This window comes from Methanobacterium sp. (assembly GCA_039666455.1).
GTDB lineage: Archaea > Methanobacteriota > Methanobacteria > Methanobacteriales > Methanobacteriaceae > Methanobacterium_D.
The window spans coordinates 57,672-115,342 of the sequence record JAVSLW010000024.1 but is presented as its reverse complement, the minus strand read 5'-3'; the positions used below and the strand labels follow the sequence as shown (position 1 = coordinate 115,342).

Sequence of the window (57,671 nt, the reverse complement as noted above, 5' to 3'; positions counted from 1 at the left end):
CATCTATGCGGGCTACCTCTGCCTCATACAGTATTCATCAGCAGTATTTACCCTTGCATCCTGCGAAATGGCCGTTTCACCCTTCCTTTTGATATCTTCAGCTATGCTTCATTTTCATCTATCAAAAGGGGTTTCGTCTCTGCTCCAGAGTTATGTTTCTCAACATGTGCCTCACGACACCGCAGTTCTGTATGATGGGTGGAGTTTCCTCAGTTTAAATTGCTTATGCAATAAACCGGTAGCTGCTCTTCGGCTTGCCCCAACTGCAACTTAGCATACAATCTTTGATTTCAATAGTTTCGCTGGGTTTTCAAAGTTTTTTTGATAAAACTTTTAAAAAGTACTTTTTTATGGTTTTATGATTTAAAATATAAAAATTAAGTAAATAGCGGGGCCTAGATTTGAACTAGGGCTCTCGGGGTTATGAGCCCCGCGGGATCACCAGACTACCCCACCCCGCTGTAGTATCATGGTTTGAACTTCAGAGTATATAAAGGTTTCTCTTTGAAGCTTTAAAGTTAATGGGTTGTTTTCTACCTGAATTTTTCACTCCAAATAAGTTCTTATTTTATTAAAGGAAATTGAACCCTACATCTCATGAAAAAATTTCATCTGGAATGAACAAATTTTAAACTAAACCTTTTGGTATGTAATTTAAACTATTTAAACGTTTATGTTGTGGGTGTTAAATTTTTAGGTCTTCTTAGAACAATATTGTCCTGTTAGGACAAAATTGTTCTGTTAGAACAAATTTTACGTTTTTATACAGCTTTAAAACCACAACCTTTATATGACATGATTTTACAGACCAAAAAATTGTAAGATAACAGGAAGTTATTTTGCAGACAGAGAATTGTGAAATACAGGAGGTTTTAACATGAAAAAAATGATAGCAGTCTTGCTTGCGGTCCTTATTATAGGGACGGCGCCAGCATTTGCTATACCGCATGGTGAAACTGCCGATACAATGGCAGTTAAAGGAAAAGGTGCAGATGTTGCAGCTGCATCTGAATTAGTAGAAGCAGTTGAAAGTAGGCAGGCAACGGGAGCAGAAAATGAAACGTTGACTGCGAATGTGTCAGGTACAAATACTACAATGAGAATGATCCAATGCAGGATGCAACCTTCGTAACTAGTGAACCAGCCGTAAGTACACAAAATAGTGCAATGAGCGATGAACCTGCACCAGCAGAGGCCACAGGTGCAGATACGCAGCTTTTAGATGAGGATTTAGATTCTGTGGTTTCAGAAAACGAAGATACATAGGATTTAAATGTTAATCCAGAGAATGATACAATAATAGCAGAGAATGAAACAATTCCACAAATAGATACAAGTGGAATTGTAATGCAGTCAACAGATTACTCATGTGGACCTGCAGCACTTGCAACTGTGCTGCAGAACATGGGGATTAACAGTACAGAGCAGGAACTTAAGGTTCTTGCTGGCACAGACACATCAGGAACATCAATGTATGGCCTGGTACGAGCTGCACATGCTAAAGGGCTGAATGCAGTGGGGATGAAATTATCAGTTGATGATCTTAGACCCAACAACATTGTGCACATTATACTGGATGGCGAAGGCCATTACAGTGTAATCAGAGAAGTAAGTGAAAATAGTGTTTATCTTGCTGACCCATCACTTGGAAACATTGAAATGACCAGAGAAAAGTTTGCTGCAATTTTCACTGGGAATGTGTTAGTGATAAGCGATCCTAACATGCAAGTTAATCAAACAGCAGAACAGGCCAACAATACAAATACAAGTACTGTACAGGCAGAAAACCAAACTTTAGCAAGCGAAGAAATGGAATGCATTAAAGGACAGCAACTATCAGCATCAGCTAATATGCAACTGTCAGCAGAAACCATGCAGAGTATCAGAGGAAGAGTTATTTGGAAAAAAGTTGCTGCTATAATCGCAGCAGCGCTTGTACAAGCAGGAAAAGTGGTTGGCCCTATACTTCTCGGGATAGCACTAGCAAGATGGACAGCGGGTCAGTGTATAATATGTACACAAAGAACTCCTGATGGTCCTTCAGGGGATGTGTTCTGCACAATTCATGCCAGACGATATGGTCAGGTTTGGGGTCCTCGTATATAGGTGTAAACATTATTTAATTCCACAGGGAGTTTTGCAAAGCTCCCTGTGAAAACATAAAACATAGTTGTGAAAAAATTCGAAATGGAGGATGAGAATATGGAATACATATGGGACTTAATCTATCTATTGATAATTGGTGCACTTTCTCTATTCCTAAATATAATTATTCCAATGTTTTTAGGAGAGCAAATTGGAGTATTAATGATTAAAAAATGTTTTTCATCATGGGTAAAATTCAGGGGTATCGTCTATGAATGGATGTTCGGTGGGTGGCTAGTTGGATTTATAGGCTTTTTATTGCTGCTGGTTTCATTTATTATTGTATATGACAGAGTTGTAATTGGTATTTTAGGAGTGCCACGCATTGAAGTTCTGCTTCCACTGCCAATGGTGCCGATACTCCTGGAGTTTAGCAGTATATTACTTGCGTTTATTATGGGATTTGTAATTACACTTCTTATGAATTGGTGGTACAATATGCAAAGACCGACGCAATCTAAGACTGAATCTAATTGAAACCTTGAAAGGCATCTACTTAAAAAAGTTTATTAGAAAGGGTTTAATTATAGGACTCCACATTGAAGTTCTATTTTCAATACTTTGGATATTATTTGAATTTTTATCTGATTTGATGTTTAAATGAACTGAAAAAAAGTTTCCAACTAACATACAACAGAAAATAATGATTCTGTGACTTCAGCAAACGACCAGATAACAGATACGCAGGATTTAAATATTAATCCAGAGAATGACACTGTTACAACTCCACAAAAGGATACAAGTGGAATAGTGATACAAACCCGTGATTACAGCTGCGGACCAACAGCGCTTGCAACAGTGCTGCAGAACATTGGCATCAGTGTAACAGAGCAGGAACTGATAGTTCTTGCTGGCACAGATACATCAGGGACAACAATGCACGGATTATCAGAAGTAACGAAAGCAAAAGGCGTAAATACAGTGGGGATGAGATTATCAGTTGATGATCTTAAACCCAACAACATTGTGTACATTATACTGGATGGCCAATGCCATTACAGTGTAATCAGAAAAATAAGCAATGAAAGCGTTTACCTTGCTGACCCATCACTTGGAAACATTGAAATGAGCAACGAACACTCTGTGTTTGGGGGCTTTCAAAATTCTTCGAATTTTGATGCCCCTAAAACTTTGTTTTCGAGGGCTTCGATTTGTGGCCGGGGAAATACATTTCCCGGCAATCAAAAATCTACGATTTTTGACAGTGTTCAGCATTTAAAACCTTTGGTTTTCAAAGATTCAGTTTTTTAATGGAGGATCATTATGCCGGAATTTGTTATCACGAGAGTTGTTCTATTTACTGGGGCGTTTTTAGCTTTTACTGCCGTTGAATACTATGTAGAGAAGCTACCCTTAAAAGAGTCTGTTGAAAGGGGATTATTTACGGGGATTTTTTTAACAGCAGTACTAATTGTTTCTGAGTTTTGCAAATAGAAGCACAAAACTAAAGCTTTATTATTTAAGAAGCTTGTAAAGCACTGCTTTTTGTGCATGCAGTCTGTTTTCAGCCTGATCCCATATTGCAGACTGATTTGAATTTATCATTTCTGCAGTTATTTCCTGACCCCTAACTGCAGGTAAACAATGCATAATCATGGCATCTGCATCTGCATTTTCCATGAGAGTTTTATTTACCTGATAGGCTTTTAAATCATTTATTCGCTTTGAAGCTTCTTTTTCATCACCCATACTAACCCATACATCAGTGTAAATTACCTGGGCACCTTCAACACCTTCTTCAGCATTATTTATTATTTTAAGCTCTGCTCCAGTATCTTCAGCGTATTTTTTTGCCTTTTTGAATATTTGGGCATGGGGTTCATAACCTGGAGGGCATACAACATTCATATCCATACCCACAAAGGCTGAAGCAAGAAGAAGAGAGTTGCATACGTTGTTTCCATCCCCAACAAAAGCTAATTTAACATTGAAACTATTTTTCTTTTCTTTTATGGTTAAAAGGTCAGCAAACGCCTGGCATGGATGTTCTAAGTTTGTAAGTCCGTTAATAACAGGTACGTCAGAGTACTTTGAAAATTCTAAAACATCCTGGTGTTCCCTGGCCCTGATCATCACACCATCAACATAGCGGCTCATTGCTTTTGCAGTATCTTCTATTATTTCACCGCGTCCAAGCTGAAGGTCATCCTTTGATAAATAAAGTGCGTTTCCACCAAGCTGGTACATTCCAACTTCAAAAGAGATCCTTGTTCTTGTTGAAGCCTTTTCAAACACCATAGCCAGCGTTTTTTTAGCTAAAGGCTCTCCAGGAATTTCCTGCCTTTTAAACTTCCCTGAAAGATCCAGTATTTCATCTACATGGTGTCTGGCATCTTCCATTGATAAAAGATGTTTCATTATTTCACTCCAAAATTTTCATAGCTGGATTTAATAGTCAAAGAAAAGATTATTTAAAACATAATATATCAATTTTTTCCATAAAAAGAATCTTATTTTTTAAGTTCTCTCATATGGTTAATTCTTTTCTGTATAAGATCACGGGTTCCAACATCCCTTCGATGATAAACATTACCTTTCACATATTTTGTAGCGTTTTCACAGATCATTTCAGCTTCTTCAATTGTTTCACCGGTAGAAACTATACCTAAAGCTCTTGAAGATGATGTGTAGACCTTCCCCTTCTTTTCATTAACAGCAGCATAGTAAACCTGTGCGCCTATCTCATCGATCTTAGCTTCATTAACATCTATAAGCTGATCTGGAACAGCGTTTCCAGGATAACCCTCTGGAACTATATACTTGCAAACGGTGGCCTTATCAGCAAATTTAGCTCCTTTAAGGTTTCCATCAACAATACCCTCGCAAATATCCACAAAATTTGTTTTAAGGAGCTTTAAAACATTCATAGCTTCAGGATCTCCAAATCTTGCGTTGTATTCAATTAGTTTTGGGCCGTCCCGGCATAACATGAACTGTCCGTATAAAAATCCCCTGTAAGGTCCAGCTTCTTTATTAATAGCCTTAACTGTATCTTTCATTATTTTAACTGATTTATCATAGCTATTTTGATCTAAAAATGGGAGTAATCCTCCTTTATCTGAATAAGAACCCATTCCTCCGGTGATAGGTCCCTCATCACCTTCAAATGCATAGGGATGATCCTGAACCGCAGGCATAGGAGTAACGTTTTTACCGTCTACAAATGCCTGAACAGTGAATTCTTCTCCAATAGCTCTTTCTTCAATCACTACTTTGGCATGTCCGCCCATTTTAGTGTCTATTATTTCTTTAGAGTATTTTTTAGCTTCTTCAGCATCTTTTAATTGCTCCCCCATAATTTTAACACCTTTTCCACCGGTTAAACCCACTGGTTTGATTACGACATCCCCACCAAAGTCATCGATAAAATCACTGATATCATCGTAGTTATCGAACACCCTGTAGACAAGAGAGCCGTCTATTTTGTAATTTTCAAAGAGGTTTCTCATAAAAACCTTATCTGTTTCGATTTTAGCAGCTTCTCTGGTAGGACCAACACATCCAACTCCTGCACCCTCCAGTGCATCCACAATACCTTTTTCAAGAGGTGCTTCAGGACCAATTACAGCTATATCAATGTTAGTATCTTCTGCAAACTTCATGACCCTTTCAATATCATTTTCATCTGAAATCTGGTATCTGGATATTCGGGCTATTCCAGGGTTTTTATTGCTCATAATTGAATATAATTCAGCGTTTCCATCTATTGCCTTACAGATTGCATGTTCCCTTGCTCCTGTTCCCACTACAAGTATTTTCATATAATAATTCTCCTTTTTATTTTAATTTATGTTTTTAGAGGATTTTTGATGCCTCTGTTTTTTGATTGTTATGATTATTTTTAATAGTTTTATGATTTCATTAAATAATTTGGGTATCTTTTTTAAGGAAAATAAATGTTTTAAGACGGTTATTCCATAGTAATAATCGGATTATAAATCTTATCCTCTCCCTATTTTAGAGGCGTCGAAAATCTATGATTTTTCGGGCCGCAAAAATTTTACGAATTTTTACAGGTTTTTCAAAAATCTCTTTAATATGAAAGTAAATTTTCTCAACTAATCTTTTATAAACATCGTATGTTAATTAAATAATTTAAACTATTTTTTTAAATTATGGTATCATAGAAGTTAAAAAGAAAACTATTTATTTGTAATATTCATTAAAAATATTGGCATGAAAATTGATATTATAATGATTGGGTGATGAAATGCGCATTCTCATTGATACAAATATATTTATCTACCGTGAAAATCACGAAGTCATTTCAGATAATTTACAAAAACTTCTTGGAGTTTTAAATGATTCTGAACAGAAAATTATAATTCATCCAGAATCTATCAATGAGATAAAAAGAGATCAAGATGAAGATAGAAAAAACATTATTTCATCTAAAATTAAAACATACTCCGTCTTAATTAACCCTTCTAATCCAGTAAAAGACAATAATTTTTTAGATATTGTAAAAAAGCCTTCAAATGAACATGATTATGTAGATAACATTATCCTTTATTCTGTTTATAAAAATGAGGTTAGCTTTCTCCTTACTGAAGATAAAGGGATACATAAAAAAGCCTTTAATTTAGGTATAGAGGATAGAGTACTATCCATTGATGATGCCCTTAAAATTTTTTCTTACAGAAGAGATCCTTCACATCCCCCACCTATAAAGAAAGAAAAAGTTTATAATTTAGATCTTGAAGATACAATTTTTGATTCCCTTAAAGAAGAGTATGATGAATTTGAGGAGTGGTGGAATAAAATTTGTAGACAAGGTAGGGATTGTTTTGTTTACTATGAGCACGATGGTTCTATAGGTGCTGCTTTAATCTATAAAGTTGAAAATGAGCCTATTGATGCTGGTGAAATTTTACCTGCAAAGAACAGACTAAAAATCGCCACTCTTAAAGTTTCAAGTGTTGGAAATAAGATCGGAGAGCTGTTTATACGGCTTTCTGTGGAATATTCAATAATAAATGGGCTTAAAGAGATATATTTAACTCATTTTAGTCAGCCTTCTGATTATTTAGTTGATTTAATTGAAGAATATGGATTTATTAATGTTGGAAAGAATAAAAGGGGAGAAGATATTTTTGTTAAGGAACTTTTCCCTAACAAAAATAAACTCGAAAAATTTAATTCTGTAGAAATATCGAAATACTTTTACCCCACTTTTTATGATGGAGAAGCGACAAAGAAGTTTATTGTACCTATAATTCCTATGTATCATGATAGACTGTTTATAGATAAAGATAGGCAAATAACATTATTAGAATGTGCAAATGAACTTATCGCTGAAGGAAATACCATTAAAAAAGCTTATCTTAGCCACTCTCAAATTAAAAAAATGTCACCAGGAGATATAGTTATTTTCTATCACTCAAGACCCAATCAAAGAGTTACATGTTTAGGAGTTATAGAAAAAGTAATTGCAGATCTTAATGATCCAAGTGAAATACTTGAATATGTTGGTAAAAGAACGGTATATTCAAAAAAAGAGATTGATGAATTTGCTCAAAAACCTACAACAGTAATCTTATTTACACTTAGCACTTATTTACCTAAACCATTAAAATTAAATGAATTAATAGAACAAGGCATTTTAAGAGCTGCCCCTCAATCTATACAAGAAATTACGTATGAGCAATATCTTTTATTAAAAAAGGAGAGTGCAATTGATGAACGTTTTACTGTCAATTAAGCCAAAATATGTTGAGGAAATTAAAAAAGGAAATAAGAAATATGAATTCAGAAAGACAGGATTCCGTAAAAAATGCCTTAAAGAAGCTTATATATACTCCACTTCTCCTGTTAAAAAAATTGTAGGATTTTTTAAGATCGAAAAGATAATAGAAGATCATCCTGAAAATCTTTGGGAAAATTTTAAAGAATATTCAGGCATTGCAGAAGATGAATTCTTCGATTATTTTAGAAATAAAGAAAAAGGCTATGCAATTGAAATAAATGAATTCGAAATATTTAATGATCCAATTGATCCAGCAAGTATTATCCCTAATTTCGTAGCCCCTCAATCTTTTCGCTATATTAATATAAATGAACTGAATAGTACTGATTTCATTACATTAGATCACTTTAAATCAAAATAATTTTAAATTAATATAAATTAATATTTTCTATACTGATATTTGCCTACGACACCATCAACTTTTTCCTCATAGTCAACAAAATCCGTCCAGTTTTCTTTTTCAAGCCAAAAAGTGTTCGCACTTAGTAACTGCCTTTTGCAGTGCTTTTTTTTTTGCTTCCTTTTTAAAAAGAGGTTCTGAAGTGATCCACATACAAAATTCGTTGTTTTCAAGCCCTGCTTTAAAGTAAGGGATGAGAACATCAATTAAATCTTCTTTTGTCTGATAAAACTGGCAGAAGTGTGTCCCCATGGCACATCTCCAGTGATATCAATGCCTGAATTCCTTAATCTCCCATCGATCATGTGCTTTTCTCTTTAATTCCCATCTAATTGAAATTTGAATATGCTAAACAAGCTGTATTCATATCTATACTGTCAGTTAACTCCTTAATATTATAGTTACTGTTATTTTTTACTATTTGCGCTTATCCCCTGAATTTAATTTTAAATTTTTTTAGATTTTTGAGGTCATAACTGTATCCATAATAACATTTAACGTGAATAAGCCGCCTCAGCCGTGTGCACCGATATCTAATTCTTCCACCAGGTTAGCTATAAAATAGATCATGATTTTCTGTAATAAAACTATAAATCACTGAATAGAAATATAAAACAACTATATATAAAGTTAAATCATGAAACAGCATCATGATTTTAATATGTCACCAACAATATATATTCTAATGAACGAAATAGATATTCATATGCTTTGGTGATAGAAAAAGTATAGGAAAAATTAAAATTAAGGTGTTTTTATGAGAGGCGGCGAAGCGCTAATTAAATCACTAAAAGATCAGGGAGTAGACGTTGTATTTGGATATCCTGGAGGGCAGGTTCTTCCATTATACGATATGATTTACGATTCTGACTTAAAACACATTTTAGTAAGACATGAACAGTGTGCAGCCCACGCTGCAGACGGATATGCGAGAGCATCAGGAAAGGTAGGCGTATGTATTGCAACATCAGGTCCAGGAGCAACAAACCTGGTAACTGGAATTGCAACAGCTTATATGGATTCTTCGCCTATTGTGGCCATTGCTGGACAGGTCCCGTCCTGGCTTATTGGTAATGACGCATTCCAGGAAGTGGACACCATTGGAATGACCATGCCCATTACCAAACACAACTTCCAGCCACTTTTAGCTGAAGAAATACCTGAAACCGTTAAATCATCATTCTATATTGCAGGAACTGGGCGGCCAGGACCGGTGGTTATAGATCTAACAAAAGATGCCCAGGAGCATGAACTGGAATTTGAAGAAAACATTAAAATTGATTTACCTGGCTACAAACCAACACTGAAAGGACACCCATTACAGATTAAAAAAGCTGTAAGCCTGATCCAGAGTGCTAAAAAGCCTGTTATACTTGCAGGTGGTGGAGTAATCTCTTCAAGTTCTTCAGAAGAACTTTCAAAGCTTGCAGAAATTATAGAAGCACCGGTTACAACTACACTTCTGGGTAAAGGGTCTTTTCCTGAAGATCATGAATTAGCACTTGGAATGCTTGGAATGCACGGTAGAAAACCTGCTAATTTTGCAGTTGATGACTGTGATTGCTTAATAGCTGTTGGATGCAGATTTTCAGATAGGACAACTGGAAAAATAGATGAATTTGCAAAGAATGCTAAAATAATCCATATAGATATTGATCCTGCTGAAATTGGGAAAAATGTAGATGTAGATATCCCTATTGTTGGAGATGCCAGGATCATTTTATCAAACCTGGTTAAAGCCCTCTCCAAATCCAGAGTAAGAGCCAGTGGAGAATGGGCCAATCACCTTAAGAAGTTTAAAATGTCCACTGTTCCCCGAACTTCATTTGATGATATTCCATTAAAGCCGCAGCAGGTTATAAAAGAAATAATGGCAGCAGTTGATGAAGACACCATTATGACAACTGATGTTGGTCAAAATCAGATGTGGATGGCTCATTATTTCCTTTCAAAGAAACCTCGGACCTTTTTATCTTCAGGAGGGCTTGGAACCATGGGATTCGGATTCCCTGCAGCGATGGGAGCTAAAGTTGCAATGCCTGAAAACGATGTTGTTGCTGTTTGTGGGGATGGAGGATTCCTTATGGTATCACAGGACCTTGCAACCATAAAAGAATACGATATACCAGTAGTAGTTTGTGTTTTAGATAACAGGTACCTGGGAATGGTTGCACAATGGCAGAACCTCTTCTATGAAAAGAGATTTTCGCACACACATTTAGGAGAAGTTCCTGACTTTGTAAAGCTTGCAGAAGCATTTGGAGTTAACGCAGAACGTGTAGAAAGACCAGGGGAAATGCGCGAAACACTGCAAAATGCCATTAATTCAGGAGAACCAACATTGATCGATGTTATAATTGATCCTGAAGAAATTCTCCCGATGGTACCTCCAGGGCGCCGACTTACAGAAATGGTAGGAGAATATAAGGTTGAGGCAATGGAAGGAGTTATCTATCCTGAAGAAGATGAGAGGTCAGGTGATTAAGATGGACGAGCAAAGAACCCATATAATAAGTGCGCTTGTACTTCACAAGCCTGGTGTGCTTCAAAGAGTTGCAGGACTTTTTACAAGAAGAGGATTCAACATAGAAAGTATCACTGTGGGAACTTCAGAGCAGAAAGGCGTTGCCAGAATGACAATAATTGCAAAAGGCGACGAAAAGATTCTGGAGCAGATTACCAAGCAGTTAAATAAACTAATTGAAGTCATTAAAGTAAGGGATCTTGAACCTGAAAACACTGTAAAAAGAGAACTTTGCCTTATTAAAGTTCATTCACCTACAGAAAAAGTTAGATCTGAAGTTATTCAATATATAAACATCTTCAGAGGTAGAGTAATTGATGTAAGTCCAGAAACATTGACTGTAGAAATTACAGGCAAATCTGATAAGATTGACGCCCTTATTGACCTTGTTAAAGCCTTTGGAATAAAGGAAATTGCAAGAACTGGACCTACAGCAATGTCCCGAGGAATTAAAACAATTTAATTTTTTATTTTATTTAAAGATTCTGGAGGCATTATATGAACATACATTATGAAAAAGACGTGGATTTAGACGTTTTAAATGATAAAACAGTTGCAGTTATAGGTTACGGAAGCCAGGGAATGGCCCAGGCAAGAAATATGTCTGAAAGTGGATTAAATGTTGTTGTAGGACTTAGAGAAGGTAGTTCATCATGGAATGAAGCAAAAGGTCATGGACTAAAAGTTTTACGTGTTGAAGAGGCCGCTAAAAAAGCTGATGTTATCCACATACTAATTCCTGATGAAATTCAGGCAGATGTCTATGAAAATTCAATTAAAGAAAATTTAAAAGAAGGCAACACCCTTACATTCTCACATGGATACAATATACACTATGGTTACATTAAACCGCCTGAAAATGTTAACGTTGCAATGGTAGCACCAAAAGCACCGGGTGCAACTGTTAGAAGGCAGTATGAAGATGGATTTGGAGTTCCAGGACTTGTAGCTGTCCAGCAGGACTACACAGGAAACGCCAAAAAAATCGTACTTGCAATGGCAAAAGGATCAGGCCTTACAAGAGCAGGAGTTCTTGAGACAACCTTTAAAGAAGAAACTGAAACTGATTTATTCGGGGAACAGGCAGTACTCTGTGGAGGGGCAACAGAACTTATAAAAGCAGGGTTCCAGACCCTTGTTGAAGCAGGATACCAGCCAGAAATTGCTTACTTTGAAACCTGTCATGAATTAAAGCTTATAATAGACCTCATATATGAAAAGGGTTTTGCTGGGATGTGGCATGATGTAAGTAACACTGCAGAATTTGGAGGACTCACCAGAAGAGAGAGAATAATAACCGAAGAATCCAGGAAAGCCATGAAAGAAATACTTAAAGAAATCCAGAAGGGTAAGTTCACCAAAGAGTGGAGCCTTGAAAACCAAGCGGGAGCACCAATGCTTAAGAGAATGAGAGCCATGGAAGACGAACTTCAAATTGAAGAAGTTGGTACTAAACTCAGGAAGCTCTGCGGGTTGCAGAAATAATTCTTTTTTTAATTTTTTTATTTAAAAAATATAAAGGTGAATCCATGGTATTTGTGGGGATGGATCATGGGACAACAGGGGTCTCTTTCACAATCCTTGACAGCGAAGTAACACATTTTAAAATTTCAAGGGAAGACTGTTCCTCCAGAAAAGTCTCTGTAGTAGAAGAACTATCAAAGAGAGCTGATTTAGATTCTATTGAGCTTATGGCCATGACTTATGCCATGGGAGACGCCCTTAATGCTGTTACTCCCATAGAAAAGGTTGTTAATAGAGGAATTCTTTCAATGAACGGTGCAGGGAAAGTGACAGGAGGCGGAACAGCGGTTTATGATGAAATTGAAAGTTCAGGAATCCCTACAGTTGTAATACCAGGACTCCATAAAACAACTCCTTGCCTTGATGAACGTTTTAAAGCTGCTTATTCTCATCATGGAAGCTCTGAGAAGGTCAGTGTCTGTTATAATGCATTCTTAGAAACCGGGTTTGAAAACATGATTGTTTCAGATATCAGTTCCAATACAGTGACCCTGCTCATTGAAGATAGAAAAATAAAAGGTGCTGTAGACGCTTGTCTTGGTGCCATGGGAATTATGCACGGCCCACTGGATCTTGAAATGCTTAGAGATATAGACGACGGAGTTAGAACTGCTAACGAATGTTTTTCAAGGGCTGGAGCTGTAAAAATTGCAGGAGTACATGAAAAAGTCAGTGGAATGAAGGATAAGATCATCCAGAGTTATTTAGATGGTGATAAAAAGGCCAGACTTGCAATTGAAACCATGGTAATGACTGTGGTTATGGAAATCTATGGATTAGCTGGAATTGCAAAAAAAGTTGAGGGAATTGTGCTAACCGGTTCTATTGGATCGATGCAGGAACCAGTCGATGTATTTGACACCATTAAAAAAGAAGTTGAAAATATTGCACCTGTTGTAAAAATTGGGGAGAGATCAGGTTCTATTGGAAGTGCTCAAATTGCAAAGGCTGTTTTTAATGGCGAAAAGGATATTTTAGGTATTCCTGTTTTAAATAGATAATTATGTTTTAAAAACTTTAATTTTATTAAAAATTACTGGTTTTTGACTTTAATCAAGCCAATCTTTCATTAGACTAAGATCAGATGTAGAATCAAGTGATATTGGCGTTATTGTTGGACAATTACAGCTTCTTAATGTATATACATCTGTCCCATACTCATCTGTCTCAACAGGATCCCCATCTATCCAGTAATATTCTCTTCCCCGCGGGTCAAGTCTTTTTTGAATGTGAATAGCATACATTCTTTTCCCAAGTCTTGTTAACTTTACTTTATGGGTTTCGGGATGTGAAGGAATGTTTACATTTAAAAAGTCAACTCCATCAGGGAGTCCTTTACTTAAAATCATTTTTGAAAGCTTTCTGGTGATTTTTTGTGCAAAATCAAAGTCCAGGTCTACATGGCCGTCGTGAAATTTAATATCGTCCCTTGTAACCTGCATTGAAACTGCAATCGCAGGAACTCCATGAACTACTGCTTCCATAGCTGCTCCTATGGTTCCAGAAGTTGTTAATTCTGCCATTCCAAGATTTTCACCAACATTAATACCTGAAATAAGTAAATCTGGCTTTTCTTTCATTATTTCATAAATTCCAATTATTACCGCATCTGTTGGTGTACCAGAAACTGAATATGCACGGTTTCCATCAGATAAAGTGGATAAAGTAACCCTTATAGGTTCAAAAAGTGTTAATGCGTGTCCTATTCCACTTTGCTGGGTTGCAGGTGCTACAACTTCAATTTCTCCAAGCCCACTTACAGCATTTTTTGCAGCCACAATACCTGAAGAATTTACTCCGTCATCATTAGTTATCAAAATTTGCATACTCCATACTGTATTATTTAGACCCTAAAAACTTTATCCTAAAAATAATAAAACAAACTGCCTTTTTTTGAAATTTTTAAATTTTTAAAATCACCCACTTATTCATTATCTATCTGGCAAAACTTTCCACTGATAGTCATTATATCGTTAAAAGTAAATACTACATAATAAATAATGAAAATAGAGTTAAATATAATGATACTGATAAAAAAATATATTTTTAATTTTCCCATTTGCAAAGGGTGAGGGTATTGGAAAAAAAGAGATTGGTGGATTTTGTTGCAAAAATAATGGAACAGTCCGGATTTAAAGTACACAAAAACTACAGGACATCAAAATACATTGTAGATATATACGGCCTGCTACCAACAGTATTAGGAGATATAGGGGTGGTAGTAGCATGTAAAAATTATGAAGAACGCTGGAAAGTGGGGATGGATGTACTTAAAGAGTTAGAAATGACTGCGAAATCTTTGCAAGCGTCCAAAATAGTTGTTATCACAACATCGGATTTTTCACCTAATGCCGTAAGTTATGCAGAAAGAAGAAGTATCACATTAATAGATAAGGATGAATTAATGGCCCTTGCAAAAAAATTCTCCCAGAAGACAGAACTCCCTGAAGATACAGATGAGTATGCAGAAGAAGAGTACGTCCCATCAAAATCCATAGGAACCTCTTTTGTAAGTAAAGGGAAACGAATATCACTTAATGGAAGAAGGCGAGGCGAAGCATCAAATAAGCTTAAAGCATGGGGTAAAGCCATGTTAAAAAGTACAGTAGGACTTATTATAGTCGTATTAGCAGTCTCAACACTTATAACTTACCTTATAAGTCTAAATCAAGCACTTTTAGGAATTTTAAGAATTTTCTTTGCTGCTATCCTGTCTTATGGTATTGTATTTGCCTTAGAACGGGATTTAATGGTAACTCTTGTAAAGGGCAGCACAGTGTTTTTTGTGACGCTGATAATTTACATAGCCTTAATTCTTGTAAGGTAAATCTTTAAAATAATCGTTAGTGGGCCGGACGAGATTCGAACTCGTGATCACCTCGTTGTAAGCGAGGTATCATACCCCTAGACCACCGGCCCAGATCAGTATCTTTGAGTATTGGCAGGCGCCATATATAAACTTTCTGATTCAATTTGAGGAAAACTGAATTTTTGTAAGCCACAGATTATTATATATTATCAATAAATAGTCTATATATAAGAATATTAGAAATATCAAATTTATGGCCCAAATATGATTTCGAGTAATAAAATGGCCTTTTTATATCAATCAAGCTAAAAAGAGGAATTTCTATGGCTTTTAATGAAACAGGAAAAATATGGTTTAACGGAGAATTCGTCGACTGGAAAGATGCAAACATACATGTTCTATCTCATGTTGTTCACTACGGCTCAAGCGTATTTGAAGGTATAAGATGCTATAATACAAAAAAAGGTCCTGCAGTTTTTCGTTTACGGGAACACGTTCAAAGATTATTAGATTCAGGGAAAATTTACCGGATGAATATTCCATACACTGCGGATGAGCTCTGCAGTGCCATAATTGAAACGATTAAAATTAATAATTTAAATGACTGCTATATAAGGCCTGTTGTTTTCAGGGGATATCATGAACTGGGAGTTTATCCCTTGAACTGTCCTTTAGAAACTGTTATTGCTGCATGGAAATGGGGGAAATATCTTGGCGAGGAAGCTATTGAAAAAGGGGTAGATCTGGGTGTTTCCTCATGGAGGCGAATGGCACCAAACACACTCCCTAATATGGCCAAAGCAGGGGCTAACTATATGAATTCTCAACTTGCAAAAATGGAATCTGTCTTGAGTGGTTTTGATGAGGCAATAATGCTTGACTACGGTGGAGTAGTAAGTGAAGGAAGTGGAGAAAACATATTTTTGCTTAAAGATGATGTGCTTTACACTCCTCATTCTTCCTTATCAATACTTTCAGGAATAACAAGAGATTCTGTAATTAAACTGGCCATGGACGAAGGAATAAAAATAAATGAAGAACCAGTACCCCGGGAAATGCTTTACCTTGCAGATGAGATCTTTTTAACAGGTACTGCTGCTGAAATCACCCCGGTTAGATCTGTTGATCACATTGAAATTGGCAGCGGAAAGAGAGGTCCAGTAACTGAAATGTTACAGAACAGGTTCTTCGATATTGCCCGAGGTGCCTGTGAGGATAAATTCGACTGGTTAACCTTTGTAGAATGAGATCTATTTTGGTATAGCCAAAACCCATTGAAAATTTTTTCTATTTATATTATAGGAATAATAATTTCAAATTTATTAATAAAAACTTATTTTTTCTTTAAATCCATTAAAATCACCCCTTTTCCTTAAAACTCATTTATAGTCCTTTATAAACAAAGGTGATGGCAATGGCAATAGTATAAAAGTAAGGATTAATCTTTTTTTTGTAAAATAATGTTTAAAACAATCTGCTTTACTAAAAATACTAATAAAGAAGGCTCATTTAAAATGATATATTTTAATAAGCATGTAGCGTGCCTTAAATTTTAAAAAGAGTTTAAACAGCGTCTTTTTTTCCATTTTAAACCATAAGATTTATAAGTTATAACAACTAACTATTGCCAACCCTGAAGAAAAACCTTAATTTGGTTTTTTGATGAGGGGAATCGGAGGCGGTATAATTACGAAAAAATTGTTTTTAGTAGCTCTATTAATGGCAACTCTATCATTTGGGAGTATTGCTACTGCAAGTGCAGAAGAAATAGAAGCTTTCGAAATCAAAGAAATCAAAGATTTCGAACATCCGAACACAAAGAGTTCGACGGCTACGCAAACACAGATTGATAATGTCAATTCTGTAGATGAAAAAGTAAACATACAAATAAAGGATACCAAAACTTTAAATGAATCGACTAAAACGCAAAAATCAGTCGATAAGAATGAAAAAACTGTAGAAAATACAGGCACTGCTACAGCAAATACAGGCACTGGTCAAACTACAGCTAAAAAACAGACAATTGCAGAAGAAGCAGCAAATACAAACGCTGATCAAACTACAGCTAAAAAACAGACAATTGCAGAAGAAGCAGCAAATACAAACGCTGATCAAACTACAGCTAAAAAACAGACAATTGCAGAAGAAGCAGCAAATACAGGCACTGATCAAACTACAGCTAAAAAACAGACAATTGCAGAAGAAGCAGCAAATACAGGCACTGATCAAACTACAGCTAAAAAACAGACAATTGCAGAAGAAGCAGCAAATACAAACGCTGGTCAAACTACAGTGACTCCAGAAACAATATCCGATAACAAAACAAATACAGAAACAAGTGCACAAAACACAGTGATTCCAGAAACAATATCAGATAACAAAACAGATTTATCAAACGAATCTGATTCAAACCATGCAAGTGGTGAAATAACCTTAGCAACAAGAGAGCAGATTAGAACTGCTGCAGTGAACGTTCAAAACTTCATTAAAAAAAATGGACGTGTTCCAAGAACCGTTAGTGTAGGTGGCATAGTAGTAGATTATGCTGTTTTTGCAAGAATGGCAGCAGAAGAACTGGGCCAGATACAGGGTTCAAGAAACTCAGACCTGGAATTTAGACCGGTAGCACGTGCATCTAAATCACAGACAACACTAAAAAATGGTAATCTCAATTTAGCACAATACATGGACATCACAAGTCGTGTACTCAATTTTATGAACGTGCATGAGAGAATGCCTAACTATATCAGCACTGCTTTTGGTAGAATGTCTCCAGAACAATTTTTAGATATGATATCTAGAACACTGGGATTCTATCATCAAAATAACAGGCTGCCTAACTTTGCAACAATCGGTAGAACTGTAAGTGCAGCACCAGCAACAGAATCAGGCAATGGTTCTGGAGGTACCAGATTACCTATACCTGGTGAATTGCAGTCCTATTTACAGGCCACCCGAAACGCTCAAGTGACTAATGCTCAAATACAAAACCTGGCAAAGCAGATAACAGGCGGTAGCAACGATATAAACGCTGCAACACGGTTATTTAACTGGGTCAGAAACAATATCAAATATTCATTCTACCGTAATACTCAGCGGGGTGCAGTAAAAGCATTGAATGACAGAAAAGGAAACTGTGTTGACCAGGCACACCTACTGGTTGCGCTTAGCAGAGCTGCAGGAATACCAGCAAGATACGTACATGGAAGATGCAGATTTACAAGTGGTAACACTTACGGTCATGTTTGGGCTGAAGTCTGGGTAAAAGGCAGATGGTACAGTGTAGATTCAACAAGTGTTAGAAATACTTTCGGAGTAATTAAGAGTTGGTCTTTAATTTCTCTACATGGTAGATACACGTCCTTACCTTTCTAAAACTAAAAAAGGAGTAAGTAAAATGATTAAAAAGTCAATAATTGCCGTTATGGCAATAGTTGCTGTAGCAGGCTTGATATTCGCTGCTTCTGGAGGTACAGGAAGTGGTGATCCCATTAAAGATTCCGAAAGCCCAGAACAGCAGAATAATGAAAATGCTGAAATTAAAAATGAAACTTCCGGTGGAAATAAGGTGATATCTACAAATAAAGCTCAGGAAATAGCTCAAAAATACATTGAAGAACCTGGAGCAAAGGCAGGTACACCTAAATTGAGTAATATTAATGGGAAAGCAGTTTACATCGTGCCTGTTATCCTTAATGGAGAACAGGTGGGAGAAATAGAAATAGACGCTGAAACAGGTGAAAACCTTGGAGGAGCTGGTGGAGCTCCATAGCTCAATTTTCTAAAAATCTCCATTTAAGGGAAAATATTTTCCCTATTTTTTTTTTTAATGTCATAAGCAGGAATTTATTTCTTTGAGATAGTTTTTCAACTACTTTTTCAAATTAATCTCCATAAAAATAAAATTAGATGAAATAATCTTCTAAAGTACCTTCAATTTGACCCCTTGTCTTCTTTTCATACTCAAGAATATCCACAGCATCTGCACCCTTTTTACTCAATTCATAGAACGTGTTTTCACCAAGCAGCACATAAATCCATTGAGAATATAATCTATCCTCAACTTTAAGCTGGTTTATTTTATCTATCCAGTCAATAGTAGCTCTTCTCTTCTGCTGAACATTAGGATTATTAACATCTTTTTGAGCCTTAGTTTCAACTAAATACATCTTATTAGCTGTTCTAACTAAAAAATCAGGATAATAATGAGATAAAAGACCATCCTCTCGAATATAAGTTATATGTGCAAAATCATGGTAAATTTCATTAATTTTAATGAAAGAATGCACTTTTGAGTCTTTATCAGCAAATTCTATAAATGCCTTTTCAAATCCGCCTTTATTTGAAGGATAAGCTAATTTCTCATAAATAGCTTTTGATACATCTAAACAGAAATTTTCCCGCATTTTCATTTCATATACATCTGAAAATGGCTTTTTTATTACTTCAGCCTCTGAAACATTAACATTGTTCTGCATTTCATAGATAACTTTGCTGACATTTTTTATAATATGGGATAATATTTTGGACTCAGATAAAAATAAGATTCTCCAATCATTACCAAGCATAGGATCAAATTCCTGGTTAAAAAGCTTATGACGTATATATTCATCTGTAAGCTCTGCTATTTCTGCTGTGTTTACCTGCATCATAGGGAAAGATTTTTTCCTTTTTCTACCTACAGGTATTAGCATAGAAGTTACACTCTTAACGAGCTTCGCCAGAAACTCGTTATAACTACGGGCATTAAATATATCGGCAGTTACAGAATACTCACCAAATCTGGTTCTCACAGTAACTTCCTCTGAATAAAAAACATCCCCCTCTTTTGGAATTAATTTTTCTAATTCTTCCAATGGAATAGGAAATGGTTCCATATTTTCAAAGGATAAATCAGCAGGTGCAAGGGTTTCCTCACTTTCTCTGATGATTAAAGGCCAGTATAAATCATATTCTTTGTAATTTTCTCTTAATCCAACGTTAATAATGTCTCCTAAAACATTCTCTTTTTCAGTTGGTGGTTTTTCAGTTATTCCTACAGTGCCCTCATCAATTAAATTTTCATAAAATTCAATGAAAGCAGGGTGCTCCACGATACTTAAAATATCCAGATAATTTACTGGTTCTTCTTTTTTATCCAACAATCTTATCCGATTTTCAGCTTTAAGCTCTTCAAATATGGAGTCTCTCCACATTAACCTTAAACCTCTACCAATAGTTTGTTCAAGGAGTATAAAAGAGGTAGTGGATCTTAAAGGAACAATAACACAGATGTTGTTTATATCAAAACCTTCTCGTAGCATTAAAACAGAAACAATGACTCTCGGACTTTTATGTTTATCAATATTGAATAATCGCTGTTTAGTTTCATCCCATTCTTTCTGTGGGATATTCCCTTTACGATCAGAGTGTATTTCCATTACATCATCTTCAGATAAACCTTCAGATTTGATTAAAAAGTCAGTGACAAAGGGAGCTACTTTAGTATCTTCACATATAACCATCATCTTAGGATGTTTATTTGAAACACCGCTTTTATCTGCGGTTAAATCAACGAATTCCCTCTCAAGAATATTCAGCTTTTGCAGGCCTGCTCTAAGCATGATTTTCTGTCCATCAGATAAGCCCACGACTTCATTGCCTTCTCTAATAGCCTTAAAATCCAATTCCATAGTTGCAACTTCTTTTCTCTTATCCAATGCTATAGTTTTTACTAATCCATTTCTGATGGCTGTTTTAAGGTCAAAATTAACTACAATATGAGGGAAAAAGTGTTTGGTTCTTTTTTGACCACTGCCAGTAACACTGTAAGGAGTTGCAGAAAAATCAATTTGTATAAATTTCTCTTTTTTAGGTTCCGATATTTTTAACAGGCTTTTTTGCCATTGCACCTCAAATATTTCTTCCCCACGTTTAACTTCATGAATATGATGAGCTTCATCATTGAAAACAACTAAATCTGGTAAGTTAGCAAGATATTCTATTTCTCTGCCTCTAAGATATTGATTATCTAAAGAATCAAGTGCATTACCTGCTGTTTTCCCCGGAGTAATTGGAAGAATGTCCTTAACAACTTCAGTAGGATCTTCAATAGGTGAGCTATCACTAATTTTTTCTTCTTCTCCAGCCAATAAATGCCAGTTGGTAATGGCAATAAGCCCTTCACCCGTTACTTTAGTTCCTATTTCCTCTTTACGCACTACATTAGATTGTATAAAACCGAATATCACATCTTTATAAGCAGGAGGAACAAATAACTTTTCAAATGTCTTAAAGTCAGATTCATCGAAGTTTCTTATCCCGTTAACCTGTTCTTTACCTAAAAATGCATCCAGAAGTCTTTCATAAACAATTAAACCCGGTGCAACAAGTAAAAAGTTTTTGGAATATCTACCTGAAGCTTCATACTCATTTTTAGCATTTAAAAACTGCCAGATCATTAAAGCATTGAGCACCCATGTTTTACCTGTACCTGTAGCCATTTTTACAGCGTATTTAGGGTGTTTATATTTTTCTTTTTTAAGATCAAGAAGATTCATCTCACTTAATAGCTCTGGACTTATGGATTGATACATGTCCATTACACTGCTTACGCCCAATACTTCATGGAGATAAATGGTGTTTAAAATAGCCTGCTTTTGACCTTCATGGAAATTAAAATTTCGAATATCAGAAAATGCATCATTAAACCAGAACTCTAATAAGTCTTTGGTAATGGGGGTTACACTCTCAATAAAAGAACCATCCCCCCATGCTTTGTTAACAGTATTTGTCAATGTTTCAGCAAAACGAAGTGGGATATTTCCTGTGCCTTGATGTGTTATTCTTGACATTCTATTCTACCTCCAGGACAGTTACACCTTCAAACCCAAAGACATCTACAGCCTTAACACAGATCTTTCTTTTTCTGTTTTCTCTTGGAATGATTAGTTCTGCTTTGCGGATCACCTTGAAAGCATCGTTGTCATTTGCAATGTTTTGCCTGTAATCCTGCCACTTACTACGGAAAACCTCACCATCATAATCAGGATCAATACTCCAGTATTCTATTAAACTTAGAGGATCCTCTGCAATAACGCTTTTAAGCTTTGCTTTATTTTTCTCATCAAGTGGCAGTGCATCAGGAGACAGTAAAATGTAATTATCCAGTTCAACTGTTATCTTATCGTTGTTTTTATCATATTCAGCCTTCAAAACAGGTTTAACTTTAAGATACTGAAGAGATGAAAACCTGACTTTACCTGACTGGATAAGTTTCTTATATTTTGCTTTGGTTTTTAATGTTTCTAATAAATCCGCTGGAATAACAAGTACTTCAAGATCTTCGTCATTTAAGTTGCTTATGATCTCTCCGATATCAGATACAAAGTTCCATCCAAGAACTACCACTTTTTTCCAGCCACCTGCAAATGAATTTCTAAAGTCCTGAGCACGTTTTAAAGTGTTGTATCCAGTCATTTTAGATGGTGAATCAACAACTACAAGCGTTCTGGATTGTTTAATGTATCCTGCATTGGCTGGAGCACCTTCATTTGGTGGGAAAGGAGTGGCACCATATAAATTAACGATTACATGAGCTAAATCTCTGATAGTACGAAACTCAGATTGTTCATACTGTTCCTTTTGATAATCTCCGATTGAATGGTATAAAAATGGGTTTGCATCCTGATCTATGAGTCTTTTTCTTGTTATCATGCATGCTGGCTTTCCAAGTTCAGACATTACCCATTTTCTTTTGAGTTTTTCTGCAACTGCTCCTGTTGTTCCAGATCCTGCAAAGAAATCAGCTACTATTGAATTTTCATTGGATGAGGCTTTTATTATTCTTTCTATAAGCTCTCCTGGTTTTTGGGTTGCATAACCTAAATGTTCTTTACTCATAGCATTTAATTTAATATTCCAGACATCAGATGGAACTTTACCTTTAGGAATGTCTTTTCCTTTCTGACCACCCTTAGTATATCTCCATTCTGTCATTTTTGATTCAAATGGCACTAAAATTTCTTCTGCATTGAAAATATAAGAATCATTCATTACATATCTAAATATAGTATCATGTTTACGGCCAAAATCTCTTTTTCCCCTTGCTCCTTGGTCATAATGGTATATTATTTCATTTCTAAACTTATCTTTTCCAAATATTTCATCTAAAATAACTTTGATATAATGACCTAAATGCCAGTCAATATGCACATAAATAGAACCCTGCTCAGATAAAAGCTCACGCATTAAAATAAGTCTCGGTATCATCATTTCAAGATAACTTGCTGTTCCATTCTTCCATGTATCTGAATAAGCAAACTGCTCAATGATAGTTGGTTTTTGTTCAATATCTACGTCTGGAAGATGAATTTTTGTCCTGTAATCAGCTTTTGAGTCAAATGGAGGGTCAATATAAATTAAATCAATTTTCCCACGCATTGAAGGGGTCTGACTGTCTCCAGCAAGTAGTGCCTGCATAGCAAGTAAGTTATCTCCGTATATCAGTCTGTTGAACCATCCATTGTCAGCTATTTCTTTAATTTTCCCCCTAAATAGTCCAGATACATCCTTTGAAGGTAATACAAGTTCATTTGTCTGTAATGTGATCCGATTTTTTTTAGAAAGGCCATCCAAAATTTTTTGCGCTTCTCTTTTCCCGTTTTTCATTATTTTTGGTAATTCCTCTATTAACGAACCTGTCATATTCTGCTGCCTCTGGAAAATTATTACAACCTGTAATATAATAAGCTATCTACAATTTAAAACTTTTTGATTTCAGAATTTATTCTAAATAATTTTCCTCAATTGCATCCACAATACATGGAGCATTCCAACCTACCACGTCTTCAGCAATCTCCTCAAGCTCTAAAGGTACATTTTCCATGCCATAAGGCCTAATAACAATAATTGGCTTATCCAGATCTCTTGCTGTATCAAGCTGTTTTTTAATAATCTGTTTATACCTGTTATACAGTCCTGAAAGTATTATAACAATTCCTGCAGGCTCTATCTGTTCTTTAAACCCTTTATCACTCATGTTTTCAAGAATTCCAAAATTTTCAAATTTAAAATCATGAGCTGAAGATAGTTTTTGAATGAATATTGAATATTCCTCTTCATATTCGCCTGTATGACTTATAAATATTTTATAAATTTTAGATTCTGATTCAAACAATGATTTTACCTCCAGTATCTAAAAATTGTTTGTCATTTATTTATATCAGGAATTGTTTTATTTTTTGCGGCACGGTTTAATTTTTTGTAAGGAAAGCAAAAAAAATTAGCTAATGTACTTCTTTTAGCTACCCGAATACGAAGTGTTCGATGGCTTCGTGTCTGGCGGCTTTGATTTTCGACGGATTCACCAAAAAAGATGCAAATTATCAAAACAATATGTGACATGACTAACTAATTAGTACTATTTTTCTAATTAAAATGAATCCAAAAAAAGTAGTTAATAATGATGGGTTTTATTTTAAAAAGAGGAAATAATGAGCTGATTGTAGGCTCATTTCCATCTTTTGGATAGTTATTCCTTATTTAGGCTATACAAACTCCCATCTATAACCATAAGCTCTATAAGGAACGGTTATCCACTTTCCATTTTGGTTTAGCTGGACTGATCTGTGTCTGCTGGAGTAACTGGTTGCGTACTGTATTATTCTTGAGTTGTAACCTGCTGCCTGGAATTTACCGTGTAAATATTCGCTCATGGCCCAGCAGTCACCTGCTCCTGCGCTTTGCATTGCAGCAGCAGTACTTATACCGCGCCTGTAGCCATATTTAGCTCCAGATCTCATGATTGAATCAATTGTTGAATCGCTGGCCCATTCTGCACTGTTTGACCTGTAATTAGACCCTGAATAGGTGGATGAAGCTTTTACTTTTTTGTACTTGTAAACGGTTTTGTATTTCCATTTACCATTAGACTTGTATCTTGTTGTTACTTTAGTTTTCTTATAAGTAGCTTTGACTTTTCTGTAAGTTTTAGCTTTCTTAAAAGTTTTTCTATGAGTCTTTTTGTATTTGTTGGCTTTTTTTGCTTTAACTTTCTTGGAAGCCGCATTTACTTCAAGAGTACCTTTATCGCTCAATAAATTCTTTGAATTTTTTGGTGCCCCTAAAATTTCATGTTTGAGGGTTCCACCTAAACCAATTTTTGCGCTATTGTCCATTGTATTTTGGTCTGTTGCCCCTACAGATAAGGGAGAAATTAACATTACCATACCTAAAGCTAAGAGCAATGCGCACGTCTTTCGTCTCTTAATTGTACCGCCTCCGTGTCCCTTTGTATTAATATACATACATGGGACAAATTATACAAAACATAAATCACACAACATAATATATAAATGTTTTGATTTTTTTCTCTAAAAAAAGCGTTCATAGGGTCATTTTTTTGATTTAAGACTTTATTAAAGTGTATTGAAATGTCGAATTACAGACCAGCACGTTCAGTTTGTATTTTTACTAAATTAGCTCAAATTAAACCTTATTTCAAAAAAATGTCGCTAATAGATGCTATTATACTCTTAAATTATATGGTCAAATCAGGTATGGTTTTAGCCACTGCGTCTATTCGTACAAATATCATGTTTAAAGCTATTAAATCTAAAAATAACAAATATACAGGCCTATTTATGATATTAAATCTTTAATACCGTTTTTATTAAAAATGATATAAAATCACTTATTTTTCATATTAACGGCAGATTTTTATCGTACCTTGAAAAAGTATAGCTTAAATGAATTAAGATCTCTAAAAATATAAGCATATAAGATCACATATAGTACAACAACTTTTAAATATTATTCATAAATCCTTTTTATTATCAGATATAAATTGGAAGTAGGCTGAAAATGTTTTTATCAAAATTAATACCAGTTAAAGATGCATTAAGTATCATAAACACCATAGAAGTTAAAAGTGATATCCAGAAAATTTCTCTTGAAGATGCATACAACAGAGTGCTTGCAGAAGACGTTGAAGCACTTTTTGATTCTCCATCCTTTGACAGATCAGCTATGGATGGATATGCAGTAAAAGCAGAAGATACCTTTGGATTTTCAGATTCAAATCCAGCGCATCTAAAGATTGTTGATAGGATAGGTGCTGGAGAAAAATCACAGGTAACCCTTAAAAATGGAGAAGCTGTTAAAATTGCAACAGGAGCCCCTATTCCTCAAGGTGCTGATAGCGTTGTAATGGAAGAATATACCTACGAGCAGGATAATAATTTAGAAGTTTCAACAGCCCTAACGCCTGGCGAAAATGTTTCCCCCCGTGGAGAGGATTTTAAACAAAGAGACATGCTTTTAAAAACTGGAAAACTTTTAAGACCTCAAGATATTGGGATAATAACATCTGCAGGATACAGTGAAATAAATGTGTTTAAAAAGCCCAAAATTGGCGTGATAACCACAGGAAATGAGCTTGTAATGCCTAAATCTAAACTTAATGAAGCTGAAACAATAAATTCAAATTATTATACTTTAAAAGCGCTTGTGGAAAGCACACTTGCAACTCCCGATGTTACACATTGTGTTGATGATGCTCGAAAGGTAGAGGAGCAAATTGAAAGGTTCTTAAAATCATGTGATGCTATAATAACCACAGGAGGTACTGCAATAAGCAAAGGAGACGTTGTAATTGATGTGGTTAATGAAATGGGTGAAGTATTAATCCATGGTGCGGCTATTAAACCCGGTAAACCTTTTGGATTTGGTGTTATTAATGAAACTCCTATATTCATGCTTTCTGGTTACCCTGTAGCTTCAATGATCCAGTTTGATGTTTTTGTGCGTGATGCACTCCTTAAAATGCAGAATATTCATAGAAAACTTCCTATTATTAAAAAGAGATCATCACGAAAAATTGCTTCATCACTTGGAAGAACAGAATACATAAGGGCAAAAATAGATGGAAATTCTGTATCTCCACTTAAAATTAAAGGATCAGGAGTTATAAGGTCAATGGTTGAATCTGATTCTTATATTTTAATAGAGGAAAATGTGGAAGGTATTGGCGAAGGCGAAGAATGTGATGTTTTACTTTACGATTCATTAAAGATATAAGCTATTAAGTTCATAACTAAGACTTCAGTGAATATTATTATAAAAACTACCTGCAGGATATAAAAGGTGATCAAATGGACGCTTTATGGTTCTACGCTATTGCATTTATTGTTATATGGGTTTTAGCCACTTTATTTAAGGATGAGTTGAAAATAGAGATTAATGGACCTCTTTTAATGAGGAAAACACAGCGATTAAGAGGTTTTATCAATTCCATTGCTCAAATAAGTCCTCGATTCTGGAAATACGCTATGAACATGGGGATTCCTATAGCAGTATTTTTCATGGCATATACCCTTTATGCAATTATAATGGCTTCAACAATGATCTTTCAATCTCCCCATGTAGTTCCAATCTTACCGGGGGTTGATTATCCTGGAAATCCATTATTTTTACCATTAAGCTATGGATTAATTGGACTTGTAACAGTTATCGTTGTTCATGAGTTTGCACATGGAATTCTTGCAAGAGCTGAGGGCATCAGTATAAAATCCATAGGACTGCTTCTACTTGCAGTTTTACCTGGCGCATTCGTGGAACCTGATGAAGAAGAAATTAAAAAGGCAAAAAGACTTTCAAAGCTTCGGATTTATGCTGCAGGGTCCGTATTTAACATAACTTTCGCAGGTATTTGTATCGTAATTGTTTATGCCTTAAGTAGCTTTTTTATTCCAACTGCTTTTCATTCCGATGGGATTATTGTTTCAAGTGTAGTTCCAACAGGCCCATCTGATGGTGTTTTAAAAGAAGGAATGGTTATTTACAGTATAAATGGGCAGGAAATAAAAAATTTAACAGATTACACTGCATTTCGAAATAAAATAAAAATTAACGATATATTAACCTTTAAAACAAATCAAGGAACTTTTACAGTTAAAACAGAAGCTAATCCCAATAATCCAACTTTGGCTTATGCTGGATTTAGGCCTGCTGATCATTTAGTGGTGAATAAAAATATTTCAGATATTTATGGAGATGTAATTCCATGGACGTTATTTTTCTTTAACACGTTATTATCATGGGTAGGTCTATTGAATCTTGCAATTGGAACCATTAATTTACTTCCAATGAAACCTTTAGACGGCGGATTAATCTTTGAAGAACTTTTAAGTGCTAGAATGTCTGAAAACAGAGTTAATTCCATAACAACAAGATTTAAACTATTTTTACACCATAAATTGAGGCTGAAAGATGAAAAAGCCAGAGAAATAGCATCAGGCATTAGGAAAATTTTAAGTTTAAAAATTTCAGAAAAAAATGTTAATATAATAGTATCAAGTGTTTCATGGGTTCTACTTGCAATTTTAGTAGTCAATATAGTTTATGGTGTTGGACGTGGTATATTACTGTCGCTTTAGATAATTATAGTTATAGTAACCGACTTAACTTTTGATAATATATTTTTTTATCCAGTTTTTGGTGTACATTATTGATTTTGAGCAGTTTAAAGTGTGATTCTCTTAAATGTTGTATCTGTTCTTGTGTTTTAATGAATATTGGTGATAATTTCTCTTTTTATTGTTTTCCAGATGGGTTCAATAGGATTAATAGTCTGGTGAGTACGTGGTAGGAATATAAGGTCGATGTTGAGCCTTCCGGCGGTTTCGGCGGTTATCCTGACATGATGAGATCTGGAGTGGAATTTTTCGACAGGTTTGGTAAGAGGCCATAATCTTCCGAATAGGGCTTTCCAAATTTCATTCCCATGTTTTTAGAACGATTCCAACCTGATAGAAAACATAGATATCTCTTATTCAAGCTATTACTCTTATAATGAGTAATGGATCAAATTAGACGCGCAGAGACACTACCGTTTAACATGTGAAAATCTCTGATTTTCACTGTGAAAAATCTTCGATTTTTCAACACCCAATAACTTTACAGACCCACTCTAGGAAAAAATATATATACCATGAAAGATTAGGTATACCTAACTTTCAAGGAAAAATGTATGTGAAAACTATAAGGAGAGTGATAGAATGAAAAACGTGGTAGCAGTTCTGCTTGCGGTCCTTATTATAGGGACAACGCCGGCGGTTGCCTCAGAATATGGAGAAATAACTGCCGATGCAATGGCAACTAAAGGAAAAGGTGCAGATGTTACAGCCGCATCTGAATTAGTAGAAGCAGTTGAAAGTGGAGAAACAACAGGAATAGATAATGAAACGTTGACTGCGAATGTGTCAGGTACAAATACTACAATGAGCGATGATCCTGCACCAGCAGAGGCTACAGGTGTAGATACACAAACCTATGATCCCACAGAAAGCGTGGATGTACAATTTCTGGATTTAAATGACAGTTTAGATAACTATACTGTCAATGTTACAGTTCCACAAATAGATACAAGTGGAATTGTGATGCAGAGTACAGATTACAGTTGCGGGCCAGCTGCGCTTGCAACAGTCTTGCAAAACATTGGTATAAACACAACAGAAGGGGAACTCAAGGTCCTCGCCGGCACAGATGAAAGCGGAACAAGCATGTACGGCCTGGTACGGGCTGTACATGCTAAAGGTTTAAGTGCAGTGGGAATGAGATTATCAGTAGATGATCTTAAACCCAACATGATAGTTCATGTGATTAAGGATGGCGAAGGCCATTACAGTGTTGTGCGGGATGTAACCAGTGAAAGCATTTACCTTGCAGATCCAAGCAAGGGAAACATTGTACTGAGCAGAAAAGAGTTCAGTGCAATTTTCACCGGGAACGTGTTAGTGATAAGCGATCCTAACATGCAAGTTAATCAAACAGCAGAACAGGCCAACAATACAAATACAAGTACTGTACAGGCAGAAAACCAAACTTTAGCAAGCGAAGAAATGGAGAGCATTAAAGGACAATCAACCGTAGCCAATCCAGAAACCAGCCAAATCCTGACCAGTGAAATTATGGAGAGTATTAGAGGAAAAAAATTAAAACTTAAGAGGATGATCACTTATATAACTTACTGGACTTATGAAAAGTGGTATTGGGTATCTGTTGAACCTCATAGGAAGTTTAGCCGTAAGCATCGCCGTGTTATTTGGTATACTGGTTACTGGATCTACCGTTGGGTTGAACATCGAATTTATTTAAGTGAGAATTTTAGAGTTTATTAATAGCGAAAAGGGACTCTTATAAATTTTTTTTATTTTTTAGGTCTGTATATAAAGACGCTTTGAGCTATGCTAACATCTATCCATAGTGTTAAATACTTATCAAGAAAACTGAGCTGTGTTGCATCACATATTTGTCCTGTAACTTCATCAGTAACTGTTTTTGTCATGTTTATCCCTTTTAAATAAATTAAACTCTGTTTTTAAGAAACTGTAAATTAACCCTTTTTCTCTTTTATTGCCTTTTCAAAAGCTTCTTTATGTAAATTTGCAGCCATTTCTTTTTTATGTTCATCAGCAAATAATCTCATCTTTGGAGCCCTGCATGGATAATGCTGTAATCTAAGACCTGCTTTAATAGGTAAATCCTCTAAATCCTGACCAATCATCTCATCAGCTACAAAAAACGTGGACCCACAGGGAGATGACCTTAAAACTTCTATATCCACAATTTTATCTCCCTGACAGTTTATTTTAACAATGGGTCGTCCAAATTTAGATACAAATTCATCAAATACCGGGTTTCCATTTTCCTCAAGGTCACACATGTTTTCAGGGCAGGTGACATTTCCAAATCTTTCAAGCTGATTTTTAAGTCCTTCACCTCTCCAGGCAGCCACTATTATCCATCCTACCTTATCGTGAAGTATTTCAACTAAATCCAGAGTAAGATCAGGGTGAGTGGTATAAGTTATCAGTAAATCTGCACTTTCCAGTTGTTTTAAGGCATCTTCTGGAATTTCAATTTTGTCTGCAAACATGGAAGCAGGTTGTTCAAGCTGTATAAATTCCGTATCGAATTCCTTGCTTATGTATTCATAAGCCCGTTCTCCATAAGGGCCATCTGTTGCTATCACCACTTTTAACATTATAAACTCCTGAAATTACTGGCTCTTGATATCAACTATAAATGAATTCTCTATCCAGTCCTTAATTTCATCCCTTATTTTCCTGAAAAATTTAATTCTTTCCTCTTCAGTTCCTTCTAACGCAGAAGGATCCTCAAAAGATTTTTTAAAGTAGTTAACACCCCCCAAAAAAATAGGACATGTTTTAGCTGCTTTTTCGCAAACAGTTACCACATAGTCAAATTTCATATTTTCAAACTCTTTCAAACTTTTTGATCTGTAATTGGAGATATCAATCCCTATTTCATCCATGACCTGAACAGCCATGGGATGAACTCCCTGCGGATCAATACCTGCACTGTAAACATCATATTTTTCACCATACAAATGGCTGAATATTCCCTCAGCCATCTGTGAACGGGCAGAATTATGCGTACATATGAATAAAACACTTTTTTTGGAATTATTTGTCATATAATCACCAGTTAATTACTTTAATAGTTCTTTAATTTTATTTTTTACGGTTTCAACACATTTTTCATCTTCTTCGCTTAATCTTGCAACATCAGAAGGTTTTAGATCCGCTTCATTTAGTAATTCCATTATATTCAATGTTTTAGCAGTTTTAACGCCTTTTTGACCGAGTATTTTATCAACACACTTACTTTCGCATCCATTTACTGCAATTACTGGATATTTTTTTATTAAGTTTCTGAATCCTTCTTTATCCGCAGATGTAGCAGTTATACAAATTGATATTGTATTTTCATTTTCATTAACAGCATCTGTACATGCAGCTCGCGCAACTAATCCATAAGGACTCATTCCAGTGCATGGTGAAACTGCTATTTTATCTTCCATTTTAAGTCCTCCCATTACTTAATTTTAAATTATTTTGCTAAATACTCAATTAAATCAACGACTTTTGGATTAACAAGCTTATAATGTATCCAGACCCCTTCTTTTCGTCCTTTTATAAATCCTGCATTTTTTAAAACATTCAAATGATGAGATATTGTTGATTGAGGTTTTTCAAGCACTGTAAGTATTTCACAAACACATAGTTCACCGTCTTGAAGTAAATACAGTATTTTAAGCCTTGTAGGATCAGAAATTGCTTTAAATCGTTCTGATTTTTTTTGTAATCCTTCCTCATCTGGAATTTTAGCTATAATTTCATTTAATCTTTTAATCTGGCCATCATGCAGTTTTCCTTCATCTATAATTTCACATGTTTTCACCTAATCACCTGTAACCTTTATTCATTAACTTAGCCTTCATTTTGTCAAATCTATTTTTGATTGTGCCATATCCTTTTTGATCAAATGGACATCCTTTTATACAGTAAGTACAGCCCTGGCTGCATCCTATACATAGTTCTTGCATGAATTCAATCTCTTTATCCCCACCGCAACATTCTATCTGTATCAATGCCTTTTCAGGGCATTTTTTAGCACATTTACCGCATTTATCACAGTATTCCACTATCCATGAATGTTCATTATTCTCTCTATCATACACAGGTAAATTTGCTATACTGCTAAATATGGCTGAAATTTTCAGTCTGGGGCCAAGCTCTGGAGTTATTAGAAGGCCACTTTTTCCTATAAATCCTAAGCCTGCATATTGAGCAAGCAGAGAGAAGTTAACAATCCCTTCAAGAGGGTGAGCAACTTCAGTTGCAAATCCATTCTGGCGAAGGTAATCTGAAAGCCTGCAGGTTATATCTCCAAATTTTTTATAAAACAAATCATTTAATCTCTGCGCTTCTGTACCTGGAGCTGTTTTGAGGATTTTTTCATCCATTTCCATGGTCAGTACAATTGCATTAGTATACTGAATAAATTTATCCTTAATCATTAATTCTGGAGTAAGACGTGTGTATCCTATGCTTTTAATACCAAGTGAATGAGCATATCTTTCAAATTCTTCAATAAAATTTGAAGATGCCATAAATTCTGGCCTATCTGGATTATCTAAAAGTGATGTATCCGGATATTCATCGCAGCCACAACCACATCCTCCACTTTCTATATCCTCACATCCATAGCTGTTATCCCTGACTGATCTGTCCACATATTTTTTATTTTCAAGCACAATACACACCTTTAAAAATTCATTAGTTCTATATATCTAAATATATCGATATATTGATGTTGTTGAAAGTTCTATATATACCCATCGGATCTATCACAAAATATTCAGCACTACATAAATATTTATTAACTCACATAGATTACAGAAAGAGACAAGTTTTAGAAGGAGAAAAAAATAGATGAACGTGGTCATAATAGGAGGCGGAGCTGGAGGGCTAACCGCTGCTTCAAACATAAGGAAATATGATAAAAGTGCGAAAATAACTGTAATAACAATGGACCGGTATGTTGCATACTCTCCATGCGCAATCCCCTACGTTTTATGCGGGGAAGTTGAATGTTTCGATGATATTATAATGCACCAGCCAGAAGATTACCTGGAAAGGAATATTAACATTATAACAGAAGCAGAAGTATTTGAAGTGTTAAGTAGCGAAAATAAAATAAAATATCAAAAATTGAATGATGATTGTAGTGCTGCGCGCCAGTTATCATATGATTATCTGATAATAGCTACTGGTGCAACTTCTTTCATTCCTCCTGTAAAAGGAAGTGATTTAAAAGGTGTTTTCAAGATTAGAAACCTTGAAGACGGCTTTAAAATCAAAAAATATGCTGAAAAAAGTAAAAACGCAGTCGTTGTTGGAGCAGGGTTAATTGGTCTTGAAACTGCTTATGGACTTAAAAAAATGGGCCTTGATGTTACTGTGACTGAAATGTTGCCCCAAATAGTTCCAAGATCCCTGGATCCAGATATGGCAGAGATTGTTCAAAAATATCTTGAAAAAAAGGGCATTAAAGTCCTCCTTGGAAATCCCATTGAAAAGATACTGGGCCTGGAATATGTGGAAGGCGCTGTTTTTGGAGATGAAACTCTATATACAGATATGGTTATAATGGCCACAGGAGTAAAGCCTCAAACTAAACTTGCCAAAATGGCAGGCTGTAAGCTTGGAAGATGGGGGATAATTGTGAATGAAAAGATGCAGACATCAGTACCCAACATATACGCTGTGGGAGACTGTGTAGAGGTGCATGATGCAATAACAGGGCATAGTTCTCTATCTCTACTTGGAACTACTGCTGTAAGGCAGGGTAAAATTGCGGCAAAAAACATTGCAGGCATTGAGGCAGAGTTTAAACCTGTTTTAAATTCAATGGTTTCAAAAATTGGAGACCTTGAATTTGGTGCAGTTGGTGTTACAAGGACTTTCGCACTCCAAAACGGCATTGAAGTGATTTCTGGAAAAAGTAAAGCGCTCACCAAGGCACGTTATTACCCGGGAGCAAAAAGAATTGATGTAAAAATAACCTCTGATCTTAAAGGCCGAATTATAGGCTGTCAGATAATTGCAGAAGAAAGAGTGGCTGAAAGGGTGGACACAATGTCGCTTGCAATAGCAAAAGGTATTACCTGCTTTGAACTGGCTTCAATGGAATTTTCATATGCCCCACCAGTTTCCATGGTTATAGATCCTATTATTCTGGCTGCTGAAGATGCCTGCGATAAATTAAAAGAATTAAATGATGATAAGGAGTGTGAAGTTTAACCTTTATCAGGCTTTAATCTTCGAAACTCTTTTTAAAAAGATTTTATGACCATACCCTTTTTGTTCTTTACTGATTCTGTGTCTATATCCTGTAACCTCTTCCATGGCTGCAGCAATGGTATTTGAATAGGGACATGTGGAAATCAAAACGTTTTGGTCCTCTAACTGACTGCATAGCCCAAAAAACCCGCAATTTTTAATTTCAACTTCTACTTCCTGTTCTTTAATGATGTATTCCATGTCCAGAGCAAATTTATTGGAATCAATGAAGTATTCTTTCACTGATTTTAAGGCTTCTTCTTCATTTTTAAGTTTGTCACTATTTTTTAATTGTCTGATGAATAAACGGCCTATTTCACGGGTTACAGCACATGATCCTCTCCCACATATCTGCCATAGACTGCGGGTAAGGGCCATCATCATCAGGCTTAATGGAGCTTCTCTTTGTGGAATTAACGCCTTATCTTCCAGAGGATGGAAATGTTCTGTTCCAATACCACATAAAGGACAAATCCAGCTTTCTGGAAGGTCCTTTAAATCTACTCCTGCTGCAATTCCGTTTTCAGGGTCTCCAACCTCGCTATCATAAATATAGCTGCAAATATCACATTTATACATGTTATTGCCTCGATATTGTCATAAATTTATGCATTCTATAAATTGTTTGGTTTTATCCGAATGTATGGTTATATCCGAACTAATTATATATAAAGTTTGTTATTATGCCATGAAACTTGAAAACAGAATTGAATGTTTGAAAAATAAAAAAAAGATGGGAATTATCCCAGAATTGTCTTAATATCCTCTTTTGGGTCTCCAATTGTTTTTATATCATAGTTTTCAATGAGAACATTTAAAATGTCCTCGTTTACCCATGCAGGGACAATTGGACCAAGATAGATTCCCTTTATTCCAAGTGCAAGGAGGCTCCAGAGTATGGCTGCAGCTTTCTGTTCCATCCAGCTTAAAACGAATGAGAGAGGAAGGTCGTTAATTTCAAGGCCGAAAAGTTCAGATAAAGCTGCCACGATGTCAACACCAACTATTGCATCGTTACACTGCCCTAAATCAATTAAACGAGGGATCCCTTCGATATCTCCAAGTACTAAGTCGTTGAATCGGTATTTACCGCACGCCAGAGTTAATACAACTGTATCTTCAGGTAAATTCTGCACAAATTCCCTGTAATAGCTGGCTTTAGGTAATGGTGAGTCGCATCCACCAACAACAAAGAATCTTCTGATTTTTCCAGATTCTACGAGTTCTTTTATCTTTGGTGCAAGTGAAAGAATTGTTGAAGCTCCAAATCCTGTTGTAAATACTTTGTCTCCTGCCTCTTCTTCAAGTTCTGGTAATGATTTTGCCTTTTCAATTAAAGGTGTGAAATCGTAATCTTCTATGTGCTGCACGCCTGGTAACTGGGCTACTCCTGATGTGAACATCCTCTCCCTGTAATCTTCTTTAGGTATTAATACACAGTTTGATGTTCCAAGAATTGCAACAGGGTACTTTGAAAACGTTGTTCTTTGATCAAACCATGGCCCTCCAAGCTGACCCACAAGGTGGTCGTATTTTTTAAATTCAGGGTATCCGTGGGCCGGAAGAAGCTCTGAATGAGTGTAAACATTGATTCCTGTTCCTTCTGTCTGTTTAAGTAGTTCTTCAAGTGCTTTAAGGCTGTGTCCGGTTGCAACAATTCCATGCCCTTTTTTAGTTCCTGTTTCTACAGTTGTTGGTTCTGGCTCGCCGTAGGTTTCTATATGGGCTTTCTTTAGAAGCTGCATGGTTTTTATATTCATTTCACCAGCTTCAACTGCCAGTTTAACGAATTCGCCTGCGTCCTGGTTCACGTTTGTAAGTGTGGAGTAAAATCCGCGTTCCATGAATCCGTCAATTTCAGAATCTGTGTATCCTAATTCCCTTGCATGATACAGGTAGGCTGAGATTCCTTTAATTGCAAATAAAAGGTTATCCTGAAGTCTTGCAACAGTTGCTTCTTTTCCACAAACCCCTCTTACAGTACAACCTGTTCCCATTGCTGTTTGTGAGCACTGGTAACAGAACATGTCTAATTTTTCTTTTACAGGTGCTGCACATCCACTTCCTGATGATTCAGAATTTTTTCTACCAAATAGTTTCATACCATTCCTCCATTCTCTTATGTTCGTATACTTACGAATGTTCTATTCTATGCAAACAGTAGTATATATAAGTTACGGTGACCATATTTTTAACTGAGAGTCATAACATACTCAGGTTAAGCAGGAGTAAAGGCTTTAAAATTAAATACAGGAGAGAATTATTCTAATGGATGATCTAAATAATAATAATAATAATAATAATAATAATAATAATGATAACGCACAAATAAAACTTTTTGCAACATCAAATGGCGTTCGAACTGTGGATAGTCCTGTAAAATCTAAAATATTATCAATGCTCAAAGAAGGAGAACTGAACTTTGACCAGATAGTGGAATTATCAGGGAAAGCTAAATCTACAGTATCTGTTCATCTCAAAAAGCTTGTAAATGAGGGAATTATAGATTCTAAACCAGACCCTAACGATGCCCGGAAGAAGATTTTTTTTATTAATTCTGAGTATTTGGGAGATTTATCAAAGGAGAAAAAATCAGGGGACAGGATAGAAGATTACGTGTCTGGCTACGTTATGAGCGATGGCGACCCTTTTGAATTTTTCAGATTAATGTTTAAAACAATAAGAGTAGGTTTAATAAAACAAGGAATGAATATTGACCCTATACTTCATGAAGCAGGCATAAATGTTGGTAAAACACTTTATAAAAGAGTATATGATCCAGATATGAATAAATTTCTGCAAAATATCGCTCAATTCTGGAAGACTCATTATTTGGGCGGTGTAGAAGTTCAAAGCATTGATCCGCTTGTAATTAAAGTTTCAGAATGTTACGAATGCAGACATTTACCCTATCTTGGAAAGCCCGCCTGTGCATTTGATGCAGGGATTTTAAAGGCGCTTTTTTCCGCTTATTTTGAAGATAAAAGAGAGGTGGAAGAGACAAAATGTTATGCCATGGGTGATAAATACTGCTGTTTTGTAATTGAAAAAAATGAATAAAAGAAATGAAAGCAGGAGAGGTGTTAAGCAGCGGTAGACTTAAAAGTATCTCTCCAAAATCCCCTGTAACATTTTAGCGTGGCGGCCTTCGTCCCTGGAACTCTCATCAAAAAAATCATGTGCAATATCTATGCCACATTCTTTAGCTTCTTTAGCCGCAGCCTTTTTCTCATTATTGGCCATGATTTCTCCTTTAAGCATCATCTCCAGGTTTTCTTTAAGTGAAGGTTTAATTACACCATTCATTTCTGCAAAATGGGATGCATGTTCTGCTTCTTCTAAGGCAATTGTTTTTAAAACTTCAGCTACTTCTGGAAGCCCATCTCTTTGTGCCAGTCTGGCCATGGCCAGATACATTCCCACTTCCTGACATTCCCCGTTGAAATTGGCCTGTACTACTTTTTCTAAATCTGTTTCCTTACAAACTCCAATTTCGTGTTCATTTATTATTTCCATATTTCCTCACCAAAACTTTTTTAAACCAATGTTAAAGGGTTTTAATCTCCTGGGCCAGTCTTTTACCTGTCTGGAAGCACTTTTCCAGTTCATCTGCATCAGGAACATAGTAAACTTCATATTGCTCCTTCACATTAAATCCGCAGGTCTTTAAATCTTCTGCAAGGTTTTTTGGAGTTCCACCTTCACCACCCATAGATCCAAAAGTCACTGCAAGACGTTCTCTACCTGTTCTATTGAATTTAAGTCCTCTAAGGTAGTATATAAGGTCTCCCACACTTGGAAATGGTTCGTCATAGATTGTGGGTGCTCCAAGAGCTATGGCTTTACTTTCTAAGATGTCCTTAACGATTTCGCTTCTTTCATCCACGTGGAGGTAGTACATTGCAACATCTACTCCTTCACTTATAACTCCCTCTGCAAGTGCATGAGCCATTTTCTGGGTTGAATAGTGCATGGTGTCATAAACTATAGTTACTTTATCCTTGCAGTTTCCTGTGGCCCAGTCACTGTAGGCACCTATGATTTTCATGGGGTCTGTCCAGATCTGGCCATGAGATGGTGCTATCATCTTGATCTGTTCCAGAAGGCCCAAGTCAGTGACTTCCTGGAATTTTTTAAGTACCAGTTTAGATAAAGGGGTCACCAGGTTTGCATAGAACTTCTTAGCACCGTCCATCAGTACATATTCTGGTATTTCATGGTCATATCGCTGTGGGAAGCATAAATGTTGTCCAAATGCATCGTTAGGAAACAGTATACCTTCTTCAGCGTAAAGCGTAAACATACTGTCAGGCCAGTGCAGTAAAAATGCTTCCAGGAAAGCGAGGGTTTTCCCTCCTAAATCCAGAGTGTCTCCTGTGCCCACTGTTATAAATTCAGCACCTGAAATAGCTGGAAAGTGTTTTTTCAGTCCTCCTACGGCAATTTCTGTGCAGTATATTGGTGCTTCTGGATATTTCTTATGTAATTCTGGTAAAAGTCCGCTGTGGTCCTTTTCCACGTGGTTTTGCACAATTACATCGATTTTATCCTTTCCTTCTTTCTTTAAAGCGTCTTCTATTCTTGCCATCATCTCAGGAAATGTTCCAGGATATGAGTTGTCAATTAAAGCTACTTTATCGTCTCCAAAAACCATGTAAGCATTGTAACTTGTCCCGTTAAGAGTATAACCATGGTAAGTTCTAATATCCCAGTCTAAAACTCCTACCCAGTATACTCCATCCTTTATTTTTACAGATTCTGCTTTCATATCACTCCCCTCCGTATTGGGGTTTGTTGATTTTTTCCAAAAGGCTTTCATGCTAATCCTCCTAAACTTTGTTTGGTTTTTCCCAATGTATGGTTATATCCGAACTAATTCTATATAAATTTTTCTGTTTGGTTTTTTCCGAACGTATTGATATACCCGAACTAATTATATAAGATGAAAATCATAACTATTACTGTGATTATTAATGGATAAAGGAAAAATTTCAAAAAAGAAAGTCAGTGCAAAACTTTTCTCCACACCAGAAGGCGTGAGTGTAATAAAAAGCCCTATGAAGACTCAAATATTAACTCTACTTGGGGAAAATGAAATGAGTTTTGATCGCATCGTGGAACACACCGGCAGATCCAAATCCACCGTTTCAGAACACCTCCAATCCCTGGTAGACCACAAAATAATCGATTACAGACAGGATCCAGAAGATCGTCGAAGAAAAATATTCTATATCAAATCACGATACTTAGGAGATATATCTCCTTTAAAAGAGCTGGAGACCGGTGCAGAAAAATATTTTTCAGGAATCTCTGACTACAGGGATCCATTTGAATTTTTCAGACTCATGTTCAGGACAATCAGAGTTGCCCTCTTAAAAGAAGGCATCAATATAGACCCACTATTACATCAAGCAGGTATAAAAGTAGGGGAAACTGTTTATAAAGAGTTAGAAGCACATGATATTGATAAATTCATTCAAAACATTGCAGAGTTCTGGGAAGGTAATAAATTAGGACGAGTTGAAGTTAAAAGTCGCAAGCCTCTGATTATAAATGCTTATGATTGTTTTGAATGTGAAGACCTCCCAAAAATTGGAAGGTCTGCCTGTGCATTTGATTCCGGAGTTTTGGAAGCTATTTTTTCCAGGTATTTTGGCCATGACATGCACGCTGAAGAAGTTAAGTGCTATGCCAAGGGCGATAAATACTGCTGTTTTGTTATAAAAGAGAAAACCCCTGAAAAATAGCATGAAAAGATAAGTTATTGGGACTTTCATGCTGTCTGGCGCATCCTCCAGTTTTTTTTGAGATAAATGCATTTAAAGTCCCTTTATTTAATCTATATCATTTTTTGGCTTTGAATTTCACTATTGTAGTTGAAAGATACTTTTTATTACCTGCAAACCCATTAAAAACAGCTTCATCTTTCATACTGCAGTTTTGAACCGATACTACTTCTTTCTCCCTTTCATCCTTATTAACAGCGTCTTTTAGTAAATCTGAATGCCTCGACGTCTTCATTATAACAAAGGTATCTCCATGTTCTAAAATCTTGGATAATCTTTCATCTACTTTGGGAACTACTACAATAATCTCGTCTTTTTCAGCTAAAGGAATATTAGCACTTGCAGCACATCCAGTAAAAGACGTGACCCCTGGAATTATCAATGTTTCATATTCAAGACCTTTAATTCTTTTAAAAACATAAGAAAATGTACTGTAAACTGTTGGATCCCCCAAGGTTATGAAAGCTACATCCAGTCCAGCATCTAATTTCGTCGCTATAAGAGCTGCAGCATCATCCCAATACTTTTGAAGGGATATTTCATCCTCAATCATTGGAAAAAGTGGTTCTAATGTTTCATAATCATCTTTTCGATCATCCAATACAGTCTGTACAATAGATAATGCTAAACTCGGCTTTGATTCCTTTGATCTTGGCGCGCATATAACATCCACATCATGCAATGTCTTAACAGCTTTAACTGTTAAAAGATCAGGCTCTCCTGGACCAACGCCAACACCTATAAATTTGCCTTTTTTCATAAATTTAACCCCAATTAAGCTTAATATTTATTTTTGATACTTTAAATTAAGTGAATTAGTAATAACAACATAATTAACAAAATTTTCTTCAGGTTTATCTATTTATAGCATTATCCAAATATAAATGATTATGGATGACAGCTTTTTTTGCAGCGAATGTAAAATGATAAAACAACGATGTATCTGCTCAAGGGATGATAAAAAAAATGGTAAAAGAGCTACAGGAATATCTAAAAAACTCATTAAAAAGCTTAAAGAAGAAAATCCTCACATAGAATCTTCTGTAATTGAAAACTTTCCCTTTAAAGAGCCAAGGGAAGGACAGCTCCAGATAATATCAAAAATTAAAAATGCAATAGATGAGGGATTTAAATACATCGTACTTGAAGCAGGAACCGGAACTGGAAAATCAGCCATAGCAACTACCCTGGCAAGGATTTACGAGCCTGCATATATCCTTACAATGACCAAACAGCTCCAATCACAGTATGCCCGTGAATTCTACTATAATCTGGTAAAAGGCAGGGGAAATTTTTCATGCAAATCTGCAAATTTAGAGGCAAGCTGCGATACAGGAGTATGTCAGACAACACCACAATCACGTAAATTCTCCTGTGAACATGGAATATCAAAAAAGGAAACTGACCAAACCCATTTTGCATTCGAAGATAGCGGAGGTTTTCCCTATTACTTCAAATCACTTGATAAATGCAACTACTGGGAACAGAAAGCTGATGCCATTAACAGTGATATAACTCTGATGAATTATGACTATGCGCTTCTTGAACTTAACTATGTTCGGCATTTCTCAAAGAGAACTTTCATGGTACTTGATGAAGCTCATAACATCGAAAATAAGCTCATGAGTCGAATGGAGGTTAATTTACTTAACGAAAGACTGGAAAAGGACATTAAAAAAACAATACCGCCCCAGATGCTCAGTTATGAAGACCCTGAAGAATGGATTATTTTTATAGAAATCCTCTACAATGCCTATAAAGAGATCAACACCAAAAATCTGCCTAAAAATAAGGCAGATAGAATATTAAGCACCAGATTCAGATTAGGCGAACTATTGAATAACCTGGAAGATAATCCTGAAAACTGGGTTGTGGATCCAGCTCAAGGAAGGGTTTCTTTTAAGCCTTTGAAGGTCAATTCCTATGCAAAGAACATGTTGTTTAAACACGCAGATATATGCCTTCTTATGAGTGCAACAATCCTGGACCATAGATTATTCTGTAAATGGCTTGGAATTGATTATAATGAAGCTTATTCCATTAAAGTAAGGAGCAATTTTCCCCCATCAAGACGTCCTGTTTATATAAAACCTGTGGGAAACATGTCCAAGCGTTCTATAAAATTTACGGCACCTAAAACTATTCCAATCCTTAAAAAAATCATAGAACATCATAAAAGAGAAAAAGGACTGATTCACACCCACAATTATAAGTGCCAGAAATATATAATGGGCCATTTGGACAACCCACGTCTTATGGGCCATACTCCCCTAAACAGAGAAATGAAATTAATGCAGTTTGAAAATACAAACAAACCTATGGTCCTGGTAAGTCCTTCGATGAGTGAAGGCGTGGATCTGCCCTACGAAAAGTGCCAGTTTCAGGTAATTTACAAAATACCCTTCCCTTACCTTGGAGATAAGCAGATAAATAGCAGGAGAAAACAGGATCCTAAATGGTACGCTTATAAAACAATTATGACTCTTATTCAAGCTTATGGGCGTGGAATGCGTGCAGAAGACGATTTTTGCGCTACTTACATCCTTGACGGGAACGTGAACATGTTGTTTAATAATCCACTTTACAAGGCGCTTTTACCGCGTAACTTTAAGGAAGCCATCGATGCTCAGGAAGACTGGATGGTTGAGGATAAAATTCCTAAAGAAGAACCTAAAAATGAAAGTTAATACACTTAAAATGGTTTTTGCAGAGTTTAATGCGGACCTGGAGGGATTCAAACCAACCTTTTAAAAAAAGGTTGATCAAAAACAAAAGAAAACGGACCTGGAGGGATTTGAACCCCCGACCTTGGGATCCGAAGTCCCACGTCATATCCTGACTAGACTACAGGCCCATTCAAATTTTTATCAAAACAAAGGTTTACTATTATTATGCTTTAACTTTATTTATTATAAATTTATTGTAATATTGACAATAGCAAATATTTCGCCAGTTGGCATGCAAAGATGTGGAATGCTCGACTGATTAAATTCATGCTGAATAAATAATAGTTAGCTCATTGAGACTTAGGGATAACCAGTGGAACTCCCCCAAAGTTTTTAACATGCACATCAACACCATAGGTTTCCATTATAATATCCGATGTTATAACTTCTCTTCCACCCGTAGTAAATACCTGGCCATCCTTTAATATTATAAATTTGTCAGAATATCTAAGGGCGAGATTTATATCATGCATTACAACAATTGAAGCAATATTCTGCGTACTTGATACTTCCCTTATAATTTTCATTACTTCCAGCTGATTTTTCAAGTCAAGACCGCTTGTAGGTTCATCTAAAAGTAAAATTTGGGGTTCTTGAACTAATGCCCTTGCTATAACCACTTTTTGAAGTTCTCCACCACTTAACTCGTTTATGTATCGTAATGCGTACTCTTCAAGATTCATAAGCTTCAATATTTTTTCTGTTAGTTCTATATCTCTCTTAGAAACATCCCACTTTATGTAAGGCTTTCTACCAAGGAGAACCGCATCAAAAACCGTGAAAAATCCTGCTTCTGATTTTTGAGGTACGTAACCCATTTTTCTTGCAATTTCAATTTCTTTCATTTCCTTTATGTCTTTATCCTCGACAATGATCATTCCTCTGTTAAATTTCAGGATTCTGTTTATACATTTCATTAAAGTGGACTTGCCTGAACCATTAACTCCCAATATTGAAACAAGATCGCCCTTTTTAACCTTAAAGTTTACATCTTTGAGTACTGTCACGTTCCCATAAGAAAATTCAACTTTATCCACCGAAAGAATCATTTTACCGCCTCATTTTTATTATTATATAAAAGAACAGTGGCGCCCCTAAAAATGAAGTTATAATACCTACTGGTAATATAATTGGAGATAGTACCGCCCTTGCAACTGTATCAGACACTAACAGTATTAAAGCACCGAGAATAGCTGCTGTTGGGATTAAAAACCTGTGATCATTTCCGATAATTCTTCTCATGATATGTGGAGCTATCAATCCCACAAAACCAATAACTCCAAGAAATGCTACAGTCACTGCTGCTGTAAATGAAGAAATCAGCATCCCATGCAGCCTTATTCTATCTGTATTGACTCCTAATCCCTTTGCAGTTTCTTCACCGCTTTCAAGACTATTATAATCCCATGCATGATACATGAAATATATCAAAGCGGGTATCAGGAGTACAAACATGATCCAGACGTCGTTCCACATTGCCCTTCCAACATCTCCAAAGGTCCAAAATACTGTGGCTGCAACCTGTGTATCTGATGCAAAATACTGTAAAAACTGCATTCCTGCAATGAACAGGGAACTCATAGCCACCCCTGCAAGTATCATCGCTTCGGGTGTTATGCCTCGAGCCCTGGCTATTAAAAGGATTATACTAACTCCAATTATTGCTCCTAAAAATGCTGCAAAAACCGTGAGATATGGGTTATTTACAATGACAGCATCAGCCTGTGTACTGTGCAAGGTTCCAGCACCTAAAACTATAATGGCAAATGCAGCTCCAAAAGCCGCTCCTTGTGTAATTCCCATTGTAAAAGGGCTTGCTAATGGATTTCTAAGAACATTCTGCATTATACATCCTTCAATACCCATACAGCATCCTGCTATTATAGCAGCGAGAATTCTTGGAATACGGATATTCCAGATAATCAAAGCTCCATCTGCCTGCCCGTTAATTAAAGCATTAATTATATCATAGACGGATAAATTTGCAGCACCCACTTTAATCGAGCAAATTACTGCTATAATCAAAGCCAGAACTAAAAAAATTCCAATATATACTTTATTTCTTACATAAGATTTATAACTTGTTACTGTTTTATCTTTAAAGCTCAATTATCTCACTTTTTTGGCTATTATCATTTTATCCTCGGATATGGTTCCAAAAGACGTGTTAAAATGATTTATGGTGTGCACATCCAGCACTGAAAATCCAAGGTTCTCTAAAAATTCCAAATATTCTCCGAATGATAAATCTTCTTTAAATGTGAATCTTTTACTTGCTTTGTTAGATTTTTCAAATTTGGTGAAGTTCCATTCCATGTTATCTAAAAGATCTCCTAAAGAGTTAGAACCATTTTCAGGGAAGTATTGTTTGTTTATAAATAACCCATTCAAATTCAAAGAATTATAAACCTTTCTGGCAATTTCAGGGTTTTTACCTCCTGGATTGTACGATGAAAAAATTATGTCGTAGCTACCTCCAAAATCATCGGTGTAAAAGTTTCCAGGGATGGTCTGAACGTTAGAATTGTACCTCTCAATATATTTTTGAGTTTCTTTTACAACATCCGGCAGGTCAAAGACATAACAGTGCAGATCTGGATTAATCTGACTAAAAGCAATTGAATACATTCCATGGCCCCCTCCCAGATCAAGCAAAGTCTTTGAATGTTTAAATTCATCATAATTTGCTACTAATTCAGATGTATCCTGTAATTCACCAGATAAACAATCTTCAGCAAGGACTTGTATAATGAATGGGAAAAAAGTTTCATCTTTTCTTGCTATTTTACCTTTTAGAGTATTGTTTAAATTATGCCATAGATTAGCTGGTTCTTCCATAGACAGTATACAGTTAACCCGTTTATATTCAGATTCAGAGTTTAAATATATTTCTGAAAGGGGCGTATTTTTATAAGATTCCCCTATTTTTTCTACCAACCCTAATTCCACAAGTATTTCTAAGAGATAATGAGTTAACACTGGTTCAATTTCGAGTCTTTCAGAAAGTTGTTTGCATGTTGTTTCTTTGTTTAAAAAATCAAAAATTCCCATTTCTATTGAAGTTTTCAGGAGATTAAATATCTTCAAACCATTGACAGCGTTTTGAACAATGTTTTGCAGTCCTTCTACTGATATCGCTGGACGATCTGTAACATTCATTTTATCACCTTCATTTTAAAAAGAAATAAAAAGATAAATTAAAGATTTAGCTGTTTAAATCCACCATACTGCGCTTTCAATGTCTTGTAAACTGATCCACCAGATCCGCCATTGAACTCTATGAATATCTCATTAGCTTTTTCCTCTGGATTCACATCCTTAAACTGCTCTGGATAGAGAACTTTTCCAATGTAATAAGCATTGGCAAACATTTCATCCTTATTGTAACTGTACATACAGTAAGCCAATACACCATAGACATTACCACTCTTTATGGCGTTAATGTTTTGATACTCTGGATTTTTAGTGTCATTCTCTATCATAGGTATACTTCCACCTTCGACGAAGATCATGTCAGGATTCCAATTTATCAACTGCTCTTTATCTATCTGAATAGCATGTAAAGTAGCATTTGTATCATTAATTCCGCTGGCAACATTTGATGCATTTAACATTACAAAAGGAGGATAATGCGGATTAGTGGATGTGATGCCATGCACTCCCCGGTAAGCTTGCCCACCAACGTACACTTTTGATTTTCTGCTATTTGAAACGCTTTTTGCCCTATTTGCAAGGTCTTCTTCGCAGGAGTTGATGTAGTTAACTAGTTCTTCTGCCCTGTTTTCCTTATTTAGCACGTCACCCATCATTTTTAAAGATTTTTCGTAAGTATCCATCTGTTGGGGTGTTCCAACAGCCCCTACATATACAACAACCGTTGGAATATCTGTTTTAGATTGTATATCCTCTGCCTGTTCTGCAGTTCCTGCAAATACAACATCTGGCTTAAGTTCTGCTATTTTTTCATAATTTACTGTAGATGTCTTTGCATTACCAACAATAGGAAGGCTCATCAGTTCAGGATGTGCAATCATGTACGGTAATTGATTTCCCCATCCTCCTGTTGAATTAGATTCTATCTGTTCTATTCCAACCATCTTATCACTGGCATTTAAATACACTATTTCTCTACCGGAACATCCTGTTCCCACAACTTTGTTTACCTGGGCTGGAACCTGAACTGTTCTACCTGCCATATCAGTTATGGAAACTATGCCTTCACTGTTTGAATTTATACTACCTATACCTAAGGCATAGATCAAGGTTCCGCCTAGTAATACTACAACAATAATAATACCTGCTATTAACTTTTGATTGATAAAATCACCTCCATTACGTATAAATTAGAGGGAATAACTTATAATACTTTCGATCGAAGTAATAATACATTTATAAATGAATTCTTTAATCATAATACTTAAAAATAAATTAATAACACATTTATAAAGGATCTTTACGAACGTAATACTCAAAAAATTGCATTAAGTAATACTGAATGGACATATCAAATTGTATTCAAATTCTATGTTTAAACTAAAACAATTTTCAAAAATAACTCAAAAAAGATAGTTAAAACAGAATTTTACATAACTTTATTATAAATTAGGTGGAATTAAAAAAGAAAGAAGAGATTTAAGTTCTTGAATAGTCCTCAAAGCACGGGATACACACAAAATTACCTTTTTCTACCCGTGCTCTGTGTTCTGCAACCAGCTCTCCACATTTAGCACATTTAACTGACTGGAATATTCTATCTTTTTCAGGAATTTCAATTTTTACATGTTCTATTTTGAACAATTCATTATCTGGCATGTCAAGAATATCATAAGATGTTTTATCTTTTTGCTTTTCAAACTCTGCTTTTTCTTCTTCACTGGTTGATCCAGAGAAAACTTTTTCTCTAATTTTAGCAAATTCTGGGTCCATTTCATCTATGCCTTTATTTAAAGATAAACGTAAAGTATCGCCAGTATTCCTGTTTACAAATGAGTATACGTGTTTTCCATGATCCTTAAATATTAAATTTCCTTTCCCGAAAGTGCAGCCTGTTAAAACCTGTATAGCATCTACACTGCAGCTGTCATTTTCTACAATGGCCAAAAACTCTTCATCCATTGATCTTGGTGAGCGAAGTTCTTTTATAGCTATTTCCGCTGCACGGTACCCTATAGCAGTTCCAGGGCATACATGACCGTGAAACTTTGTAACTTCTGAAAATGGTAGTATATACATTGATTTTTCCATATTATCACCCCTAATACTTTTATTTTTTAGATTATTGAAAAAGAAATATATCCTCAGATACTTTATAAATTTGCCTAAATTTGCCGATTAATCAAAAGAAAAAAATAGAAAATTAAAACTGTTGCAGCTAATTAAGAAATAATTAGCAATATACAACGTTAATCACATTAATATCTATGAGTTAATCCCCATTATCAGCTCATCCAGTTCCTCCCATATAGTGTATGCCTCTAAAGATTCCCCCTGAAGATTTATTTGTGCTATAACTGGAGAATAAGGTAAAATACCTTTAATTGCGATACCTTTTGCAGTCAGCATTTCTTTTAAAATGGGTTTCGTTTTCTCATCAATTTTATTCAAAATAACTCCAAAATCTTTACCTGCTTCCCCTGTCAATTTTGCAGCTTTTTCAGTTAGTAAAACTGCATCGTTGGAAGGATCCACTATCATCACTACAATATCTGCACCTTCTACTATTCCACGTCCAAAGTGCTCTACTCCAGCTTCAGTGTCTACTAAAACCCATTGATCTTCTTCTACTGTCAAATGGTTCAAGAAATCTCGGGCTACAGCTCCCATAGGACAGGCACATCCCTCCATAGTGTGTTCAATCTTACCTATTTGCATTAAAGCTACAGATCCATTCCAACGCACAAATTCTGGCGATAAACTATTTAAATCAGTTTTTTGCGTGAAAAATTCTACCTGTTCACTTCCTTCGTCTTTAATCATAGCCATCAACTTTTCCATTACTACAGGTTTGCCACCTAAATAGTCCATAAGGGTTTTTTCGGGTGGTTCGATTCCTAACATCATACCTAATCCAAGATTAGATTCATCCTCGTCTATTACCAGAACTTTTCCTTTTTCTCCCAGTCGGTGTGCCAGAAGAGTCACTAGTGTACTCTTTCCACTACCACCACGGCCACTAATAATCAACTTAGGCATATTTAACACGTCCTACCTTCCTCTTCTTTGATTATGAGTTTTTACTCCATTTTGCAGCTCCAGTCATATGGAACTATGTCATTGTCAATAGGATTGACTCGTCTTTCGTCTACATCTTCGGGATCATAGAACAATGAAGGCATTCCTATCACCACAGATATCTCATTGCCCACATTTTTTGTGCCATGGAAGACTCCTGGAGGGATGTAAACTACACGAGGATATTTTTCACCCATAAATATTTCATTAAGAACTTTGTAGGTAGGTGAATCTTCCCTATAATCATATAAAGCAACTTTTACCATTCCAGTAACACAAAACAGGTGATCTTCCTGTTTAGAATGAAGATGCCATCCCTTAATCATTCCAGGATAGGAATATGAAGCAATTATCTGCTTGATATTCTGTGCTTTCAGTTCTTCATCATCTAAACGTATGAGTTCGGTCAAAAATCCTCTCTCATCACTGAATAGATCCATGTCCTTCATAACAACGCCTTCAATGAGTTCTTCACCATAAAAACCCGGTATATTTTGAACTCGTGGCTTTTCCAACTTATTAAAATCTTCCATACTTTTTATTTGCATTTTTGTACCTCCTTTTTTTCATACATCCATGATAACGGATCTTTACCATCCTCAAACATAGCCCCATAAGGCTCAAATTTATTGATATCTTTGACTGTGCAGAAATGCATACCATGATCCGATCCAGTCATCATTAACGGTTTAGCCTTCTCTACGTTCCATGAACCATCTTCTGAGTTGTAGATAGTATCATCTATCTCAAGATGTACCACTTTACCAAGAAGCAAGAGATATGGGAATCCGTCATACATCTCTTCATGCATGTTATGCAGTTTGCACTCCATCCACGCATAACAACCTTCAATTCCAGGCGCTTTGACTTTTTTTGAAGGCCTTTCTTTTAAATTGGCCAGTTCGAATTCATTAACATCGAAAGGAACGTGCAACGCTGTTGGTATCACTTTATCTACCATATCAGTACCAGGCATATTAATAACAAATTCCCCTGTGCTTTCTATATTAACAAATGTATCCCTCATTTTTGCTGAAGCCATGCAAACTAAGTCAAATGGGCGTAAAATAGGCATAACACAAGAATATGGTGCTATGTTCCTAATACCATCTTTACTGACTGTAGAAATAAACGCCACTGGCAATGGTATCAGCGATTCTCTCTTAAAATTTTCCAATTTCATATTATCACCAATCTTCATTGAATTTTAACCTATATAAATATTAGCTTTTTATTAAAAAGTATTACTACTTTAGCAAAATATATATGAAATTTATTACTAAAATAAATTATATTATTTCTAAAATCAGTGAAATAAGGTTTTTAAAACGCTTAAAAACCAAAATTCGTATTTTAATCACGAATTTAAAATGTTTATAAATCACAGAATATAAGGTATTACATAGCTATTTTAGATAAAGAAAAAAATGTTATCTTAAAAATTGAAATAATTCAAACAGCCTTTAAAACATTGATCATAAAGAGAATGAGTTATAGTTATAAATGACTTTTAAAAAATTAAAGGAAAGAGGAAATAAATTATGCTTGCAAAAAGAATTATACCATGTCTTGACTGTGATTTAAACGTGCCCCACGGGCGGGTTGTTAAAGGGGTTGAATTTAAACAAATTCGATATGCTGGAGAACCTGTCGACCTTGCAACTCGCTACTACGAAGAAGGCGCCGATGAAATCGTGTTTTTAGACATCACAGCATCCCACGAACGTAGGGAAACAATGAAACACGTTATTGAAGCCACAACAGAAAACGTATTCGTCCCCATTTGTGTTGGCGGCGGGATCAGAAAACCTGAAGATTACATAACCATGCTTAAGGCCGGGGCTGATAAATGCTCCACAAATACAGCAGCTATCCACAACCCCGACCTCATAAATGAGGCATCAAAAGTTGTAGGGTCCCAGGCCTGTGTAATTGGAATAGATGCAAAACGCCGATACATTGAAAACCCCAAAGAAAATAATGACAAGTTTATAATTGAAACTGATAAAGGTTACTGCTGGTATGACTGCAGTATCTACGGTGGGCGTGAATTCACAGGAATTGATGCCATTGCATGGGCCATAGAATGTGAAGAACGTGGAGCCGGTGAAATATTACTGACATCAATGGACCGTGACGGCACAAAAGATGGATACGACAATTACCTTAACAGAGCCATAAGTGAAGCCGTCAATATTCCTGTTATTGCATCAGGAGGTTGTGGAACTCCAGAACATATTTATGATGCATTTACTGTGGGTTATGCTGATGCAGCGCTTGCAGCAAGTATTTTCCATTATAAAGAGTATCCTGTAGGTACTGTTAAGGAGTATTTAAAAGAAAGAGGGATCCCTGTACGTTTTTAAAAGGTTACGATTTATTAAAACAGGTCTTTTGTAAAGCTTAATCATTTATTTTTATTTTTGAATGAAGTGACAATAAAGTAGGAATGCATGTATTACCTGAATATAGGTAATCCTCTCAGAAGTTAGATCCCCATTTAAAATCTTTTCTATTTGCTTTTTCAATTCTGGTAGTTCATTATTAGCTATATACCAAACAATTTCATAGTCAATTACAAAGTAACCATGAATTAAACGGTTCCTTAATCCAACAATCTGAGACTATGGTACTTCTTTATTTCTTTGTCGTATTTCCATTGGTATCTGATTTGCTGCTTCTCCAATAATCTCAAGGTTTCTTACAACAGCGTCTATTGTTTTTTCGTCATTTATATAATTCCTTGTATGAGAAACCAGCAATATACCTCTCAATTTTTTTAATACTTTCTAAGATGTCCACAACGAAGAGTTTCCAGTTTCTCTTAGACATAAAGCAGATTCTCCGCTGCGCTTTGCCAAAGTAAAGGTTTTTGCTTCAAAGAATTTGGTGTAAGCAAGTCAACATTTATTCCCAATATCTCCTCGATATAATCGGCAAGCTCAAAAAACCTAAGACCTATTGGTCTTTCAAATTCAACTAAAATATCAACATCGCTTATTTCCTTCTGCTCACCTCTTGCAAAAGAGCCAAAAATACCTATTTTTTTAACACCATACCTTTCCTTAAGTTCGTTTTTTTGTTCCCTTAAGATATTTTTTATTTCTTCAAGCGTTTTCATCTTTCATTACCTCTTTTTTCTCCCATTCTTTAAGGATATGTTGAATCTTTGATTACTTTAAATCCCAGTATAATCACAGAAAATACATATTTTACAGATAGTCACTTCATAATTAAAAAAGACAGATTTAAAAACATTCTTTAAAAAAGGATAATTATATTTAAAGTATTAAATAGCACTTTGAATTATGAGGAATTATAAATGCTTACAAAAAGAATCATACCGTGTCTTAACTGCGATTTAAACGTGCCCCACGGGCGGGTTGTTAAAGGGGTTGAATTCAAGCAGATTATGCTGGAGAGCCAGTCGACCTTGCAACTCGCTACTACGAAGAGGGAGCCGATTAAATCGTGTTTTTAGACATCACAGCATCCCACAAACGCAGGGAAACAATGAAACACGTTATTGAAGCCACAACAGAAAATAATGACAAATTTATAGTTGAAACTGATAAAGGTTACTGTGGGTTATGCTGATGCAGCGCTTGCAGCAAGAATGACCTGAATAATTGGAAAATTTCTGAATATATACTAATTTAATATTAAAAACAGTAAATTTATTATTACGTATCCACATAACTTAACTCATGTCATCTTCAATCATTACAGGCATTATTCTAACCAGGGTGAAATACTGTGGCTGTCTAACCAGCACAGTACACCTTTCTGCATGGTGGCTCCTATTATACGAGGATTTTACAGTTTTTAAATATCTTATGCATAAAATACCTTTATATACCTGAAAATCCAATATAATCTGTCTGATTTACAACTTTACAAAACCGGACCGTAAAAATCTCTAAACCAGTGCTTTAAAGTAGTTATATACCAAAAATCAGCTAACAGACTAAGAGAAAAAAAAATCAATACTTTAAAGTATTCTATGCCTGATAAAAAAAATTAGTATTGATATTTATGGTAAAAAAACTTGATTGCAGGACCATTTCTAAATTAAAGTATTATTCAAAAGTTTTAAGTGTTTTAATTGCTATTTTCGGGTTTATAATAATTTTAGGCTGGGCTTTCAACATCCCTCTGTTTAAAAGTCCAGGACCTGCTTTTTCAACTGTAAAATCCAATCTTGCCATTTGTTTTATTTTAATTGGGATTTCTTTATTTTTACTGCAAACAAGAATAATTAATAAGAGTAAGCAGAAAATTATTCAATTTTCAGGGTTTGTTGTGCTTTTAACAGGGTTTTTAACTTTGATCCAGTACTTTTTTGCCCTTGATTTAGGCATAGACCAGATGTTCTTTAGGGAAGCTCCAGGTGCTATCAATACACTTTCACCCAATCGCATGGAAATTGTTGCTGCATTGAACCTGTTTTTAGCTGGAACAGCAATTTTACTGCTTGAAAGAGAAGTTCACAGGCAAGCACAGTATTTAGGCGTTGTAGTAGGTATACTGGCTTTACTGGCTTTAACGTGCCATATTTATGGTGTTTCAGGTTATTATATGATTTATGCAGGAACTGCAGTTTATGCAGCAGTAATATTTACACTGATATCCCTTGCAATTCTATTTGCACGTCCAGATAAAAGCATAATGCGCTTATTTACAGGAACAGGGGCAGGAAGTTCCCTTGCATGGAAAATAATACCCATGGTTTTTATTATTCCTCTGCTAACTGGATATTTCATTATTTTAGGGAAAATAATGAATATTGATACTTATTTTGGAATTACAGTACTTATAATTACTTTAATTATCATTTCACTCGTTTTAAGTGGAATTAGTTTAAATTCTTTAAATGAAATTGATTATAAGCATTATGAAGCCGAGGAAAATACTAAAAGACTGGCAGATATAGTGAAGTCATCAGAGGACGGTATTATTAGTATGGATTTAAACTACATAATATCAAGCTGGAACAGGGGAGCTCAAAAAATTTACGGCTACTCTGCTCCTGAAGTTATAGGGAAACATAAATCTATTTTGATGGGCCCTTCTGAATGGAAAAATGCTTCCAAACTTTTAAAAAAGGTTAAAGAAGGCGAAGCTGTATCCCAGTACGAGGCTAAAAGACTAAGAAAAGATGGCAGAGAAGTAGATGTTTCTTTAACATTATCTCCTGTTAAAAACTATGAAGGAGAAATTACAGGGATATCTGTTATTTACAGAGATATAACCGAACAAAAAAAATCTGAAGAAAAATTAAAAGAAACTGTAGAGGAATTAAAGCACACCAGTGACGAACTTCAGCAGTTTGCCTACATAACTTCCCATGACCTGCAGGAGCCGCTGCGCACCATTGCAAGTTTTGCCCAGTTACTGAAAATACGCTATAAAAACAGGCTTGATCCTGATGCTGACGAGTTCATCGACTTTGTAGTGGATGCTGCTAAACATATGAAAAAAATGATTCAGGGTTTACTTGATTATTCAAGAGTAAGCGCTCAAAGATATGAATTAAAACAGGTAAATAGTGAAAAAATCCTGAATACAGTTTTATCTAATCTTCAACCTACAATTGAAAAAAATAAGGCCCAGATTACCCATGATAAACTTCCACTGGTGACTGCTGATGAAACACAGTTCATTCAACTTTTCCAGAATCTCATTGGAAATGCCATCAAATTCAAAAAAGAAGATGTTCCACCAAAAATCCATATATCATGTAAAAAAGATGATGAAGGTAAATATATCTTCAGCGTGTCTGATAATGGTATTGGAATAGAACCTCAGTACCGGGATAGAATATTTGAAGTTTTTAAACGCCTTCACACCATAGATGAATACAGAGGCGCAGGTATTGGTCTTGCAATCTCAAAAAGAATTGTAGAGTGCCATGGAGGCCGTATCTGGGTTGAATCAGAATTGGGCAGAGGATCAGCTTTTTACTTCACTATAGGATCTACATAAGGCTAAAAAGAGTATTCAAACCCTTTTTTTGCTGCTTAGAAATTTTAAATATTATAAGTTATAACTTAAAATTTATAAGTAAACTGAAGGAGGCTTAAAATGGTTGAAATAATCGCAATATTGAATCAGAAGGGAGGCTGTGGTAAAACCACGACAGCTGTGAATCTTTCAACAGCATTAGCTATAAATAAACGGAAAATTTTGATTGTAGACATTGATCCTCAGGGTAATGCCACTACAAGCTTTGGAATAGAGAAGAATGAGCTTAAAAAGAGTATATACACTACTTTAACTGGAAAAAACCCTGTTTTAGAAGCTATAATGTCTACAGGGGTTGAGAATCTGGATATAGTTCCAAGTAACATAGCTTTAAGCGGGGCTGAAATTGAATTAAGTGGTGAAATAGGATTTCATTCAATACTTAAAGAAAAACTAAAACCTGTTAAAGAGTATTATGATTACATTTTCATTGATGTACCCCCATCTCTGGGCATACTAACCATTAACTCACTGGTAGCTTCAGACAGTGTTATTATTCCAATTCAGGCAGAATTTTATGCACTTGAGGGAATAGCAGATTTAATAGAAGCTATGGGACTTGTTAAAAATCGTCTTAACAGTCCCTCAAGAATTAAAGGAATTTTACTCACACTTTATGATTCAAGAACAAGGCTTGGAAGAGAAGTTTACAGTAATGTTATTGAGTACTTTGAGGATAAAGAAAATATCTTTAAAACAACCATACCTCGTAATGTTAAGCTTGCTGAAGCTCCAAGTCATGGGAAACCATGTATTCTTTATGATGAAGAGTGTAAGGGTTCTGAAGCATACAGAGATTTAGCAAAGGAAATATTAAAAATGGAGGAGAATAATGAGTCCTGAAAACAAACAAAATAGTGCTCTTGGAAGAGGTCTCGATGCTTTAATCAGTAAAAAACATGTTAAAAAGTCTAAGACCGAATCTGAAAGTGCTGCTACTGGTAAAGAAATTGATAAAAAGATAGCTAAAGATAAAGCTTTGAATTTAAATAATAAGATTGTAGAAGAAATAATAGAAGAAATAAAGAAAAATCCACGTATTTCACTTTGGTCTGCGAAATCTGCCGCAGTCTTAAGGTACTTAAGAAAAACTGAGCCTGAATTTAGTATTAGCAGTGAAGCGTCTATTTTAATTGAAAATGCAGTAAAAAAAAAGTATCCTGAAATTTGGGAGCTGTTTGAGGAACATATTTAGTCCCGGACTAAGTTAGGGCATCAACTATTATTCTGTTCAAAGACCTGAAGAGGATTATAACTTATTCTTTATCACTTATAAGTAATTTCTTATAACTTAGAAGTTATTAGTTATAACTTATTCAGTTATAAGTTTTAACATCTAACTTGTAACTTAAAAGATATAAGTTATAACTTATAAATAGGATTAAAACCCTTCTAAAGTACTTTGATAAGATTTATTAATCTTAATGAAAGGTTCTGCACGCTTTACAGCAACCCCTAATTTACTGAGCTCATCTAATTTATTAATTTTCACACCGTGTTTTCTGAGGGTTACAATGCGCCGGGATGAAGTCTTCCCAATTCCTGGAACTCTTATAAGTTCATCAAAAGATGATTCATTTATATCTACAGGGAATAAATCCCTGTTGTTCATGGCAAAGGAGTATTTTGGATCTATTCCTGTTTCAATATTTCCATTTTCATCAAAAACAAGCTCATCAAGGCTGAATTTATAAGAATTAAGTAAAAAATCAGCCTGGTAAAGCCGAACAGTTCTCATAGGATGGGGTTCTAAACGGTGTTCAAGTGGAGTATCTTTAAGTGGATTAAAGGCACTGAAATAACTTCTCCTTATTTCATATTTATCTTTAAGCCATTTTGTTCTTTTAAGAATTTCTTCATCGGTTTCATCGGTGGCCCCCACAATAAATTGAGTTGTTTGACCTGAATGAGCTAAACTTTCGTCTTTTTTAGAGAGTTTTTTAATCCATTTCATACGCCTTAATATATCGATTTTAAAATTTTTGGTTGAAGTAATTTCTTCTAATCCCTCAGGAGTTGCAGATTCTATATTAACACTTACCCTATCTGCAAGCTGCATAGCTCTTTT

At 35.5% G+C, this 57,671-nt stretch carries 57 protein-coding genes, 3 tRNA genes, 1 other RNA gene and 2 pseudogenes (2 of these 63 cut by a window edge); 29 read left to right on the top strand and 34 right to left on the bottom strand.

The annotated features are described in order from the left end of the window. Positions 1-258: RNase P RNA component (rnpB, locus tag PQ963_06905), an RNA gene on the bottom strand (it extends 39 nt beyond the left edge of the window). 128 nt (positions 259-386) lie between these two features. Next, a tRNA-Met gene (locus tag PQ963_06900) sits at positions 387-461 on the bottom strand. A 416-nt stretch (positions 462-877) separates the two neighbouring features. On the opposite strand from PQ963_06900, the gene PQ963_06895 reads away from it, so the two are divergent. The 6 genes from PQ963_06895 to PQ963_06870 all read left to right on the top strand — a co-directional run bounded on the left by PQ963_06895 (position 878) and on the right by PQ963_06870 (position 3,579). Next, on the top strand, positions 878-1,132 hold the full coding sequence (locus tag PQ963_06895) for a hypothetical protein (GenBank protein MEN4029389.1): 255 nt from the start codon (positions 878-880) through the stop codon (positions 1,130-1,132). After that, positions 1,111-1,266, top strand: coding sequence for a hypothetical protein (locus PQ963_06890; protein MEN4029388.1), 156 nt, complete (start codon positions 1,111-1,113; stop codon positions 1,264-1,266). Before PQ963_06895 ends, PQ963_06890 begins: the two co-directional genes overlap by 22 nt. A gap of 81 nt (positions 1,267-1,347) precedes the next feature. Continuing rightward, positions 1,348-2,106, top strand: coding sequence for a C39 family peptidase (locus tag PQ963_06885; GenBank protein MEN4029387.1), 759 nt, complete (start codon positions 1,348-1,350; stop codon positions 2,104-2,106). Positions 2,107-2,202: 96 nt separating this feature from the next. Then, positions 2,203-2,622 (top strand): hypothetical protein, encoded by a 420-nt coding sequence (locus PQ963_06880; protein MEN4029386.1) that lies wholly within the window; start codon positions 2,203-2,205, stop codon positions 2,620-2,622. 174 nt (positions 2,623-2,796) lie between these two features. Further along, the gene (locus PQ963_06875; GenBank protein MEN4029385.1) at positions 2,797-3,396 is read left to right on the top strand and encodes a cysteine peptidase family C39 domain-containing protein; all 600 of its coding nucleotides are present in this window, start codon (positions 2,797-2,799) and stop codon (positions 3,394-3,396) included. A gap of 12 nt (positions 3,397-3,408) precedes the next feature. After that, complete coding sequence (locus PQ963_06870; GenBank protein MEN4029384.1) at positions 3,409-3,579, top strand: hypothetical protein; 171 nt, start codon at positions 3,409-3,411, stop codon at positions 3,577-3,579. A 21-nt stretch (positions 3,580-3,600) separates the two neighbouring features. Here PQ963_06870 and argF read toward each other — a convergent pair whose 3' ends face one another. After that, positions 3,601-4,503 carry an ornithine carbamoyltransferase gene (gene argF / locus PQ963_06865; GenBank protein ID MEN4029383.1) on the bottom strand — a complete coding sequence of 301 codons (903 nt, stop codon included), beginning with the start codon at positions 4,501-4,503 and terminating at the stop codon, positions 3,601-3,603. Positions 4,504-4,595: 92 nt separating this feature from the next. Then, positions 4,596-5,906 (bottom strand): phosphoribosylamine--glycine ligase, encoded by a 1,311-nt coding sequence (gene purD / locus PQ963_06860; GenBank protein ID MEN4029382.1) that lies wholly within the window; start codon positions 5,904-5,906, stop codon positions 4,596-4,598. Positions 5,907-6,355: 449 nt separating this feature from the next. Between purD and PQ963_06855 the strand changes: the two genes are divergently transcribed. Both PQ963_06855 and PQ963_06850 read left to right on the top strand, forming a co-directional pair. Beyond that, positions 6,356-7,846, top strand: a complete 1,491-nt coding sequence (locus tag PQ963_06855) for a hypothetical protein (GenBank protein MEN4029381.1) — start codon at positions 6,356-6,358, stop codon at positions 7,844-7,846. Beyond that, positions 7,824-8,252, top strand: coding sequence for a hypothetical protein (locus PQ963_06850; GenBank protein MEN4029380.1), 429 nt, complete (start codon positions 7,824-7,826; stop codon positions 8,250-8,252). Before PQ963_06855 ends, PQ963_06850 begins: the two co-directional genes overlap by 23 nt. A 99-nt stretch (positions 8,253-8,351) precedes the next feature. Here the strand turns inward: PQ963_06850 and PQ963_06845 are convergent, their stop codons facing one another. After that, on the bottom strand, positions 8,352-8,543 hold the full coding sequence (locus PQ963_06845) for an MEDS domain-containing protein (protein MEN4029379.1): 192 nt from the start codon (positions 8,541-8,543) through the stop codon (positions 8,352-8,354). A gap of 505 nt (positions 8,544-9,048) precedes the next feature. On the opposite strand from PQ963_06845, the gene PQ963_06840 reads away from it, so the two are divergent. From PQ963_06840 to PQ963_06825, 4 genes are read left to right on the top strand one after another with little or no spacing between them, the layout of a single operon-like run. Continuing rightward, a complete protein-coding gene (locus PQ963_06840; protein MEN4029378.1) occupies positions 9,049-10,776 on the top strand; it encodes an acetolactate synthase large subunit in 1,728 nt (575 codons plus the stop codon). Between the two features lies 1 nt (position 10,777). Further along, complete coding sequence (gene ilvN, locus PQ963_06835; GenBank protein MEN4029377.1) at positions 10,778-11,278, top strand: acetolactate synthase small subunit; 501 nt, start codon at positions 10,778-10,780, stop codon at positions 11,276-11,278. A gap of 35 nt (positions 11,279-11,313) precedes the next feature. Next, positions 11,314-12,300 carry a ketol-acid reductoisomerase gene (ilvC, locus tag PQ963_06830; protein MEN4029376.1) on the top strand — a complete coding sequence of 329 codons (987 nt, stop codon included), beginning with the start codon at positions 11,314-11,316 and terminating at the stop codon, positions 12,298-12,300. Between the two features lie 44 nt (positions 12,301-12,344). Next, positions 12,345-13,340, top strand: a complete 996-nt coding sequence (locus tag PQ963_06825) for a methanogenesis marker 12 protein (GenBank protein ID MEN4029375.1) — start codon at positions 12,345-12,347, stop codon at positions 13,338-13,340. 48 nt (positions 13,341-13,388) lie between these two features. Here PQ963_06825 and surE read toward each other — a convergent pair whose 3' ends face one another. Beyond that, complete coding sequence (gene surE / locus PQ963_06820; protein ID MEN4029374.1) at positions 13,389-14,165, bottom strand: 5'/3'-nucleotidase SurE; 777 nt, start codon at positions 14,163-14,165, stop codon at positions 13,389-13,391. Positions 14,166-14,407: 242 nt separating this feature from the next. Here surE and PQ963_06815 point away from each other — a divergent pair, with 242 nt between their 5' ends. Beyond that, positions 14,408-15,166, top strand: a complete 759-nt coding sequence (locus PQ963_06815; protein ID MEN4029373.1) for a restriction endonuclease — start codon at positions 14,408-14,410, stop codon at positions 15,164-15,166. Positions 15,167-15,186: 20 nt separating this feature from the next. Here the strand turns inward: PQ963_06815 and PQ963_06810 are convergent. Further along, positions 15,187-15,258: transfer RNA gene (locus PQ963_06810), tRNA-Val, on the bottom strand. Between the two features lie 213 nt (positions 15,259-15,471). On the opposite strand from PQ963_06810, the gene ilvE reads away from it, so the two are divergent. The 3 genes from ilvE (at position 15,472) to PQ963_06795 (ending at position 18,920) form a co-directional block, all read left to right on the top strand. Then, positions 15,472-16,395 carry a branched-chain-amino-acid transaminase gene (gene ilvE / locus PQ963_06805; protein ID MEN4029372.1) on the top strand — a complete coding sequence of 308 codons (924 nt, stop codon included), beginning with the start codon at positions 15,472-15,474 and terminating at the stop codon, positions 16,393-16,395. A gap of 415 nt (positions 16,396-16,810) precedes the next feature. After that, on the top strand, positions 16,811-18,523 hold the full coding sequence (locus PQ963_06800) for a transglutaminase domain-containing protein (protein MEN4029371.1): 1,713 nt from the start codon (positions 16,811-16,813) through the stop codon (positions 18,521-18,523). Between the two features lie 22 nt (positions 18,524-18,545). Continuing rightward, positions 18,546-18,920 carry a PepSY domain-containing protein gene (locus tag PQ963_06795; protein MEN4029370.1) on the top strand — a complete coding sequence of 125 codons (375 nt, stop codon included), beginning with the start codon at positions 18,546-18,548 and terminating at the stop codon, positions 18,918-18,920. A 133-nt stretch (positions 18,921-19,053) separates the two neighbouring features. Here the strand turns inward: PQ963_06795 and PQ963_06790 are convergent, their stop codons facing one another. The 4 genes from PQ963_06790 to PQ963_06775 form a co-directional block, all read right to left on the bottom strand. Further along, positions 19,054-21,981, bottom strand: coding sequence for a DEAD/DEAH box helicase family protein (locus PQ963_06790; GenBank protein MEN4029369.1), 2,928 nt, complete (start codon positions 21,979-21,981; stop codon positions 19,054-19,056). A 1-nt stretch (position 21,982) separates the two neighbouring features. Continuing rightward, on the bottom strand, positions 21,983-23,833 hold the full coding sequence (locus PQ963_06785; GenBank protein ID MEN4029368.1) for a DNA methyltransferase: 1,851 nt from the start codon (positions 23,831-23,833) through the stop codon (positions 21,983-21,985). Between the two features lie 79 nt (positions 23,834-23,912). Further along, on the bottom strand, positions 23,913-24,305 hold the full coding sequence (locus PQ963_06780) for a hypothetical protein (GenBank protein ID MEN4029367.1): 393 nt from the start codon (positions 24,303-24,305) through the stop codon (positions 23,913-23,915). 370 nt (positions 24,306-24,675) lie between these two features. Next, entirely contained in the window at positions 24,676-25,434 is a 759-nt protein-coding gene (locus PQ963_06775; protein ID MEN4029366.1) for a hypothetical protein, read from the bottom strand. A gap of 126 nt (positions 25,435-25,560) precedes the next feature. Here PQ963_06775 and PQ963_06770 point away from each other — a divergent pair, with 126 nt between their 5' ends. The 4 genes from PQ963_06770 to PQ963_06755 all read left to right on the top strand — a co-directional run bounded on the left by PQ963_06770 (position 25,561) and on the right by PQ963_06755 (position 30,306). Further along, on the top strand, positions 25,561-25,788 hold the full coding sequence (locus PQ963_06770) for a hypothetical protein (GenBank protein MEN4029365.1): 228 nt from the start codon (positions 25,561-25,563) through the stop codon (positions 25,786-25,788). 202 nt (positions 25,789-25,990) lie between these two features. Then, positions 25,991-27,205, top strand: coding sequence for a molybdopterin molybdotransferase MoeA (locus PQ963_06765; protein ID MEN4029364.1), 1,215 nt, complete (start codon positions 25,991-25,993; stop codon positions 27,203-27,205). A gap of 74 nt (positions 27,206-27,279) precedes the next feature. Beyond that, the gene (locus PQ963_06760; GenBank protein MEN4029363.1) at positions 27,280-28,563 is read left to right on the top strand and encodes a site-2 protease family protein; all 1,284 of its coding nucleotides are present in this window, start codon (positions 27,280-27,282) and stop codon (positions 28,561-28,563) included. Positions 28,564-29,184: 621 nt separating this feature from the next. Then, a complete protein-coding gene (locus tag PQ963_06755; protein ID MEN4029362.1) occupies positions 29,185-30,306 on the top strand; it encodes a cysteine peptidase family C39 domain-containing protein in 1,122 nt (373 codons plus the stop codon). A 29-nt stretch (positions 30,307-30,335) separates the two neighbouring features. Here the strand turns inward: PQ963_06755 and PQ963_06750 are convergent, their stop codons facing one another. From PQ963_06750 to PQ963_06725, 6 genes are read right to left on the bottom strand one after another with little or no spacing between them, the layout of a single operon-like run. Beyond that, a complete protein-coding gene (locus tag PQ963_06750; protein MEN4029361.1) occupies positions 30,336-30,473 on the bottom strand; it encodes a hypothetical protein in 138 nt (45 codons plus the stop codon). A gap of 48 nt (positions 30,474-30,521) precedes the next feature. Beyond that, complete coding sequence (locus PQ963_06745) at positions 30,522-31,172, bottom strand: DUF166 domain-containing protein (GenBank protein MEN4029360.1); 651 nt, start codon at positions 31,170-31,172, stop codon at positions 30,522-30,524. Between the two features lie 15 nt (positions 31,173-31,187). Continuing rightward, positions 31,188-31,625, bottom strand: coding sequence for an arsenate reductase ArsC (locus PQ963_06740; GenBank protein MEN4029359.1), 438 nt, complete (start codon positions 31,623-31,625; stop codon positions 31,188-31,190). Between the two features lie 15 nt (positions 31,626-31,640). Then, entirely contained in the window at positions 31,641-32,012 is a 372-nt protein-coding gene (locus PQ963_06735; GenBank protein MEN4029358.1) for a putative zinc-binding protein, read from the bottom strand. A gap of 29 nt (positions 32,013-32,041) precedes the next feature. Further along, positions 32,042-32,392, bottom strand: a complete 351-nt coding sequence (locus PQ963_06730) for a metalloregulator ArsR/SmtB family transcription factor (GenBank protein ID MEN4029357.1) — start codon at positions 32,390-32,392, stop codon at positions 32,042-32,044. A gap of 4 nt (positions 32,393-32,396) precedes the next feature. Then, positions 32,397-33,248: a 4Fe-4S binding protein gene (locus tag PQ963_06725; protein MEN4029356.1), complete on the bottom strand. Its 852-nt coding sequence runs from the start codon at positions 33,246-33,248 to the stop codon at positions 32,397-32,399. Between the two features lie 178 nt (positions 33,249-33,426). On the opposite strand from PQ963_06725, the gene PQ963_06720 reads away from it, so the two are divergent. After that, positions 33,427-34,797, top strand: a complete 1,371-nt coding sequence (locus PQ963_06720; protein MEN4029355.1) for an FAD-dependent oxidoreductase — start codon at positions 33,427-33,429, stop codon at positions 34,795-34,797. 6 nt (positions 34,798-34,803) lie between these two features. Here the strand turns inward: PQ963_06720 and PQ963_06715 are convergent, their stop codons facing one another. Beyond that, positions 34,804-35,415, bottom strand: a complete 612-nt coding sequence (locus PQ963_06715) for a rubredoxin (protein MEN4029354.1) — start codon at positions 35,413-35,415, stop codon at positions 34,804-34,806. Between the two features lie 161 nt (positions 35,416-35,576). Further along, a complete protein-coding gene (gene hcp / locus PQ963_06710) occupies positions 35,577-36,863 on the bottom strand; it encodes a hydroxylamine reductase (GenBank protein ID MEN4029353.1) in 1,287 nt (428 codons plus the stop codon). Between the two features lie 241 nt (positions 36,864-37,104). Here hcp and PQ963_06705 point away from each other — a divergent pair, with 241 nt between their 5' ends. Further along, positions 37,105-37,896, top strand: a complete 792-nt coding sequence (locus tag PQ963_06705) for a V4R domain-containing protein (protein MEN4029352.1) — start codon at positions 37,105-37,107, stop codon at positions 37,894-37,896. 39 nt (positions 37,897-37,935) lie between these two features. Here PQ963_06705 and PQ963_06700 read toward each other — a convergent pair whose 3' ends face one another. Beyond that, positions 37,936-38,352, bottom strand: a complete 417-nt coding sequence (locus tag PQ963_06700) for a ferritin family protein (protein ID MEN4029351.1) — start codon at positions 38,350-38,352, stop codon at positions 37,936-37,938. A 31-nt stretch (positions 38,353-38,383) separates the two neighbouring features. Further along, the gene (locus tag PQ963_06695) at positions 38,384-39,604 is read right to left on the bottom strand and encodes an FprA family A-type flavoprotein (protein MEN4029350.1); all 1,221 of its coding nucleotides are present in this window, start codon (positions 39,602-39,604) and stop codon (positions 38,384-38,386) included. Between the two features lie 205 nt (positions 39,605-39,809). Here PQ963_06695 and PQ963_06690 point away from each other — a divergent pair, with 205 nt between their 5' ends. Then, positions 39,810-40,583, top strand: coding sequence for a V4R domain-containing protein (locus PQ963_06690; GenBank protein ID MEN4029349.1), 774 nt, complete (start codon positions 39,810-39,812; stop codon positions 40,581-40,583). A gap of 97 nt (positions 40,584-40,680) precedes the next feature. Here the strand turns inward: PQ963_06690 and cobI are convergent, their stop codons facing one another. Next, entirely contained in the window at positions 40,681-41,382 is a 702-nt protein-coding gene (gene cobI / locus PQ963_06685; GenBank protein ID MEN4029348.1) for a precorrin-2 C(20)-methyltransferase, read from the bottom strand. A gap of 130 nt (positions 41,383-41,512) precedes the next feature. Between cobI and PQ963_06680 the strand changes: the two genes are divergently transcribed. Next, positions 41,513-43,309 (top strand): ATP-dependent DNA helicase, encoded by a 1,797-nt coding sequence (locus PQ963_06680; protein ID MEN4029347.1) that lies wholly within the window; start codon positions 41,513-41,515, stop codon positions 43,307-43,309. Positions 43,310-43,401: 92 nt separating this feature from the next. Here PQ963_06680 and PQ963_06675 read toward each other — a convergent pair. The 9 genes from PQ963_06675 to PQ963_06635 form a co-directional block, all read right to left on the bottom strand. Then, positions 43,402-43,476, bottom strand: a tRNA-Arg gene (locus PQ963_06675). Positions 43,477-43,638: 162 nt separating this feature from the next. After that, complete coding sequence (locus tag PQ963_06670) at positions 43,639-44,397, bottom strand: ABC transporter ATP-binding protein (GenBank protein MEN4029346.1); 759 nt, start codon at positions 44,395-44,397, stop codon at positions 43,639-43,641. Between the two features lies 1 nt (position 44,398). Next, positions 44,399-45,457: an iron ABC transporter permease gene (locus PQ963_06665; GenBank protein MEN4029345.1), complete on the bottom strand. Its 1,059-nt coding sequence runs from the start codon at positions 45,455-45,457 to the stop codon at positions 44,399-44,401. After that, a complete protein-coding gene (locus PQ963_06660; protein MEN4029344.1) occupies positions 45,458-46,507 on the bottom strand; it encodes a class I SAM-dependent methyltransferase in 1,050 nt (349 codons plus the stop codon). A gap of 38 nt (positions 46,508-46,545) precedes the next feature. Beyond that, complete coding sequence (locus PQ963_06655) at positions 46,546-47,610, bottom strand: ABC transporter substrate-binding protein (GenBank protein ID MEN4029343.1); 1,065 nt, start codon at positions 47,608-47,610, stop codon at positions 46,546-46,548. Positions 47,611-47,980: 370 nt separating this feature from the next. Then, positions 47,981-48,592, bottom strand: coding sequence for an FmdE family protein (locus tag PQ963_06650; GenBank protein MEN4029342.1), 612 nt, complete (start codon positions 48,590-48,592; stop codon positions 47,981-47,983). Positions 48,593-48,766: 174 nt separating this feature from the next. After that, positions 48,767-49,540, bottom strand: a complete 774-nt coding sequence (locus tag PQ963_06645) for a nitrogenase reductase (GenBank protein MEN4029341.1) — start codon at positions 49,538-49,540, stop codon at positions 48,767-48,769. 41 nt (positions 49,541-49,581) lie between these two features. Beyond that, entirely contained in the window at positions 49,582-50,127 is a 546-nt protein-coding gene (locus PQ963_06640) for a dTDP-4-dehydrorhamnose 3,5-epimerase family protein (protein MEN4029340.1), read from the bottom strand. Continuing rightward, a complete protein-coding gene (locus tag PQ963_06635) occupies positions 50,118-50,717 on the bottom strand; it encodes a flavin reductase family protein (GenBank protein MEN4029339.1) in 600 nt (199 codons plus the stop codon). Before PQ963_06635 ends, PQ963_06640 begins: the two co-directional genes overlap by 10 nt. Positions 50,718-51,120: 403 nt before the next feature. Between PQ963_06635 and hisF the strand changes: the two genes are divergently transcribed. Continuing rightward, positions 51,121-51,945, top strand: coding sequence for an imidazole glycerol phosphate synthase subunit HisF (gene hisF / locus PQ963_06630; protein MEN4029338.1), 825 nt, complete (start codon positions 51,121-51,123; stop codon positions 51,943-51,945). 51 nt (positions 51,946-51,996) lie between these two features. Here the strand turns inward: hisF and PQ963_06625 are convergent. Both PQ963_06625 and PQ963_06620 read right to left on the bottom strand, forming a co-directional pair. After that, positions 51,997-52,353, bottom strand: a pseudogene (locus PQ963_06625) (DUF86 domain-containing protein). Between the two features lie 50 nt (positions 52,354-52,403). Continuing rightward, positions 52,404-52,700, bottom strand: coding sequence for a nucleotidyltransferase family protein (locus tag PQ963_06620; GenBank protein MEN4029337.1), 297 nt, complete (start codon positions 52,698-52,700; stop codon positions 52,404-52,406). A 201-nt stretch (positions 52,701-52,901) separates the two neighbouring features. On the opposite strand from PQ963_06620, the pseudogene PQ963_06615 reads away from it, so the two are divergent. From PQ963_06615 to PQ963_06600, 4 genes and pseudogenes are all read left to right on the top strand, one after another. Beyond that, positions 52,902-53,125 (top strand): annotated as a pseudogene (locus tag PQ963_06615) (HisA/HisF-related TIM barrel protein). A gap of 489 nt (positions 53,126-53,614) precedes the next feature. Next, positions 53,615-55,564, top strand: coding sequence for a PAS domain S-box protein (locus tag PQ963_06610; protein MEN4029336.1), 1,950 nt, complete (start codon positions 53,615-53,617; stop codon positions 55,562-55,564). 99 nt (positions 55,565-55,663) lie between these two features. After that, positions 55,664-56,446 carry a ParA family protein gene (locus PQ963_06605; GenBank protein MEN4029335.1) on the top strand — a complete coding sequence of 261 codons (783 nt, stop codon included), beginning with the start codon at positions 55,664-55,666 and terminating at the stop codon, positions 56,444-56,446. After that, entirely contained in the window at positions 56,436-56,798 is a 363-nt protein-coding gene (locus PQ963_06600) for a hypothetical protein (protein ID MEN4029334.1), read from the top strand. The genes PQ963_06605 and PQ963_06600 overlap by 11 nt, the downstream gene beginning before the upstream one ends. Before the next feature lie 186 nt (positions 56,799-56,984). On the opposite strand, the gene PQ963_06595 is transcribed toward PQ963_06600, so the two are convergent. Beyond that, positions 56,985-57,671 carry the 3' portion of a radical SAM protein gene (locus PQ963_06595; protein ID MEN4029333.1) on the bottom strand. Its footprint extends 420 nt past the window's final position, so only the last 687 of its 1,107 coding nucleotides appear in the window; the start codon falls outside the window, past its right edge; its stop codon occupies positions 56,985-56,987.

Excerpts from the sequence above, each read along its gene's own strand:
- PQ963_06775 (MEN4029366.1), bottom strand. The coding sequence starts at position 25,434 with ATGTATATTAATACAAAGGGACACGGAGGCGGTACAATTAAGAGACGA.
- PQ963_06735 (MEN4029358.1), bottom strand. The coding sequence starts at position 32,012 with ATGGAAGATAAAATAGCAGTTTCACCATGCACTGGAATGAGTCCTTAT.
- PQ963_06895 (MEN4029389.1), top strand. The coding sequence starts at position 878 with ATGAAAAAAATGATAGCAGTCTTGCTTGCGGTCCTTATTATAGGGACG.
- PQ963_06770 (MEN4029365.1), top strand. The coding sequence starts at position 25,561 with ATGTCGAATTACAGACCAGCACGTTCAGTTTGTATTTTTACTAAATTA.
- PQ963_06740 (MEN4029359.1), bottom strand. The coding sequence starts at position 31,625 with ATGACAAATAATTCCAAAAAAAGTGTTTTATTCATATGTACGCATAAT.
- PQ963_06845 (MEN4029379.1), bottom strand. The coding sequence starts at position 8,543 with ATGGGGACACACTTCTGCCAGTTTTATCAGACAAAAGAAGATTTAATT.
- PQ963_06750 (MEN4029361.1), bottom strand. The coding sequence starts at position 30,473 with ATGACAAAAACAGTTACTGATGAAGTTACAGGACAAATATGTGATGCA.
- PQ963_06650 (MEN4029342.1), bottom strand. The coding sequence starts at position 48,592 with ATGGAAAAATCAATGTATATACTACCATTTTCAGAAGTTACAAAGTTT.
- PQ963_06745 (MEN4029360.1), bottom strand. The coding sequence starts at position 31,172 with ATGTTAAAAGTGGTGATAGCAACAGATGGCCCTTATGGAGAACGGGCT.
- PQ963_06825 (MEN4029375.1), top strand. The coding sequence starts at position 12,345 with ATGGTATTTGTGGGGATGGATCATGGGACAACAGGGGTCTCTTTCACA.
- PQ963_06660 (MEN4029344.1), bottom strand. The coding sequence starts at position 46,507 with ATGAATGTTACAGATCGTCCAGCGATATCAGTAGAAGGACTGCAAAAC.
- PQ963_06855 (MEN4029381.1), top strand. The coding sequence starts at position 6,356 with ATGCGCATTCTCATTGATACAAATATATTTATCTACCGTGAAAATCAC.
- argF (MEN4029383.1), bottom strand. The coding sequence starts at position 4,503 with ATGAAACATCTTTTATCAATGGAAGATGCCAGACACCATGTAGATGAA.
- surE (MEN4029374.1), bottom strand. The coding sequence starts at position 14,165 with ATGCAAATTTTGATAACTAATGATGACGGAGTAAATTCTTCAGGTATT.
- PQ963_06755 (MEN4029362.1), top strand. The coding sequence starts at position 29,185 with ATGAAAAACGTGGTAGCAGTTCTGCTTGCGGTCCTTATTATAGGGACA.
- PQ963_06600 (MEN4029334.1), top strand. The coding sequence starts at position 56,436 with ATGAGTCCTGAAAACAAACAAAATAGTGCTCTTGGAAGAGGTCTCGAT.
- PQ963_06645 (MEN4029341.1), bottom strand. The coding sequence starts at position 49,540 with ATGCCTAAGTTGATTATTAGTGGCCGTGGTGGTAGTGGAAAGAGTACA.
- PQ963_06885 (MEN4029387.1), top strand. The coding sequence starts at position 1,348 with ATGCAGTCAACAGATTACTCATGTGGACCTGCAGCACTTGCAACTGTG.
- PQ963_06670 (MEN4029346.1), bottom strand. The coding sequence starts at position 44,397 with ATGATTCTTTCGGTGGATAAAGTTGAATTTTCTTATGGGAACGTGACA.
- hcp (MEN4029353.1), bottom strand. The coding sequence starts at position 36,863 with ATGTTCTGTTACCAGTGCTCACAAACAGCAATGGGAACAGGTTGTACT.
- PQ963_06870 (MEN4029384.1), top strand. The coding sequence starts at position 3,409 with ATGCCGGAATTTGTTATCACGAGAGTTGTTCTATTTACTGGGGCGTTT.
- ilvN (MEN4029377.1), top strand. The coding sequence starts at position 10,778 with ATGGACGAGCAAAGAACCCATATAATAAGTGCGCTTGTACTTCACAAG.
- cobI (MEN4029348.1), bottom strand. The coding sequence starts at position 41,382 with ATGAAAAAAGGCAAATTTATAGGTGTTGGCGTTGGTCCAGGAGAGCCT.
- PQ963_06695 (MEN4029350.1), bottom strand. The coding sequence starts at position 39,604 with ATGAAAGCAGAATCTGTAAAAATAAAGGATGGAGTATACTGGGTAGGA.
- PQ963_06715 (MEN4029354.1), bottom strand. The coding sequence starts at position 35,415 with ATGTATAAATGTGATATTTGCAGCTATATTTATGATAGCGAGGTTGGA.
- PQ963_06720 (MEN4029355.1), top strand. The coding sequence starts at position 33,427 with ATGAACGTGGTCATAATAGGAGGCGGAGCTGGAGGGCTAACCGCTGCT.
- hisF (MEN4029338.1), top strand. The coding sequence starts at position 51,121 with ATGCTTGCAAAAAGAATTATACCATGTCTTGACTGTGATTTAAACGTG.
- purD (MEN4029382.1), bottom strand. The coding sequence starts at position 5,906 with ATGAAAATACTTGTAGTGGGAACAGGAGCAAGGGAACATGCAATCTGT.
- ilvC (MEN4029376.1), top strand. The coding sequence starts at position 11,314 with ATGAACATACATTATGAAAAAGACGTGGATTTAGACGTTTTAAATGAT.
- PQ963_06840 (MEN4029378.1), top strand. The coding sequence starts at position 9,049 with ATGAGAGGCGGCGAAGCGCTAATTAAATCACTAAAAGATCAGGGAGTA.
- PQ963_06790 (MEN4029369.1), bottom strand. The coding sequence starts at position 21,981 with ATGTCAAGAATAACACATCAAGGCACAGGAAATATCCCACTTCGTTTT.
- ilvE (MEN4029372.1), top strand. The coding sequence starts at position 15,472 with ATGGCTTTTAATGAAACAGGAAAAATATGGTTTAACGGAGAATTCGTC.
- PQ963_06705 (MEN4029352.1), top strand. The coding sequence starts at position 37,105 with ATGGATGATCTAAATAATAATAATAATAATAATAATAATAATAATAAT.
- PQ963_06690 (MEN4029349.1), top strand. The coding sequence starts at position 39,810 with ATGGATAAAGGAAAAATTTCAAAAAAGAAAGTCAGTGCAAAACTTTTC.
- PQ963_06890 (MEN4029388.1), top strand. The coding sequence starts at position 1,111 with ATGCAGGATGCAACCTTCGTAACTAGTGAACCAGCCGTAAGTACACAA.
- PQ963_06760 (MEN4029363.1), top strand. The coding sequence starts at position 27,280 with ATGGACGCTTTATGGTTCTACGCTATTGCATTTATTGTTATATGGGTT.
- PQ963_06785 (MEN4029368.1), bottom strand. The coding sequence starts at position 23,833 with ATGACAGGTTCGTTAATAGAGGAATTACCAAAAATAATGAAAAACGGG.
- PQ963_06640 (MEN4029340.1), bottom strand. The coding sequence starts at position 50,127 with ATGCAAATAAAAAGTATGGAAGATTTTAATAAGTTGGAAAAGCCACGA.
- PQ963_06765 (MEN4029364.1), top strand. The coding sequence starts at position 25,991 with ATGTTTTTATCAAAATTAATACCAGTTAAAGATGCATTAAGTATCATA.
- PQ963_06850 (MEN4029380.1), top strand. The coding sequence starts at position 7,824 with ATGAACGTTTTACTGTCAATTAAGCCAAAATATGTTGAGGAAATTAAA.
- PQ963_06880 (MEN4029386.1), top strand. The coding sequence starts at position 2,203 with ATGGAATACATATGGGACTTAATCTATCTATTGATAATTGGTGCACTT.
- PQ963_06800 (MEN4029371.1), top strand. The coding sequence starts at position 16,811 with ATGAGGGGAATCGGAGGCGGTATAATTACGAAAAAATTGTTTTTAGTA.
- PQ963_06680 (MEN4029347.1), top strand. The coding sequence starts at position 41,513 with ATGGATGACAGCTTTTTTTGCAGCGAATGTAAAATGATAAAACAACGA.
- PQ963_06795 (MEN4029370.1), top strand. The coding sequence starts at position 18,546 with ATGATTAAAAAGTCAATAATTGCCGTTATGGCAATAGTTGCTGTAGCA.
- PQ963_06610 (MEN4029336.1), top strand. The coding sequence starts at position 53,615 with ATGGTAAAAAAACTTGATTGCAGGACCATTTCTAAATTAAAGTATTAT.
- PQ963_06620 (MEN4029337.1), bottom strand. The coding sequence starts at position 52,700 with ATGAAAACGCTTGAAGAAATAAAAAATATCTTAAGGGAACAAAAAAAC.
- PQ963_06605 (MEN4029335.1), top strand. The coding sequence starts at position 55,664 with ATGGTTGAAATAATCGCAATATTGAATCAGAAGGGAGGCTGTGGTAAA.
- PQ963_06700 (MEN4029351.1), bottom strand. The coding sequence starts at position 38,352 with ATGGAAATAATAAATGAACACGAAATTGGAGTTTGTAAGGAAACAGAT.